The following is a 57,671-nucleotide window of genomic DNA, read 5'->3' as shown; positions in this document are numbered from 1 at the left end:
CAGCGCAGGTCCTGGAGGAAACTCAGGCCCAGGGAACGACTGGCCCGGCGCACGGTGAACGGCACTGAAAGCACGCCGCTGCGCACGATCTCGGTGAAGTACGCGGCGGCATAGACCCCGAGCACAATGCAGCCGACGCTGAAGGCACTGATGTTCAAGCCGACAATACTTTTCAGCGAGTTGAACAACACAAACTGGATCAGCAACGGCACGCTGCGAAACACGTCCAGCACCCACGCCAGCGGCAGGCTGGCGCGTGGCAACAGCGCCCGCAGCAAGCCGAACAGCAACCCGGCGACGGAGCCGAGGATGATCGACCAGAACGTGAGTTTCAGAGTGACCCAGGCACCATCCAGCAAGAACAACAGGTCATTCCAGGAAAAACTGGTGGTCAACATGCTCACCTCCTCAGTAGCGGAACAGTCGCCAGGCCATCAGCCGGGCGACGGCGACGATCGCCTTGGCAATCAGGTAATACAGCACCGCGGCGATGGCGAAATATTCGAAGGTGCGGAACGTCTTGACGTTGTAATCCTGGGTCACGCCGGTGAGGTCATTGTTCAGCCCGACGATCACCCCCAGCGATGTCATCAACACCGCCCAGACCATTTGGTTAGTCAACGGGTAGAACACGATGCGCAGCAGCTGCGGGACGATGATCATCCGGTAAGCCTGGAAGGCACTCATGCCCAGCGAACGCGCGGCGCGCACCTGCGTGCCGGGCACCGCCTTGAGGCCACCGCGAAAGTTTTCCGCCAGGTAACCGGCGTTGTTGAAGGTGATCCCGGCCAGCAGCGCGAACCATGAGCTGACATGCAAACCCAGTGAGCCGAGGCCGAAGTAGAGGACATAGATCTGGAACAGCGACGGCGTGTTGCGGGCGATCGACACCCAGCCGTTGCCGATGCCGCGCAACAACGGCTGTTTGGCTTCGCGCATCACCGTCAGGGCCAGGGCGATCAGCACGCCGAAAATCATCGACAGCGCGGCGGTCTCGAAGGTGACCCAGGCGCCGGCCAGCATGTCCGGCAGGGCGCGCAGGGTCGCGCGCCATTGGAAGGTGTAATCAAACATGCGCGTGGCTCTCCAGTGAGACGGCCGATTGCAGCCAGGCCGGCAAACGACCGCTGGCCGTGGCGCTGCAGGCGGCGTCGACACATTCGGCGAGGTTGGCAAAGTGCACCTTGCGGCCCACCAGGCCGGGTGCGTAATGGGCGTATTTGCCCGAGTTGGTCATCAAGGTTTTGGCGGCCAACGGGATCACCGGCTCGCCGAGCATGCACCAGCAGGTATCGGTGACCAGGGTTGCGCCGAAGGTTTCGATCACCGCGATATGTCCCGCCTCGCGGGCCTGCTCCAGCACCGCACGACCGCAGGTGATGGCGAGCACCACCTCGGGGTGTTTGTGCCGACCCAGACACAGCCGCGCCAGATGTGCGAATTCGCTGAGAGAGAAGTGCGGATTGCCCAGCGAGACCACATCCACCCGGCTGTCGCGGGCACTGTTGAGCTCGTGCCAGCTGAGCAGCAAATCCTTCAGACGGATTTTTTCCACCGGCACGGGGACATTCGCTTCCAGCACCTGCGCCGGGTCGAGTGCTTCCGGGGTCACCCCGGCGATGTGGAACAGCGGCGCGGCGGAGGTAGTGGCGAAAGCGGCGCCGAAGGCTTTCAAATCGTCCAGGCTCGGCTTGCTCTGTTCCAGTCCCAGCACCAGCGGAATCCGGCTGCCGGCCAAGGCACCGATGTGGTAACCGAGCAGCGGGTAGAAGGCATCGTCCAACTCAGGCAAATCCGGCAATTCGATTTGCAGACTCGCTTTACGTTGCGCGTCCAGATGGCAGCCGATCAGCGGCGCGCGGCCGGTCAGGGCGATGCAGATATCCAGGTAATCCGGGTATTTCAGGGTGCGTGCGCCGAGCACGCTATTGGCATACACCACGGCGTTGGATTCGGCCCAGACGATTTGCTCGCCGGCCTTCGGCGCGCTGTCGAGCAGGTAGGGCGCGCAGGTAAAACTCAGCTGCGCGCCCATCGCCATGTACGCATCGCCCAAGGCGCTGGCCGGTACGCCGAGCTCCGGATCAATGCCCAACTCGCGCCAACGGCGCTGGTCGACGGAAATCGAATTGAGGGTGGTCGGCACCCGCACTTTGGCTCCCCACTGCACCAGTTGTTCGGCAAAGCGCAGGCTCGCAGGTCCGGTATAAATGCAGCCGTCGATGTGCGCCTGGGTGACGTCTACCAGACTGCGCGCACCTTGCAGTTCAGCCATGCGCAAGACGATCTGCATCGCCACTTGCGCGGCTTTGCCATGCTCGCCGTCGAGTAGAGCCTGATCGTGTTCGGTGAGTTCGATGGCGGTGGTTTTTTCTACTGTCTGCAACGGACTGTCGAGTGCCTGCCAGGCATCGCCCGGCCGGTGTTCGAACAAGGTCACCGTTGACGCTTCGACCCGAGCAAAGGCCTTGCCGCGCAAGGTGGCGAAGGCCTCCCGGCCGATGCACAGCACCGGCAGGGAACGCTCGAAAATGGTCTGTGCCACAAGCACGCCCAGGGTCAGGATCTCATCGGGTTCGGCCAGCACCAGTGCGGCCGGCGCATGGCCGTTGCTGATCAGTTCCATCAGCACACTGCTGCCGGTGCACGAACCGCGACCACTGGGAATCGCCAGCACCCGGCCGGCCAGATGTTCGCCGCTGAGTGGGTGGTGACGGTCGATGATCTCTCCACTAAATGGATCGACCCCGCCCCAGAAACTCAGCCCGACATCGGCAAACAGCAGGGCGCCTTGTGCGGCGCCGGCGACCAGGCTGCGACCGGTCAGTGAGGTTGGCCTAGGCATGCCGGACACCTCAGTAATAGACCTTGGGCACGGTCAGGTCGGTGGGTGAAATCTCGGTGCCGACCCATTTGGTGAACAACTCGTTGTAGCGGCCGCTGCGCACCTGCTGATTGACGAACAGGTTGAGGTAGTTGAGCAGGCCATACTCGTTACGCTTGGCGCCCAGGGACACGTAGTCGATGGTGTACGGCGCGTTACCGGCAATTTTCAGGTTCTTGTATTTGCCCGACTTGATGGTGGCGGCGGCCACGGTGTTGGTGACCACGGTGGCGTCGATGTGGCCCTGGGCGACCGCCAGCAGCGTGTCGTTCTGCGACTGATAGGCGCGGAAGGTGCCAGTGCCCCAGTTCTTCACGTCTTTTTCCAGGGCGATGGCTTCATAGGTGCCGCTGGTGTTGCCCAGGGCTTTGCCTTTGATATCGGCGAAGCTGTTGATGCCGGTGTTGTCGCGGGTCAGCACCACCATCTGGAAGGCGAAGTACGGCACGGTGAGGCCGACGGTCTTGGCCCGCTCAAGGGTGTCGGAGGTGGAGGCAACGATCACGTCGGCGCGCCCGGAGACCAGTGCCGGAATTCGATCGGGGAAGGGCGTTTCAACCACTTCGGCGTCGACCCCGAGGATTTTCGCCAGGTCGCGGCAGTAGTCCACATCGAAACCGGCCGGGTTGTTGCCTTCATCGCGAAAACCCATTGGCGGGAAGTCCAGGGTCACGGCACACCGCAGCTTGCCCGAACCAATAATGTCGTCGAGCTTGTCGGCCTGGGCGGTGGCGATAAAGGAAGTACTGAGAACAGCGCTGAGGGCTACGGCAAATGCGGGGTTTTTCATAGAGGCCTCGTTGTCGGAAAGTGCTGTTGGATATCGTATTGGGGATTTCGTATACGATATGTGATTAGCAATGAGCGTGCCTGTTTCCGAACTGAGGCGAGAATTATTCGCCAAGCCTTGAGCTAAAGGTCTTACAAGATTGTGGGAACAGGGCTTAGGAGAAGAACGCCTCGGCGGGCTGTATCAGGCGGTGTTACAGAAGGGAGCAGTGGAAACGCCGGGCGCCCCTTAAAGGAACACTCGCCCGGCTTCAGCGACGGCTTTCGCGATACTGACTTGGCGCCAGACTGGTCAAGGCGCGGAACTGCCGGCTGAACGCGCTGTGGTCTGTGTAACCGCAGCGCAGGGCGATCTCGGTGATGGGCAGGTCGGTGTGCAACAAAAGCCGGGAGCCTTCTTCCAGGCGCGCCTTGTGAATCATCTGCCGTGGGGTGAGCTGGAACACTCGTTTGCAGTGGCGCTCCAGTTGCGCCACGGAAAACCCGGCGATCGCGGTCAGTTCGGCGAGGCTGATCGGACGGGCGAAATGGCTGCGGATATGCGCGTCCACCGCTGCGAGTTTCTGGAAGGCCGGATGGCTGGACTGTGGCGCTTGCAGGTCGCGAGAGATGCCGGCCAGGCCGACGATCTGACCTTGCAGGTCACGCAGCGCGAGTTTGTGGGTCAGGCACCAGACCGGCTGGTTGCCGTAATACAGGTGCAGTTCGAGTTGGTCGGCCAGTTCTCGGCCAGTGGACAGCACCCGCCGGTCCTGTTCGGTGTACAGCGGACCGAAGCGCTCGGGAAAGACCATGTCGGCGGTGCGCCCGAGCAGCTCGTCACTGTGTTTGAAGCCACAGCGCCGGGCCAGGGTCTGGTTGACGAAGGCGTAGCGGGCCTCGCTGTCCTTGATGAAAAACACCACGTCCGACAGGGTATCGAGCAGCGCCGCGATCGGCTGCAGACTGCTCAGCAGGGTGGGCAGGTCGCAGGGTTTGAAGGTAGTGAGCGAGGCATACATGGCGCAGGGCGTCTGAAGGCAATGCCCCGGATCATAAAGACTCGGCGACGGAGCCGAAAGCCCCGGGCCGGCATTCAGGCCGGTGGGGTGTCGTCCAGGCACAGCAAGGTCTCGATCCGCGCCGGACTGAACGGTGGCCGTGGCGCCGAAGGTTGCCAGCCGAACAGGTGCTGCAACGCGCCGCCACACACCCGGCCCTGGCAAGCGCCCATGCCGCAGCGACTGGCCAGTTTGGCCTCGCGCCAGTCAGTGTGCCCGGCGAGCGCTGCGTAAGGCACGTCTTCGCAGCGGCACACCAAGGTGTCGGGTTGTGCCAGCGACTTGAGTTGCGGGTCGAGGGTGAATGCTTTGTTGAGGGCGTTGGCGAAACCCTGCCAACGTGTACGACGCGGCCACAATGCTCGGGCCGAATCAAGGTCGCCGACGGCGGCGTGGCCAGCGATGGCGCCTTCGACCAATGCCAGTTCACTGCCACCGAAACCGGTGCATTCACCCGCCGCATAGTGATCGGCGCGGCGAGTGGTCTGCCAGGCATCGACGGCAATCTCCAGACCTTCAAGTTCGCAGCCAAGGGCCTGGCCGAGTTGGGTATTGGGTATCAGGCCGAAGCCACAGGCCAGGCGATCACATTCCAGTTCGACGATTTTTCCTTGCTGTTGCAGACGCACAGCTTCCAGCCGCTCATTGCCCAGGGCGGCCAGTACATGGGTCCCGGGACGGTAATGGCGGTCGAACAACGTGACCGATTGCATCAGCTTGTTGGGCCAGCGTGGCAACTGCGCGGCGAAACCGGCGACGGCGGCCGCGCTGGCCTGCTCGGCGATGCGCAATATCCGGGCGCCGTTGTGTTTTGCGGTGGCGGCGCTGGCCAGCAATAACGGTCCGCTGCCGGAAATCACAATGCGTTCGTCCTGCACCGGCAGCCCGCCCTTGATCAATGCCTGGAGGCCTCCCGCACCCGTCACGCCGGGTAACGTCCAACCGGGGAAGGGCAGCAGTAACTCGCGGGCGCCAGTGCAGAGAATCAGTTTGTCGTAGCCGATCAGCCAGCCACGATCGGCGTCTTCGACCAGCAGTTGTTTCGGCCCGGCGCTGGCAATCACCCGCGTGCCGGAGTGGCGGTAGATGTTGCTGCACGCCTCGAGTTGCTCGCGCATCTGACGCGCTGTATTCGGCAGGTTGGCCTGAGGGCCATCACGCCAGATTTGCCCGCCCGGCAGCGGGTTGTCATCGAGCAGGACGATGCGCGCACCGCTTGGCGCTGCGGCGAGCGCAGCGGCCATGCCGGCGGGACCGGCACCGATGATCAGCAGGTCGGCGTATTCGTTCATGCTTGAGTCTCCACGTGCATGCCGTCACGGCACAGGGTCTGGCAGGCCAGGCGCCGCCGACCGTCGATGGTCACCCGGCATTCCTGGCAAATGCCCATGCCGCACAGCGGTGCGCGGCGTTGGCCACTGACCGAGGTGCGCGCGCAGCCGTCGCCGCTCAGGGCCAGTGCAGCAGCGACGCTGGTGCCTTCGGCGACCCGCAGGGTACGTCCGTCGAGCATCAATTCAGGCATAAACGGGCTCTCCGAGAAAACGTTGCGGCAGATACGGTTGCGCGGCCAGCGGCGGCGTTTCGTCGAACAGCTGCGCGACCAATAGGTCAGCGGTGCCGGGGGCGGTCGTCACGCCGAGGCCTTCGTGACCGACCGCCAGCCATAAGCCTTTGCGTTGCGGGTGCTGACCCACCAGCGGCAAGCCGTCGGGGCTGGCAGCGCGAAAACCGGTCCAGGCGCGGATACCGTTGAGCTGAGCCAGACCCGGCATGTAATCGGTGGCACGCCGGAGCATTTTCGCCAGCATCCAGCCCTCGACTTGCGGGTCGGTGGTGCCGAATTGGCGTGAGGCGCCGATGAACAGTTGTCCGGTCGGCCGGGGTTGAATGTTGCAAGCCGTCGAAGGGCCGCTGGCGTTGTGGGCACTGGTGACGTAACCAAGTTCCACCAGGGTGTGAGTGACCTTGCCGGGGTAGCGGTCGGTGATCAGCAAGTGGCCTTTCTTCGGCTCGATCGGCAACTCCGGGCACAGCGCGTTGGCCTGGACGCCGTTGGCCAGAATCACCGCTTCGGCGCTTAGCCAGTGACCGTCGTCGAGCCGCACACGGTTGCCATCGACTTCGCTGACCCGCGCCCGACGTTGGCTGATGTTCGGTGTGTCGAGCATCCAATTGGCGGTTGCCGGCGCATACAGAATGCCGTCGCCATTGATCAGCAGTCCGCCTTCCAGACCCTCGCGCAGTTCCGGTTCGCGCTGGTACAAGGCACTGCTGGAGATCAATTCGCAGGCCACGCCTTGGGCCTGCAAATTCAGGTATTTACTGTGGGCAACGGCCATTTCTTCGGCATTGGCCGCCAGCCAGAGGGTGCCATTGCACCGGTAGGCGCAGCCGTCGGGCAGGGCCGGCGCCAGTTCGCGCCAGCGCTGCAGGGAATATTGACTGAGGGCCAGTTCGGCCGGGTTGTCGTCCAGGACCAGCAAGTGGCCCATGCCCGCCGCCGTAGCGCCGGGCAGGCCGGCGTCCAGTACCAGCACGCGCAAGCCGCGTCCCGCCAGCGCCTGGGCACACGCGGCGCCGATGATGCCGGCGCCGATCACGATCACATCGGCCACCCGGCCCTCGTTCACGGAAGAATGCCCCAGGCGAACGGGTCGTCCTGTTCGATGATCAGGCTGGCTTCGGCGCTGATAAAGGCGCGGCCGCGAATGGTCGGCACAATGCGTTCGCCCTGAAGTTCGTAGGAACCCTCGAATTCGCTGCCGATGACACTGGCCTGACGCCAGATCTGTCCCGGCTGCAATTTGTCGTCGGCCGCCAGGCACGCCAGTTTGGCGCTGGTGCCGGTGCCACACGGAGAGCGGTCGTAGGCCTTGCCGGGGCAGAGGACGAAGTTGCGGCTGTCGGCCTGTTCGTCATCGGCGAACAGCTCGACATGGTCGATCAAGCCGCCGTCTTCGCCGCGAATACCCTGAGTTTCCAGTGCTTGCTGCACGGCGAAGGTGTAGGCGGTCAGCGCATCGAGGTTATCGCCGGCAATACGCAGACCGTGCTCGGCGATCAAGAAGAACCAGTTGCCACCCCAGGCAACATCGCCGGTCACTTGACCGATCCCCGGCACCTGCAACGATAGCGCTTTGCGGTAACGGTAGGCCGGCACGTTGCGCACGCTGACCGAATGGTCTTCATGCAGCGTCGCTTGCACCGTGCCCACCGGGGTTTCGATGCTGTGCATCCCGGGGCCGATCTTGCCCAGATGCGCCAGCGAGGCCACCAGGCCGATGGTGCCGTGGCCGCACATGCCGAGGTAACCGCTGTTGTTGAAGAAAATCACGCCGGCACAGGCGCTCGGGTCCACCGGCTCACAGAGCAGGGCGCCGACCAGCACATCGCTGCCTCGGGGTTCCAGCACGCAAGCGGCGCGCCATTGATCATGCTGTTCGGCCAGCCGCTGTCGACGCTCGGCCATGCTGCCGTTGCCCAGGTCAGGAAAGCCGGCGGTTACCAGGCGGGTCGGTTCGCCGCCGGTGTGGGAGTCGATCACGGTGATGCGTTTCATGGGATGGCCACGTCCGTTCAGATGAGTGAACGAAAGAGTGGCCTGTGGGAGGGTTTGCCGGCTTGATGGTTTTATCCAGTGCCGATGACGAAATCGGCACAGTGCGGCGAGCGGTCAGTGGTGGTGAGGCAGGTGCTCGAACAGGGTCTTGCAGACGCCGGCAATGTGCTCGTCGAGCAACTTCACCGCCAGGTCCACATCACCGGCGCGGCAAGCCGCAAGGATTTCCCGGTGTTCGTGATCGGCGCGTTCCTTGCCGGCCGACAGGCTCATCTGCATGCGCAGGTAGCGCTCCAGCTTGTCGTTGACCGAGCGGATCAGGCCGACCAGAAACGGTCGTTGCGCCGGCTCGTAAAGGCAAGCGTGCAGTTCCCAGTTGAGCTCGGCCCAGCGGCCCACATCATCTTCGCCGATGAACTCCTGGCAGATGCGTTCGGCACGGGCGAAGGTTTCTTCGGTCATGTTCGGAATGGCCAAGCGCAGCACCTTGTCTTCGAGCAGCATGCGCACTTCGAACATTTGCGCCAGTTCTGCATCGGAAACCCGGGTGACCATCGCCCCGCGATTGCGCTGGAACATCACCAGGCCTTCGGCCTCCAGGCGCTTGAGGGCTTCGCGCACCGGAATCTTGCTGACGTTGAACTGACGGGCGATGTCGTCCTGGCGAATCGGCTCGTCCTCGGCGAAATGCCCGGCGACGATGGCGTCACGCAGATGACGGGTGATGATTTCCGACGTCGAAGGCGAATTGCCAAGGTCGGGAGCGTTGAGTTTGGTCAGGGCCACGGTCGTGATCGTCAGGATTGAATTGCAGATAGGGTATACGAATTTGAACTGGCTGGTCTTCGGCGATGGCCAGAACCTCCAGCCACCGTCTACCCGCCATCAACGTTCGGGAAGGTTCCAGCTCTCGCGAAAGTGCTCGTATTCCGTTTCGGGCATTTGAACCAGCAGAGGGGACTGGCGAGGCTCCAGCCAATTGAACAATCGAGAAATATCCGCTGGATCCATGGCGGTGCAACCCAGCGTCGGCGAGGTGGGGCCGCGCCAGATGTGGAAGAAAATGCACGAGCCCGAGGTGGGGGACGCTGGCGTATTGTGCTCGATGAAAATGCCTTTTCGATAGGTGTCGTCATCGCGACGCATCTGTTCGGAGCTGTCCCAGTCTTTCGAAACAGCCGCTCCGTCGACCAGCTCGTTATAGCGCGTGGAGTGGCTGTCATCCACGCATTCGATGGTCGGGGTGAGTGCCAGGTAAGGCAGTCTGGTGTCGGCCGTGCTGTCGTAGCCAAACGCGGTTCCCAGTTTGAACACCCCGGCAGGTGCTTTGCCGTCACCTTCACGTTTGACCGGACCTTCGCGTTGCTCAACGCTGCTCAGGCCCTTGCCCCACGCCAGCCCGCTCTTGCCGACCACCACCGGAAACGCCCCTTCGTATTTTCGAAAGCCGTTGCCTTGTCGCTCATAGCGCTGGGCAGTGCCCTGAATGTCAGTCCAGTTTTTTGTGGTGACCACAATCAGCTGATTGGCGGTGTCGAGAACATCGCGCGCAGCCAGCGGCGTAATGGGGAAGTCCATGACGTTCTTCGGAGAACCGTCCCCGCTGTAGGTGAAGTGCCACCATTCCTTGGAATATCCGATAAATCCTTCTTTCTCCATGGCCCTGCTGAGCTTCTGGCGATTGTCCCTGGCGGCAGCGCTGATCGTCGGGTTGTCGGTATGTGCGCGCTCATCGAAGCAATCGAACCCCGTGCCCATGTCGAGCGCGCCGTCGCGCCAACGCTGGCCATAAGGGGCGGTGCAATCGACTTGTCCGGCTGAAGGGGTCCAGGTATCGGCGGGCAGGGCATCCGGGCCGGTCAGTGTCAGGTCCACGGTTGAGCCTTTGGAGTGGTTCGACACCCGGGCCACGTAGCCCAGGCGCCAGAAATCCTGCTTGTCCACGCGCGGATAGAACTCGGCCTTGCGCGGGTCACCCGGCTCCGACGCAAAGCGCCCCATATCGGCAACGGCACGGCTCGGTCGATAACAGTCAAACACCTTCAAACCGTAGCCCTGCGCCCGCAATGCCGTTTGTACCCGAGCAAGGGCCTTGGCGGCGTCCAGCGATAACAGACACTGTGGCGCGGCGTAACCGTCGAGTGGGTGCCCGGTGAAGTTGTGAGCGCTGGCATAGCGAATGTCTTGCTCGATGCCCGGCTCAATCGTGCGCAGATACACCATGTTCTCGGGGCGTGTCTCTGCACCGGCGATGCCGGGCACGACAATGCTCAGGCACAGGATCCATCGCTGCCAGGTCCGCGCGAGCCTGTTTGGCTGATCCATTGCGCAACGAGGGTGGTTTGATCTGCCCGTCAGGGTTTTGGACGATCGAATGTCCAAGGCTCGCCTCTCATATGATTTTTTACGCTTTCTTTACGGTGGTCATTTTCGTCCCACACGATACTGGCCGCGTTTTTTAACGTCTTCGTTACGTATAGCACTTCACCTCTTGGCTAAGCGAGGTGTCAACCAAGGTCATCAATAACCGTTTGAATCAATGCCTCTTTACGGCCGCCTGTCTCAAACGGCCTCGGGGAGCCGTCTCGCTCAAGGATGGTATGCACTTTCTCCCCCTTCATTCAGAGAGTCTACCGTGAGCGAAACAACGTCTGTTGCACATGAAAATTCTCAAGCCAAAACCTCAGGTGCAGGCTTGCTCGTCGCCGCTGTCGGGGTGGTTTACGGGGACATTGGCACCAGCCCCCTCTACACGTTGAAAGAAGTATTTTCCGGTCACTACGGCGTTCAGGTAAATCACGACGGCGTGCTAGGCATTCTGTCGTTGATTTTCTGGTCGCTGATCTGGGTGGTCTCGATCAAATACGTGCTGTTCATCCTTCGCGCCAACAACCAGGGCGAAGGCGGGATTATGGCGTTGACGGCTTTAGCCCGCCGCGCGGCAACACCTTATCCGCACTTGAGCAAGGTACTGGTTCTGCTGGGCCTGTTCGGTGCGGCGCTTTTTTACGGGGACAGCATGATCACCCCGGCTATTTCAGTGCTCTCTGCGGTTGAAGGACTTCAGCTGGCGTTTGACGGAATAGAACACTGGGTTGTGCCCTTGTCAGTGATCGTGCTGGTGGCGCTGTTCTTGATCCAGAAACACGGCACGGCTCGCATCGGGATCCTGTTCGGCCCAGTGATGGTGCTGTGGTTTGTAGTGTTAGGTGCGCTGGGGATCCATGGCATTTTGCAGCGCCCGGAAGTCTTGCAAGCGCTCAACCCATACTGGGGCGCTCATTTTTTCATCGCGCATCCGGGGATCGGCGTGGCCATCCTGGGTGCCGTCGTGTTGTCATTGACCGGTGCTGAAGCGCTGTATGCGGACATGGGGCACTTTGGTCGCAAACCGATTTCTCGTGCCTGGTTCATTCTCGTGTTGCCCGGTTTGGTGCTCAACTACTTTGGCCAAGGCGCCTTGATCCTGGGAAACCCGGAGGCTGTGCGCAATCCGTTTTATTTGCTGGCGCCCGAGTGGGCACTGTTGCCGATGGTCGCGCTCTCCACACTGGCTACCATCATCGCGTCTCAAGCCGTGATTTCCGGTGCTTTCTCCCTGACTCGCCAGGCCATCCAGCTGGGTTACGTCCCTCGCATGTTTATCCAGCACACCTCCAGCCAGGAGCAAGGGCAGATCTACATCGGCACGGTTAACTGGGCGTTGATGGTCGGTGTCGTGTTGTTGGTGATTGGTTTCGAGTCGTCCAGTGCTTTGGCCGCAGCGTATGGTGTCGCTGTGACGGGGACCATGCTGATCACAACCCTCTTGTCTTCGGCTGTCGTGCTGCTCTTGTGGAAAACCCCGCGCTGGTTGGCCATCCCGATGCTGCTCGGATTTTTGCTGGTAGACGGTCTGTATTTCGCCGCCAACGCGCCGAAGATTTTTCAGGGCGGTGCGTTCCCGGTGATTGCCGGCATCGGCCTGTTCATTTTGATGACGACCTGGAAGCGGGGCAGGAAAATTGTGGTTGAGCGGCTGGATGAAACCGCGCTGCCTCTGCCGCTCTTCATCAGCAGCATCCGTACGCAGCCTCCTCATCGCGTACAAGGCACGGCGGTGTTTCTGACGGCCCGGGCCGATGCCGTTCCTCATGCGCTGCTGCACAACCTGTTGCATAACCAGGTTTTGCATGAGCAAGTCGTGTTGCTCACGGTAGTGTCTGAAGACAGCCCTCGCGTCAGTGCTGACAGAAGGTTTGAGGTCGAAGCCTATGGTGAAGGCTTCTTCCGGGTCAGTCTGCACTTCGGGTTTATCGAGGAGCCGGATGTTCCCCTGGCCTTGAGTCTCTGTCACTTGGCCGATCTGGATTTCAGTCCGATGCGCACGACCTATTTCCTCAGCCGAGAAACGGTCATTGCGACCAAGCGCATGGGTATGGCTCGTTGGCGAGAGAGCCTGTTTGCCTTTTTACTCAAGAACGCCAACAGCAATCTGAAGTACTTCAAATTGCCGCTTAACAGGGTGATAGAGCTGGGCACACAGGTCGAGATGTAGCGATAAACGAGGCTGTTGGCTCCAGCATCTGGACGGCGACCCGCGCTGTTGAATAGATCAGCTGTCAGGGGAAATGATCGAGTCCGGGCCAGGCTCAGCAGCCAGTTTCAACCGGTCAGCTTTACTAATGTATTTAGACTTACTGGCCGGTGCCAATTTGGCACTGGCCTTTTTTGCGTGAGCCTTTAACAACTGCTGTATTTTTTTACGACGGTTCATGTTTTCTGCTCGGTTTGTAAACTCTTCAATGATGGCAGAGGTTGGTGCACGAAGCCTAGGGCGTGAGACAGGGCTTCACTGCGTCTTCCATGACTAAGATGACATCGGCCCAGCGAATATCCGCTGGACCGATGGGGTTACGTGCGTTCGAGCTTGTGTCTCTCAGGCAAACGCCGCCTCGACAAATGCCTCCAGCGCTTTTTCTTCCAGGATCTCGATGGAGAAGTGCCCGAAACGCTTGGGCAACCAGATGATGCGGGCTCCGGACGGGGATAGCAGGTTCTCGCGGGCCAACGGCGCGCCGTTTTCATCTTCTGGCTGAACATCGGCGACCATCAATTCGTCATAGGCCTTCTCGATGTCCGGTGTCGAGTAGCAATGGCGATAAATCATCCCCTCGCCCGAGGCGTCCAACAGTTCCTTCAGGTTCCCCGCCAACGGCTGAACCAACATGAAACGCTCTTGGCCGATCAGCGCAATCGCGTAGCGCACATGCAGACCACCTCGCTCCCAGACGAGCGTTTTGGAGATTCTGGCTTTCAGTATCTGTGCGTAGTAAGCACAGGCTTCCTCGAGATTCTTGACCAATATATCGACGTGACTGAACTTCAATTCCATTGCATGCCTCCTGCCGGCCCTGCGCCCTGTTGATCCATGGGTACTGATCCTGGGATTGCCCAATCACAGACCGAGGTCAGCATGCCATTAACGCCCTCCCTTGCGTTGCAATGATCCTTTAAAAAATCGCAGTCTGGCGAGAGCAAGCGCCCTCGCCACAGAGTCAACGTCACGCGTAACTAGCAATCAGTTTCCAGCCTGTCTATTCAACGCCGCTTCCGCCGCCGCGATTTCAGCCTGACGCTTGACGATCATGTCGCCTATCGGCGGCCCCTGGAAGCGTCGCGTTTCAAACCCGAACCAGACAATCGCCGTCAGCACCAGAAAACCGAGGGTGATGTACAGCGCCCAATCGTTTGGTGGCTGGATGCCGATGACGAAAATAACCACCATCGAGAGGATCGAGAGGAGGGCGAACACTGTGTACCAGAAGCGTCCCATGTTCCACGGCCCCATGGTCGGCCACTTCGAAGTCCCATAGGTAAACAGGCCCAGCACGATGGGAATGATGAAGGAGAAGAACAGGAAGATCACTGTGCAGGACACCACGATGGTGTAGACCGGCGTTTCACCGATGGATATCACTGACGATCCCCAGACAAACAACACCGCAAGCGTGGCACCGGTCCAGATTGCTGCCACCGGGCTGCGAAGGGTCGGCGAGACCGAGGACAGCGCTTTGGAGAAGGGCAGGCCACCGTCCCGGGAGAACGCGAAGATCATGCGCGAGACCGAGGTCACGGTCGCCAACCCGCAAAGGAATTGCGAGATGAAAATCGCCACGTACAGCGCCACTTTCACCGTCGGATTGACCTGGGTATCCATGGCCCAGAAGAACACGCTCCAGCCTTGCTTCGCCGCCTCGTCCATGCTCGGCAGCATCAGCACGAACGAACTGAGCATGACCCAGCCGAACAGCAACGACCAGACCACCGACATGACCATTCCGCGAGGCACCGACATGGCCGCATTCCGGGTCTCTTCCGAGGTGTGCGCGGAGGCGTCATAACCGGTGATGGTGTAGATCGGCAGCAACAGGCCGAGCATGAAAATCCAGCCGTTCGATACCTGTGGCCAAACGTTGCCGCCAGCCTCGCCGGAATAGTTGCTGAAGGTCCATAACCGGGCGAACTCATAGCTGGGCGCCGAGATCAGGCAGACGATGGTCAGCGCGAGCGCTGTGGCGAAAATCAGATAGCCCGAGAAATCGGTGAGCTTCGCCGTCAGGCCGATACCCAGGTGATTACACAAGGCCTGGATGCCGGTCAGGATCGCCAGGAAAATCACCCGGGTCGTGGTGGTGTCTTCCATTCCCAGGGCGGGTCCGAAGGCACCGAAAAAGAAGTAATAGGTGCCGACGTTGATTGCACCGAGCACGGTAATCAACCCGAGTAAGTTGAACCAGGCGGTCAGCCAGCCGGTGAAGCGGTTACCAAGAATCGAACCCCAGTGATAGAGGCCGCCAGCGGTGGGGTAGGCCGAGGAAATCTGCGCCATGGCCATGGCGAAAAATCCGGAGATCAGGCAACCGATCGGCCAACCGATGCCGATTGACGCACCGCCTGCACCTGAGGTCCCCTGAGCGAGTGAGTTGATACCACCCGAGAGGATGCAGATGATCGAAAAGGAAATGGCAAAGTTGGAGAAAACGCCCATGCGTCGCGAGAGCTCCTGGGCATAACCCATGCTGTGCAGCAGCTTGACGTCATCGTCTTGCGGCGCGCTCGTGCCAGGCTGGCTTGTTGGCTTCATGTTGTGTGCCCCTTCAGGTTTTGATACGCATCCACCCGGGTTTTTCGGTGCCGGATGGGCTGGCCTTCAACCCCTTGTCGTACTGCTCCTTTTTCTAACGGATAAACCCCGTCCATGCTGCGCGTTCGCACCTTGGCCATGGACAAGCAATGCTCCTACAGACGGCCGTGGTACGCCGCGTCGAAAATCTCTGCCGCGCCATTTCGGGTCAAGGGTAGCGGGTTGCCGCCAGCGCAGGGGTCAACAATCGCCATGTCCGCGATCAGGTCGGCCTGCCGGTCATCCACTCCCAGCTCAATCAGCGTATGGGGCACGCCGATGTCCTTGCGCAACTTGAGGACGAAGGCCAGAAAACTGTCGAAGCCGGGCGAGGGCAGACGCAAATAAGCCGCCAGGCGGGTGATGCGTTCCTCGATGGCCGGGCGATTGAATTTCAGGACATAAGGCATGAAGGTGGCGTTGGTCATGCCGTGATGGGTGTCGTACAGGGCGCCCACCGGATGTGAGAGGGCGTGCATCCCGCCCAGGCCTTTCTGGAAAGCGGTAGCACCCATCGCAGCAGCTGCGAGCATTTCCGCTCGCGCCTCCAGGTCCGAGGGTGTGTGTACGGCTCGCACCAAGGCGTTGGCGACCAGGCGCATGCCTTCAACCGCAATCCCTTCGGCCATGGGATGGAAGCCGGGGGCGCAGTACGATTCCAGGCAATGCGCAAACGCATCCATGCCGGTGCCCGCGGTGACCTTGGCCGGCATACCGACGGTCAGGGCCGGGTCGCTGATGACCACGCGCGGCATCATCTTCGGGTGGAAGATGATGCGTTTGGTGTGCGTACGCTCATCGATGATCACCGCCGCACGGCCCACCTCGGAGCCAGTGCCCGCTGTGGTCGGCACCGCAATGATCGGGGCGATGCTGCCTTCGTCGGCGCGGGTCCAGTAATCGCCAATGTCTTCGAAATCCCACACCGGTCGGGTCTGGCCGCTCATGAAGGCGATAAGTTTGCCCATGTCCAGGCCACTGCCGCCGCCGAAGGCGACCACGCCATCGTGTTTGCCGGCGCGCCAGGCGTCGAGGCCGCCCGCCAGGTTGGCTTCGACCGGATTGGGTTTAAGGTCGCAAAACAGCGCCACGCCAAGGCCGGCGGCACGCAAGGCGTCCACTGCCGAGAGGGTGATCGGGGCACGCGCCAGGCCACTGTCGGTGACCAGCAACGGTCGCTGGATCCCTTGGCTGCGGCAGATCTCGGCAAGTTCGGCGATGCGGCCGACACCGAAGCGGATGCTTGTGGGGTAATTCCAGTTCGCGGTCAGGCTCATGGCTTAGATCTCATGGCGCAAATGGAAGGATTTCGCGCGGGTCAGATGTTCATAACCCAAGCGCGACAGCGTGACGCCGCGCCCGCTGTTCTTCACTCCGGTCCAGGCCAGGGCCGGGTCCAGGTAATCGCAGCGGTTCATGAACACGGTGCCGGTGTCGATCTCGTTGCCCAGGCGTTCGGCGGCGTCAAGGTCTTGCGTCCAGATGGAAGCACTGAGCCCGAATTCACTGTCGTTCATCAAGGCAATGGCTTCATCGTCGCTGGCCACCGGCATAATGCCGACCACGGGACCAAAGCTTTCTTCGCGCATCACCGACATTTGATGGGTGACGTCGACTAATACTTGCGGCGCGAGGTAGGCGCTGCCCGGTGCGTCGGCGGGAAAGGTCTTTGTGTCGATCAGGGCCGTTGCACCTTTAGACAGCGCATCGGCGATCTGCCCGCGGACGAAATCAGCCGCGCCCGGATTGACCAGCGGGCCTAGGGTGGTGGCTTCGTCCAGGGGGTTGCCCAGCACGTATTGGCGAGTCAGCGCGACGAAGCGTTCGACAAACAGCGGGTATATTTTTTCATCGACATAGATGCGTTCAACTGCGCAACAGCTTTGCCCGGAATTGAAGTAGCTGCCGTCCACCAGGTTTTCCACCGCATGTTCGAGGTTGGCGTCTGCGCGGACGTAGGCCGGGTCTTTGCCACCGAGTTCCAGGCCCACGCCGAGGAAACCCCCTACGGCAGCATGTTCCATGGATTTACCGCCCTCGACCGAACCGGTGAAGTTCACTTGCTGCACGCGTCCAGAGGCAATGATCGCTCCGGTATAGAGATGACTCAGCAGCAGGTTCTGGAACAACCCTTCGGGCAGATGGGCGCGGCGAAAGGCCTCGGCGAACCGTTCACCCACCAGCAGCGTTTGCGACGCGTGTTTGAGGATCACGCTGTTGCCGGCCATCAGCGCCGGGATAATCGTATTCACTGCCGTCAGATAGGGGTAATTCCAGGGGGCGACGACCAACACCGTACCCAACGGTTCGCGTTTGATATGGCGTCGAAAACCGTTAATAGGCGTGGGTTCAATCGCCGCCAGGGCTTCAGGCGCGATGGCGATCATATGCCGGGCACGCTCTTCGAAACCGCGCAGTTCGCCAGCACCAAAGCGCACCGGGCGGCCCATCTGCCAGGCCAGTTCCGGCACGATGTCAGCCTTCATGGCCAACATCGCGTCCACCGCGGCGTTGCAGAAGGCGGCGCGTTCGCTCAGTGGCCGGCGTTTCCATTGCGCCTGGGCAGCTTCGGCCGCCGCCAGCGCCTGGTCGATTTGCGCCGCATCGGCGCAGCGGCGTTCGGCATAGACCCGGCCATCGACCGGTGAGATGAGTTGAATGGTTGAAGTCATGATGGTGGTCTCAATAGCGCTCAAACCCGCGCTGCAGTTCCCAGTCGGTGATCCGCCGGTCGTACTCTTTCTGCTCCCATTCGGCGGTGTGCACGTAGTGGTCGATCACTTCATCGCCGAACGCTTCGCGCAACATGGTCGAGCCCTGAAGTGCGGCGCAGGCTTCGCGCAGGGTCTTCGATACCTCGGGCAAGTGTTCGTCGACGTAGGCATCGCCCTCGAAGGGCGGCGCGAGGCTGAGCTTCTCGTCGATACCGGCCAGTCCCGCAGCGATCAACGCGGCGAAGGCCAGATAAGGGTTGAGATCGGCACCGCCAATGCGACATTCGATGCGGATGGATTTGCTGCCTTCTGCGCACAAACGGAAACCTGCGGTGCGATTGTCCCGACTCCACACCGCCCGGGTCGGGGCAAAGGTGCCGGCCTGAAAGCGCTTGTATGAATTGATGTAGGGCGCGAGAAAACAGGTGATGTCGTTGGCGTACTTGAGCTGCCCGGCCACCCAGGAGCGCATCAGTTTCGACATGCCGAACTCCGCCTTGGCGTCGAAGAACAGCGGCTTTTTACCGTTCTTGTCCCACAGCGAATTGTGGATGTGGCTGCTGGAACCGGCAGCGTCATAGCGCCACTTGGCCATGAACGTGATCGCCTTGCCCTGCAATTGCGCGATCTCTTTGCAGGCGTGCTTGATGATGACGTGGTGGTCGGCCATGGTCAGCGCATCGGCGTAACGGATGTTGATCTCTTCCTGGCCCGGCCCCCATTCACCCTTGGAGTTTTCCACGGGAATGCCGCTGGCCTGCAGATGTTTGCGAATCGCCCGCAGCACTGGCTCTTCGCGGGTGGTCTGCAGGATGTTGTAGTCCTCGATGTAATGACCGGCGGTTTTCGGCTTGTGGTAATTGCGCTCGTGGATCGCCTCGTAGCTCTCGTCGAACAGATAGAACTCCAGCTCCGAGGCGAACATGCCGGTGTAACCGCGCTCGCGCAGTCGCTCAACCTGCTTTTTCAGAATCGCCCGCGGGCTGTGCGGCAGGTCGCGCCGATGGTGATGATCGAGCACATCGCAGAGCACCAGCGCCGTGCACTCGAGCCAGGGCACCCGCCGCAACGTGGCCATGTCAGGTTTGAGCACAAAGTCGCCATAGCCTTTGCTCCAGCTGGCCGCGGCGTAACCCGGCACCGGCTCCATGTCGATGTCGTCGGCCAGCAGGTAATTGCAGCAATGGGTTTCTTCATGGCCGCTGTCGATGAAAAACTCGACCTGGAATCGTTTGCCGACCAGCCGGCCTTGCATGTCGACCATGCAGACCAGAACGGTATCGATCTCGCCGGACGCGGCGGCACGCTTGAGTTGATCAAAACTGAGGAGGGGCTCGGTCATCACGTAGTCCTGCGTGAATGGTTTGGACCTGTCTGAAATAGCTGTTGCAGACGCTCTCCAGAACCAACCAAAACCTGCAGACGCGAGCATCGTGTGCAATAAGCTGCTGTAAGCGTAGCCTACTGTTGCAGTGTGCAAGTTTCGCCAATCGCAACCTGATGACTCGGACGCAGAAATGCGAATTGATCGCCCTCCAACGCGAGGAAACAAACATGACAAAGAAGAAAGCGCACAACACCTACCAACGTCTCGAACAGCAATACCCGGATTACCTGGCCGCCGTGGAGGCCTTGGGTACGGCGGTGCGTCATACCGGCCCCCTGGAAGAGATCGTTGTCCAGCTGATCCAGCTCGGTGCCGCGGCGGCCATCCGCTCTGAGGGCGCAGTGCACAGTCATACCCGACGGGCACTGGAGGCGGGCGCCACGCCAGAGCAGATCCGTCACACGCTGATCGCCCTGACCAGCACGATCGGTTTTCCTACCGTCGTTGCGGCCATCAGTTGGGCGGACGATGTGATTGAGACGTGATGATCCTGCTCGACTGTTTGGTGCACCGCCAACTCTATTTGGCAACAGACGAGCAACCTCACTATCAAGCCAGGTACCGCCGAAACCACCCCAGCGTCCGGTCCCAGGCCAGCTTGGCTGCGGCCTCATCGTATCGAGGCGTGGAGTCATTATGAAAACCGTGGTTGGCGCCGGGGTAGATGTACGCTTCATAGGTCTTGCCCGCGGCTTTCAGTGCCTTTTCATAGGCGGGCCAGCCTTCGTTGATGCGTGTATCCAGTTCACCGTAGTGCAGCATCACTGGCGCCTTGATTCGGGCGACATCCTTGGCTTCTGGCTGGCGACCATAAAAGGACACGGCAGCCCCCAGTTCCGGATAAGCCACGGCCGCGGCATTGGCGACACCACCGCCGTAGCAGAACCCGGTGATACCGACTTTTCCGCTGCTCGCGTCATGCTTGATCAACCACTCGATGGCGGCGAAAAAGTCGTTCATGAGCTTTTCCGGGTCGACGGTCGCCTGCAACTCCCGGCCTTTGTCATCGTTGCCGGGATAGCCGCCCACCGAGGTCAGGCCATCCGGGGCGAGGGCGATGAAGCCTGCCTTGGCCACACGCCGCGCGACGTCTTCGATATACGGGTTGAGCCCGCGATTTTCATGCACGACCACCACCGCTGGCACCTTGCCGGTGGCTTTCGCCGGGCGCACCAGATAGCCACGGACCTGGCCGTTGCCCTTGGGGGATGGATAGGTGATGTACTCGGCAACGATGTCCGGGTCGGTAAATTCAACCTGCTCGGCGAGCGCATAATTCGGGCTCAGGGCGGCGAGCAGCGCGCTGGCGGTCAAGCTACCCAAGGTGAACAATGCCGCCCGATCCAGAAACTCACGCCGGTTGATCTTGCCGTGGGCGTAGTAGTCGTACAGTTCGAGCAGTTCCGGAGCAAAGTCTTTGGCAGTGAGACGGGCCATCTGTGCGCTTCCTCTTGGGCGGGTCGATTGCTCTGTCGGTTGGACAGCGTGGGCGATATCTATCGAGCGTAGCTGCTCATAAACAAAAGAGGCCTCGAAGACTGGGTGAAAACGCGGAGTGGTGACTTAAGCAAACGCCCGAGATTGTTTGGGGCGCCCACTTTTGGGTGAGGACGCGGCTGCCTGGAAATTACTGCTATCGATCGCTGCAGCTCACCTACTGCCAAGCTCTAATCGCTAGGAGGGTAGTTAAGTTTTCACACAATCTGTGGTTGTCTATTTTTTTGAAATATTTGTTTTTACTAATTATGTAGCTCTAAGTAAGTTTTCATAGGTTGCTGTTTTTTAGAAGTCAGCAGGGCAATCTGTGGCTTTAAAAGCGGAGGGTCAGGTTTTTAGCTCTATTTGAATATGTGTAGAATTATTTCAAAGATACAATATGAAACAAATAGTCGGTTGAATCGCAATGTAACGAAATTATAGAAGTGTTCCTGTTTTCCAACGAGAAAAGTTGATTCTTCTTACGTCGCGGGTAATTGTCTGAGGTCAAAACATGGAGTTCGACGTCATTGTTGTAGGTGCAGGAGCAGTTGGTGGGTCAATCGCATATGAGTTGTCCACGCGTGGTTTAAATGTCTGCCGAGTTGGTGAGACTGATCGTACAAATGCAGCGTCAAGGGCTGCCGGCGCGATGAATGGATGTTTCGGGGAGGTAACAAGCGGCCTACTGGCAAGTGATTTTGGTCGATTGAAACTAGACATGGACCGACAAGCTCAACACCTGTGGTCAAGTTGGGCGGAGCGCTTGGCAATTTCTTCAGGTGATTCCAGTTCGCTGTTTACCGCGATTGGGACCCATGTGCTGCTCAACACCGCCGGCATGGATGAGGTGGATAGCGTTAACTACGACACCATCGAGAGAACCCTTCGTGAGTATGGTGAGCCGTTCGAAATTGTTGATCCACGCAAAATTGAGTGGCTGAAACCTAACCATCTGGTTCGCCCTTTGCGTGGGCTGTACATACCAAACGAGCACTCCGTGAATTCTCATCTTTTGCTGGAGAAGCTGGATGCTGCATTTACCTCCGAGGGCGGCGCTCTGAAAAATGAGAACGCCCTGCGTGTGTTGGCTGAGGGTGGGGGAGTCACCGGCATTGAGTTATGCAATGGAGAGACTCTATGGGCTAAAAAGGTTGTGATTGCAGCAGGCGTTCAATCTTTAGACCTGCTTAGTGATTTCGACGAACTCGTAAAGAAAATTCCACCGTTGTTCAGTGGATATGGCGTTTCAATTCTCGTGAAAATGCCAGAAGGGATTGAGTTGCCGAGTTCTGTCATACGGACTCCAAATCGTGCTTTTGCGTGCGGCTTGCACTGTGTCCCTCGTGGGGACGGCGTCCTGTATCTGGGAGCCACTAATATAATTTCCGAGCAGCCTAAACAGCAGGCTCTCATATCGGATGTTCAGTTTTTGCTTGACTGTGCTGTTGATCAGTTAAACTTGGACCTTCACGGAGCTGAAATCATTTCCATACAAGTTGGCAACAGACCAATACCGGCAGACGGTTTTCCATTGATTGGCGAGTGCGGTATCGAAGGTCTTTGGCTCGCAACAGGCACCTATCGAGACGGCCTGCACCAATCACCATTGTTGGCGCGGTATATAGCTAATTGCTTGACCGATATAGAGACTCCCGATCTAGATCTGAGCCCTTTCAAACCTGTACGTGCTCCGCTATCTGGCTTTGCCCGCGAGAATACGGTCAGGGAAACGGTACAGCAGATGTTTGCCACAGGATATGAGTATCGTTGGGATATAAAACCTTACTGGTTTCCTTTGCTGGATGAAGGTCTGTCGCGCAATTATGAACAACTTATAAATGACTTGCATCCGTCGTTTACGCCTCCTCCGGAATTGGTCGCATTCTCCTATCTGTATAAGTCAATTTTGAAAAGACTTTCGCAGTATTACAAGGAGTGGTCATGAGTCTTACGGATCGTGAGTATCTTGCTATTAGTCAAGCGCGGGCCATGTTGCAAGCGTCTGGTGTTTGGGACTTGGAAGCTGATTTGAGTTGTCTAATAGATCGCTATATCCAACGGTTGGATAAAAGCCGTGCGCTCGATGAATTTATGTTAGCGGTTAAAGAGCGCTGTAACCGAATTCCTCTCGGGCATATTGTTGGCATGGTGGAGTTTGACGAAATGCCGCTGGTGGTCGGTAGCGGCGTGTTTATCCCCCGTCCTCACAGCCAAATCATTCACAAGTGGCTGGAGACCAGTGCTGCGCTGCGACCGGGAGCAAGTGTTCTCGATTTGTGTGCCGGAAGCGGCGCGATTGGCTTGGCGATCGCACGGCGCAGACCGGATCTGAAAGTGACATGTGTGGAGTTTGATGAGATAGCGATGCAGTACCTCAAACGCAACATTGATCGACTGGCCTGCAAGGGGGGGCAGGTCAATCACTTGCAGGCTGACATTCGCGACAAACAGGCATTTACGCGATTCACAGACCAGGTCGGTTTGATTGTCGCTAATCCTCCGTACGTCCCACAGTCCCAAGAGTTGTTGCCTGAGTGGAGCGATCACCATCCACGGGAATCGGTCTATTCCGGGGTCGATGGGCTTGAACTGATACGGCAAATCATCTCGCTCGCGAACCAGTTACTTAGTCGTGAAGGTTGGCTAGTCATTGAACATGGCGAGGATCAGGCCAGAGCTGTGCGTGAACTGTTCAAACAGAGTCAGCTGACAAATACGCAAACTGTAATCGATAAGGAAGCGTCTGACGCCTCAGGCAGCTCAGTAATGACCATCGGATGCAAATCATATTGATTTTCAGAAAGGAGCTTTAGCTATGGATGTGCAAACCAAACAAGACTGGATGAGCATTCGTCGCGGCAACACCACCGGTGCACTGGCGAAGGCTTACGAGGAAGGGCTTACAGGTTTTACCGTTGCGAGTCGTGTGGGTAAGCACATTACCTTGCAGGACGGAGGTACATTCACAGAGTTTGTTTCCTGTTCGTACTTGGGCTTGGAAACCCACTCTGCATTGATCGAAGCCGCACACCAGGCTATGGAAACTTCCGGACTGCACCTGTCGTCTTCTCGAAGCGCAATGCGCCCAAGTTACCTGCCTCAACTGGAAGAGTTGCTTGCTCAGATTTACAGAGGTTGCGGCGTTGCGGTGTTTACTTCTACCAGCAGTGTCCATTTAGGTGTTTTACCGTTGCTGGGGAGTGGTTCGTTGAGTGGGTATCCGGTCAAAAAACGAATCCACTGGCTGATGGACAAAACCGCCCATGCTTCAATGCAGGTACTTAGGGGGGTTTTGGAGCAGTTCGGACCTGTTTCTAGAGTTGAGTCCACCAGCCAAGAATCAATGACTACAGCGCTGAAAGTTTGCACCGACAAAGGTGAAACTCCTGTGCTCTTGATCGATGGAATCGGTTCGATGAGTGGTCTTGTACCCATCGCCGAGCTATCTCGGCAGCTAGAATCGGCACGGGGATACCTATACGTAGACGATGCTCATGGTATTTCGATCGTCGGACGTCATGGTGCGGGATATGCCTTTTCAGCGGTGGATCACTCATTACCTGCAAATATTATTCTGGCAGGGTCTCTCTCCAAGGCATTTGGTGGCGCGGGTGGTTTTGTCGTAGTTTCAGATCCACGGGATGTTGAAGTTATCCGAACCCTGGCCAATCCGCTGATATTTGGTCATTCCATTATGGTGCCTATGTTGGCGGCAAACGTAGCCGCGGTGAAAATCCATCTCAGTGAAGAGATCGATATGCTGCAACGGCGACTTTGGGAAAATGTCGCCCTTTTAGATTCCCTCACCGACAACCAGTTGCTCAATGCAGGTATTCAGTCACCTGTCAGAGGAGCCTTCTTTGACACAGAGGAAGCCGGCTTGCAGGCCGCGAGAACCCTGCGTGACCAAGGCATGCTGCTCTTTCCGGTGTTTTACCCAATCATTGCCAAAGGCAAAGCGATGCTGCGTTTTGCAATTTCAGCAGACCACAGTTGCAAAGACATTAAGTTATTGGGGACTGCTCTAGGGGTGATGACGAGCAGGGGATTATGGACGCCGGCTATCAATGAGCGGGATCACGCCTGACTGGCGACTCTCTTCCAGAAATTGGCTAACGGAGATGCAAAAGATGAAACAACAGGGACAGTTGTCACAGACAGGCACGTCTAACATTTTGCAGCCGCAGCGGGAGCGGCTTGATTCGATAAATTTGCAAGTCGTCGACCTGCTTTCTGAGCGAATGAAAGTGTGCATGGACATTGCCGAACTCAAAGCCGTCCATGGCATTGCGATGATGCAACCCGGACGAATTTCCTACGTGCTCGATATGATCAAGACTAGATCGGAAGCGGTAGGATTGAGGCCGGAATACACCGAGTCGATATTCAAACTGATTATAGAAGAGACGTGTATTCAGGAAGACGTCCTGATCAATCAGTGTTTGGCCATGGGGCGACCCTCATGAAAATATTACTGATTGATAACTTTGATTCCTTCACCCAGAACATCGCTCAGTATTTGTATGAGGTGACAGGTATTTGCGCGGATGTAGTCAAAAATACCCTTCCGTACAACGAATTGGGTATCGAAAATTATGACGCTGTAGTGCTGTCGCCCGGTCCAGGGCACCCTGGGCAGGAGGGAGATTTCGGTGTGTGCGGTGACGTCATCCTCCGTTCTCCTGTCCCGTTGCTTGGTATTTGTCTAGGGCATCAAGGCATCGCTCAATTTCTTGGGGGGACGGTGGGATATGCTCCCAACCCTGTGCATGGCTACCGCAGTCGGATTACTCATTCAGGCAAAGGGCTCTTTCGAGATCTGCCAGAACAGTTCGATGTGGTCAGATACCATTCGTTGATGTGTACAAGCCTACCAGCAGAGCTCCAATGTACGGCCTGGACGTCTGAAGGTGTGGTCATGGCAATCGAACACATCACCAGACCGGTTTGGGGTGTCCAGTTCCATCCCGAATCCATCGATTCAGAATATGGCCATGCGTTATTGAGCAACTTCATACGCATGGCGCTGGAACACAACGTCAGTGTCAGAGCTCACTTAGAGTCCGACACGGAATGTACGTCGTCAAAAGATGCATATGTCGCAGTAGGGGGGATGCTGAATATGCAGCTTAACTACCGCGAATTTTCCGAATGCACCGGTCCACTAACAGTATTTTCAACGCTCTATGCAGATGATCGCTTTGCTTTTTGGCTAGACAGCGAGAAGTCAGAAAGACCTAATGCCCGCTACTCGATCATAGGTAGTGGGGTGGCGCAAGGAGCGATAAGGCTTGAGTACGATGTCAACGATGAGTGCCTGAAACTTGAGGGCCCCAAGGGCAAAAAAAGCATCAAAGGAGACTTTTTTACACTGATTGCACAAATCTTCGAAGCTGTGCAGGTGGCAACCCCTCAGTACTTGCCGTTTGTTTTCAAGGGCGGTTTTGTTGGCTACCTCGGTTACGAATTGAAAGCACTGGCGGGTGGACGCAAAATTTACCGTTCGATTTATCCGGATGCTTCATTCATGTTTGCGCCGCATTTCTTTGTCTTTGATCATCATGAAGACAAGGCCTATGAATGCCTGATGACTGCGACAGGCGATGCTTTGGAATGGCCATCCTTACCTGATTTTCTCCATCGTAATGATGAGCCAGTTGGTCATTGCAGTTCGTTTATTCCAGGTGCCGTAGATCAGCTGAAGCTCTCGCTTGAGGACGGGCCAGATGAGTACATCAGTAAGATCAATCAATCTCTTAAGTACATCACCGATGGGGAGTCTTACGAGATCTGCCTGACCAATAGGGCAAAAGTGGCTTACAGCGGTGCGCCTTTGAGTGCTTATTGGCGAATGCGTCAGGCTAGCCCCGTACCCTACGGTGCCTACCTCTCGTTTGCAGGATTTTCTGTATTGAGCGCTTCGCCCGAAACCTTTCTCAGAATCGATGACAGCGGATTGATCGAGTCCAGACCAATAAAGGGAACCAGGCCGCGTAGTAATCAAATTGCAGAGGACCAAGTACTGCGGGATGAGCTACGTAGCTCGGCCAAGGACAGGGCCGAGAACCTAATGATTGTAGATTTGGTGCGCCATGATTTGAATCAAGTGTGCCGTCCAGGGAGCGTTCATGTTCCTGAGATTTTCTCAGTGGAAAGCTTTTCCTCGGTCCACCAGCTTGTCTCAACAGTTCGTGGGCACCTTCGCTCGGATATTTCAACGATCGAAGCTATTCGAGCCTGCTTCCCAGGTGGCTCAATGACGGGAGCTCCGAAGAAACGCACGATGGAAATTATTGACGTATTGGAGTCCTCTGCCCGTGGTGTCTATTCAGGCGCATTAGGATGGTTATCTTTCAGTGGTGGAGCGGAGCTGAGTATTGTCATCCGAACAGCAGTGCTCCAGGGTAACGAGGCGAAATTTGGAATTGGTGGCGCGATTGTTGCGCACTCCGATCCACAGCAAGAGCTTGAAGAAACGTTGGTCAAGGCTAGCGTGCCTTTTTACAGTTTTGTCGCAGGGAGCGAATCATGATGAGCGACACGGTTGTCGTGTTGGGGGGAGCGGGTTTGGTTGGCTCATTGATCAGCCGCATTCTTATGCAATATGGATACGATGTCCGGGTGGTGGATCGCAGGCCTTCCGAACAGGAAAGTGGCTTCTATGAAGTTGATGTCACAAGTCCGTTCAGCAATACCGGGCACATCTTCCAAGGGGCCGTGGCAGTGGTCTTTGCGTTGCCCGAAAACGTGGCTATCCGGGCAATACCCTGGGTTGTTGGCTCCGTTTCGAATGATGTTGTATTCATACCGACTTGTTCTGTTCAGGAGCCTTTTTACAGAGCATTGAAGAATGCTTCGTCGAAGCAGCCTTTCGTCGGCGTCAATCCGATGTTTTCACCCAAGCTCTCCGTTCAGGGACGCACCGTCGCAATTTGTCTGGAAGATGGCGACTCGCCTTCGACTTTCATCGAACAGCACTTGATGGGCGCAGGGATGAAGATAAAGCGAATGACGCCGGTGGCCCATGATGAGCTCATGGCGCTATGTCAGGCGCTGCCTCATGCCGCAATTCTGGGGTTCGGTTTGGCGTTGGCAAGGTCTTCACTTGATCTGGAGAGCGCTCTTGAAGTGATGCCACCACCGATGCGGACAATGATGGCGTTGCTGTCCCGGGTTCTGGTCAATCCACCTGAAGTCTATTGGGACATACAACTAGAAAATGACCAGGCCAACCGCCAGCGCGCCGCGCTGGCGGAAGGGATGGAACGCTTGATGAGTAATGTCTCTAATCAGAATTTTGACGAGTTCAGACGTGACTTACAGGGCGTTTCAGATGCTTTGGGTAGTCGTTTGAACCCGGGGGCCGTTGATTGTCAGCACGTTTTTTCATTACTGAACTGACCGAGTCCTCGCCATGGAAGCGCACTGGGTTCGTTTCACGGGTGCATTGCGAAATCTCCCGTGAGTACTTGAGGAGATAAGGAGTTTGGCTGATGTCGTTAATAAGTGAGACCGCGCAATACAGAGCAAAAACAAAACAATGGTCAGCCCTAAGCGTGCTGATGCTGCCAGTACTACTGGTAACCGTAGACAATACGGTGCTTGGATTCGCTTTACCAAAGATTGCCGAGGCCCTGAGTCCGACCGCCAGTCAACAGCTATGGATGATCGATGCCTATTCGCTGGTATTGGCGGGTTTGCTGGTGTCGATGGGTAGTCTGGGCGATCGGATCGGTCATCGAAAGTTGTTATTGGTCGGGTCTTTGGGTTTTGTCATTGTTTCGGTGCTGACGGCCTATTCCCATACGGCCATGCAACTGATTGCCGGACGAGCGTGCATGGGGATTTTCGGGGCGATGTTGATGCCTTCTACTTTGGCATTGATACGTTCGGTGTTTCTGGATCGAGAGGAGCGCAGGGTGGCTGTCGCGATCTGGGCAACAACGCTGACGGTAGGTTCAGCGCTCGGTCCTTTGGTCGGTGGGGTTTTGCTGGAGTTTTTCAGCTGGGAGGCGATTTTCCTGTTGGCGATACCCGTATTGGTGCCGTTGTTGGTATTGGGACCGGTGTTGTTGCCCGAATCCGATAAAGACAGTTCAGGGCCACTGGATCCGCTAAGTATCCTGCAATCGATGGTTGCCCTCAGTGCCATCGTTTACGGCATCAAGCACAGCGCCAGTAATGGGCTCGACTGGATGGCGCTGACAGCATTGGTATTAGGCTTGGTTGCTGGATGGTTGTTTGTACATCGGCAGTTACGTCTGCCTGTGCCGCTGATGGACCTGAGTCTGTTTCGAAGTGGCACCTTTAGCGGCTCCGTACTGATCAATCTGATGAGCCTCGCGTTCCTCGTCGGCTTTGTGTTCTTCACCACTCAGTTCTTACAGATCGTTCTTCAGATGTCACCGTTGAATGCCAGCTTTGCGTTAGTGCCTGGTCAGATCATGGCGATCGTCGTGGGAATGGCCGTCGTGCCTGTTGCGCGGCGAGTACCGGTGCATGTGCTGGTGCCGATCCTGATGGCGTTTGCCGGGGCGGCGTTTTTGTTGGTCGCCAGCATTGGCAGCAGCCTGACCGTTCTGGTGGTGGCTTTTGCCTTGCTGAACATTGGCGTGGGCGCGATCGCGACAGTATCCAACGATGTGATTTTGTCGGCTGCACCGCCGGAAAAGGCGGGTGCGGCGTCGGCCATTAGTGAAACAGCCTATGAGGTGGGTGTGGTTTTGGGGACGACGGTGCTCGGTGGTCTCGTCACGGCCTACTATCGCGGTGCATTGCAGCTGCCGGGCTTTTTGAGCGAGGTACAGACGATGCTGGCGAGTGAGACGCTATCGGGCGCTCACCATGTAGCGGTGCAGTTGTCGCAAGATCAAGCTCAAGCGCTGATGACGCAGGCGGGAAGTGCCTTCGAGGGTGGAATTAATCTGGTGTCGTGGGTGACGTCCGGCTTGGCACTCATGGCGATTTTAATTGCCTGGCGCGCTTTGCGGATACCAGGGACGAAGCTTGCTGAAGGGCAGTAATCGACACCCGCGCCATGCGCTGCAAAATTCCGACGGCCCTGTTCCTGGGTGATCACCCCCGTGTCGCAGCCAGCCATGCGCTGGCTGGAAATGTGTAAGGTCGCGTTCAGTTCATTTCAAGCATTGCGCACCGGCCTTGGCCACTTGCGCATCCTGCTCGGCTTTGACCCCGGACACGCCAACCGCACCGATCACCTGACCGTCGACAATGATCGGCACCCCGCCCTCAAGGGACGTCAGCAATGGAGCGGACAAAAAGGCGTAGCGCCCGCCATTGACCATCTCTTCATAACCTTTGGATTCGCGCCGGCCGAGGGCCGAAGTGCGGGCCTTTTCGGTGGCGATGTAGGCGCCAATCGGAGCGCAGCCGTCGAGGCGTTCGAGGGCCAGGGGATGGCCGCCGTCATCGACAATCACGATGGTCACGGCCCATTGGTTTTTCTGTGCTTCGGTGCGTGCAGCCGCGAGGATTTGGCTGACTTCGGTCTGGCTCAGTACGGCTTTGCTTTTCATGGGGACTCTCCAGTACTCGGTTAGGGCAAGGCGGCTTCGACCAGTTCGATCCAGTGCCTGACAGGGGTTCGGCCCGCACCGTCGAGGTGGGACTGACAGCCGATATTGGCGGTGACAATGACTTCGGGATGCCCGCTTTCCAGCGCATTGAGCTTGTTGTCGCGCAGTTGCCGGGACAGTTCGGGTTGGGTCAGCGAATAGGTGCCCGCCGAGCCGCAGCACAGGTGACTGTCGGCAACCGGCGTGAGGTTGAACCCAAGACTGGTCAGAATCGCTTCCACCGCACCGCCCAGTTTCTGCGCGTGCTGCAAGGTGCAGGGGCAATGGAAGGCCAGGCGTTGGGCGCTGTGGATGCCGAGTTTTTCCAGCGGTTCGTCGCGCAGCACTTCGACCAGATCCTTGGCCAGCGCACTGACCTTTTTCGCCTTCTCGGCATAGGCCGGGTCGGTGCGGAGCAAGTGACCGTAATCTTTGATGAAGGCGCCGCAACCGCTGGCGGTTTGCACGATGGCTTCGGCACCGCTTTCAATGCTCGGCCACCACGCGTCAATGTTGCGCCGGGCGCGATCCAGGCCGGCCGCCTGAGCATCGAGGTGATAATCCACCGCGCCGCAGCATCCGGCCTCGCGGGTTGCAATGACGCTGATCCCCAGTCGATCCAGTACCCGCGCGGCAGCCGCGTTGGTATTGGGTGACAGACTCGGTTGCACGCAGCCTTCGAGCATCAGCACTTGCCGGGCATGGCGAGTGACCGGGCGTGGCTTGGCCGGATAGATGCGGCGTGGCAACTTTATCTGCAAGGTGTTGGGCAACAACGCCCGGAACACCTGGCCGCTGCTGACCAGAGTTTTGAACAGCGCCGGATTGGGGACGACGCTGCGCAGTCCTTCACGCAACAAGCGCTGACCGAGTGGGCGCGGCACCGCCGCATCGACCACCGCCCGGCCGATGTCCAGCAAGTTGTGGTAATCGACACCGGAAGGGCAGGTGGTTTCGCAGTTACGGCACGACAGGCAGCGATCCAGGTGCTGTTGGGTCTTCTGCGTGACTTCGTTGCCCTCCAGAACCTGTTTGATCAGGTAGATGCGCCCCCGCGGTCCGTCCAGTTCATCGCCGAGCAATTGATAGGTCGGGCAGGTGGCATTACAGAAACCGCAGTGCACGCAGGTGCGCAAGATGCTTTCGGCTTCTTCGGCGCGGGGCAGGTGGCGGGCTTGTTCGCTCAAGGTGGTCTGCATGGGTCAAAGCTCCGCGTACAGGCGCCCGGGGTTGAAGATGCCCCGGGGATCGAGTTGTTGCTTCAGGCTCTGGTGGTAGCGCATCAGTGCGCCAGGCAAGGGTTGAAACGGACTGTCGATCAGGCCGTGGGTGTAGCAGGTCACATGCCCGCCGACTTCTTCGACGATCGAGCGGATGAACGCTGCCTCCGCGTCAGATTTGAGCCAGCGCTGCGCACCGCCCCAATCGAGCAATTGGCGGCCGGGCAGGGAAAGTCGAGGTGTGTTGTGAGGGACGGACAGGCGCCAAAGTGTCTGGTCCTCATCGAAGAAGCTCAATCGATGTTCGTTGAGATCATCCCAGTACGAGGCGTCGAGCAACTCGCCGCCCAGTCGGTCATGTGCCGCAGCCACCGAGCCTTCGCCACCCTCAAGTCGCAGGTGCAGGCGCTGCCCATCGTGGCACGCAGCACTGATCGGCAACGGCTGCTGGCCCCATTCGGCGAGGCGCAGCAAGGCGCGGTCACTGTCCATTTCCAGGCTGATGCTTAACGCTTGACGCGGCTTGGGCAGGACTTTGAGCGAGACTTCGGTGACCACGCCGAGCGAGCCGTAGCTGCCGGCCATCAAGCGCGACAGGTCGTAGCCGGCGACGTTTTTCATGACTTCGCCACCAAAGCGCAAATGCTTGCCGTGGCCTGTAATGACGCGGGTCCCGAGGACAAAGTCCCTGACGGAGCCCGACCAGGGACGCCGTGGACCCGACAGCCCACTGGCGATCATGCCGCCGACCGTGGCGCCGTCGCCGAAGGAGGGCGGTTCGCAGGGCAGCATCTGCTGCGCCGCGTCCAGCACTTCGGCCAGTTCTGTCAAAGGAGTGCCGCAGCGGGCGGTGATCACCAATTCGGTCGGGTCGTAGCTGACGATGCCTCGGTGGCTGCGCGTGTCGAGCACTTCGCCCGCCACAATGCGCCCAAGAAACGCCTTGCTGTTGGAGCCTTGAATGCGCAACGGCGTGGCGTTTTGCAACGCCTGGTTGACTTGCTCCAGCAGCGAGGCGCTGTCGTCGTTATCGTGTTCGCTACGCATCAGAAACGCTCCAGTTCAGGGAAGGGCAACTGACCCATGTGAACGTGCATGGCGCCAAACTCGGCGCAGCGGTGCAGCGTCGGGATGTTCTTGCCGGGGTTGAGCAAACCACTCGGATCGAAGGCCGCTTTGACGGCATGGAACACGGTCAACTCATCGCTATTGAACTGCGCGCACATCTGATTGATTTTCTCCCGGCCCACGCCGTGTTCACCGGTGATGCTGCCACCAACCTTCACGCACAATTCGAGGATCTTGCCGCCCAGGGTTTCAGCGCGGTCGAGCTCGCCCGGTTGATTGGCATCGAACAGAATCAGCGGGTGCATGTTGCCGTCACCGGCGTGAAAAACGTTGGCCACCCGCAGGCCGTACTCGGCTGATAACGCGGCGATCGCCTGCAGCACGCCGGGCAACTCGCGGCGCGGGATCGTCCCGTCCATGCAGTAATAATCCGGCGAGAGGCGACCCACTGCCGGGAAGGCATTCTTGCGCCCGGCCCAGAAGCGCACGCGTTCGGCTTCATCGCGGGCCTGGCGCACTTCGGTGGCGCCGGCCTGTTCCAGCACTTGGCGCACGCGGTCGCAGTCATCATGAACGTCGGCTTCAACGCCATCGAGCTCGCACAGCAAAATGGCTTCGGCGTCGACCGGATAGCCAGCGTGGATAAAGTCTTCGGCGGCGCGAATGGCCAGGTTGTCCATCATTTCCAGGCCGCCGGGGATGATGCCGGCGGCAATAATGTCACCCACCGCGCGGCCCGCCTTCTCGACGGAATCGAACGCCGCCAGCAACACTTTGGCGGTCTGGGGTTTGGGCAGCAGTTTGACCGTGACCTCGGTGATGACACCGAGCATGCCTTCGGAGCCGGTGAACAACGCCAGCAGATCGAAGCCCGGAGAATCGAGCGCCTGGGAACCCAGGGTCAGGTGTTCGCCGTCGACGGTGAGGATGTCGACCTTAAGCAGGTTGTGCACGGTCAGCCCATATTTCAGGCAATGCACGCCACCGGCGTTTTCCGCCACATTGCCGCCGATTGAACACGCGATCTGCGAAGAAGGGTCCGGCGCGTAATACAAGCCAAACGGCGCTGCAGCCTGGGAAATCGCCAGATTGCGCACCCCCGGCTGTACCCGAGCCGTACGGGCGGCGGGGTCGATGTGCAGAATAGAGTTGAAGCGAGCCATTACCAGCAGCACGCCTTTTTCCAGCGGCAAGGCCCCGCCGGACAAACCGGTGCCGGCACCGCGGGCGACCACCGCGACTTGCTGCTCATGGCAGAGTCGAAGCACGCCTTGCACCTCGTCAACGTTGCGTGGCAGCACCACCAGCATGGGCGTGGTTCGGTAAGCAGAAAGCCCGTCGCATTCGTACGGTTTGAGTTCTTCCTGTTGATGCAGGACTTCCAGATCCGGCCACTGTGTTTGCAGGGCTTGCAGCAAGGCAGTTTTGTCGACATCGGGCAGGACGCCATCGACGCGTTCATCGTAAAGAATGTTCATAGGCGGTTGACGACCCTCAGTTGTTTTTATAGGAGGTCTGTGTCCGTTTACCACTGACTTGCATCATTGGCCTGAGGCGCTCTACTGTCTATGTGTTGTTTGGCTGGTCGAACCAGTTTTTTATTCGATGGTTCTTTATTGATTTAAAAAAGATGTTCTAAAACATAAATATAGCTTGGTGTTTGAACATCTGTTGTTTTGGTAGTGAGGCTGGTCATACCAGTTGGAGAGTCGATGGAAAGGGCAGAAACGAGCCGTAATCCACAAGTCGCAGACGTGGTCTGTGAGCGTATTGAGCGTCTGATCGTCGACGGGGTACTCAAGACCGGGCAATTGTTGCCGTCGGAACGTCGTCTGACCGAAAAACTCGGCGTTTCCCGCACGGCACTTCGCGAGGGCCTGAAGTTGTTGCGCGCTCGCGGGATTATCAAGACAGAGCAGGGCAAAGGCTCTTTTGTGGCCGATCTTTCGGGACACGGTGCCGCGTCGCCGTTGATGCACTTGTTCAGCTCACAACCGCGCACACTCTACGATTTGTTCGAGGTCCGCAGCCTGCTCGAAGGCGAGTCCGCACGCCTGGCGGCGTTGCGCGGAACCGATGCCGATTTCGTCCTCATCACCCGCAGCTATGAGGCGTTGTGCAACGCCCATAGCCGTTCGCTGGAGGCGAGCGAACACGCCCGGCTCGATCACGCGTTCCACCTGGCGATTTGCGAGGCTTCGCACAACCCGGTGCTGGTGCAGACCTTGCGCTCGCTGACGGACTTGCTGCTGAGCACGGTGTTTGCCTCGGTCAATAACCTTTACCACCGCGAACCGCAAAAGCGTCAGATCGACCGTCAACATGCGCGACTCTACAACGCCGTCACCGGCCGTATGCCCGAACAGGCGCGCAAGGCGGCCATCGCGCATATCCAGAGCATTTGCGAGAACCTCAAGGAAATCGAAAGCGAGGAACAACGTCTGGTCAGGGCCACGCTGCGACTTGAAGGTTGGGCGTAAGGCCCGGTCCGCCTTCGCGAGCAGGCTCGCTCCCACATTTGATCTGCGTTGACTTCAAACCATCAGTTCAGAGGCGTGATTCTGTCGAGCATCACTGGCAATCAGCTGCCCGATCTGTACAAACAACTCATCACTCTCTGCTTGCGTGCAATCCTCGCCATAACGCTTGCGCAACCCGTAATGGCTAAGAATCAGATGCACATCCGCGTGCAGGCCATGCTGCTTCAGGCAATTTTCAACACATTGCAACGGGCAACCATCCAACGCAAAAATCCGCCGCCCCGAACGTGCCTTGTTGACCAGCGCCGCCACGTGCCCGCCGACCCCGACGATGCAGGACATTTCCGCCACGCCGCTGCGATCCAGCCGCACGGCCAGGGTGTTGGCCAGTTGGGCGACGTTGGAGCAGCCTGAGCAGGAGTAAATCAAGGGCAAGGTTGAACGGGGCATGAGCGCTCTCCATGGATGGACTTCTTCAGTGTGCAAGGCCGGTGGCGTTGCGCATTGACTGCGATCAATTCCGTCTATTGGAAGGCCGCGAGATCCTCTTCGGCGAGGATGCTGATATTGCGCCGTTCCATGGCAATCAGGCCGCTGTCCACCAGACGGTGCAGGATTCGCGAAAAGGTTTCCGGCTGAATACCCAGCTTCGAGGCGACCAGACGTTTGGACACCTGCAAGACAATCAAGCCGCTGACCGGGTTGCGTTCCTGGAACAGAAAATTGATCACCCGCCGGCTCGCACTGGCCATGGTCAAGGTGTCGATGTCGCGCAGACGCAGGTGCAAGTGCACGCTCATGCTCGCGAGGATCGCCAGGCAAACTTTTGGCTGGTCTTCCAGGGCGTTGCGGTAATGGCTGCCCTCGATACTCACCAGCACGCTGTCCTTCAGCGCAGTGGCGCTCACCGGGTAGAGACGGGCCTGGCTGAACAGCAAGGCTTCGGCAAAGGTCTGGCCGGGGTGAATGATCTCCACCAGGTTCTCCTGGCCTTCACCGGTCAGCCGGTACAACTTGATCTGGCCGCTGACCAGCAGAAAAAAACGCTTGGCCGGGTCGCCCTGGTGCATGAGCGTGCTGTGACAGGCCAGGCGCTTGAGCATGGCCAGGCCGCAGACTTCCTCGAAGATTTTCTCCGGCAACTGGCTGAACAGATGATGACGGCGCAACGTTAAAACGATGGAAGGGTGGGTCAGCATGGCGTACCTCCGCTGACGCTCATAGTAGAGAGCGCCGGCCGGATGACCTATGCCTCTGCCGGCCTACCTCCAAAGAGGCATGCCTGTCAGCCGGCATTGCGCAGATGCTCCATGGCCCACACCGCCGCCTCGACCCGCGAGCGCAAACCGAGTTTGTGCAGCAGGTTTTTCACGTGAACCTTGACCGTTCCTTCGGTGATGCCCAGCTTGTGCCCAATGACCTTGTTGCTGAAACCGCTGGCGATGGTTTTCAGCACCTGACGCTCACGCTCGGTCAGTTCCACCACAGTTTGACGCTGCGGTGAGCGCAGGGCCTGGGCCATGACCTGGGTCAGCCCCGGGCTGATCACCAATTCGCCGTTCAAGGCATTGCGGATGTACTGAATCAACAGTTCGGGCTCCATGTCCTTGAGCAGGTAGCCGTCGGCATCCAGACGCAGTGCGTCGCGAATATCGTCTTCGGCATCCGAGACCGTAAACAGCAACACCTTGCCGGTGTAGTGCATCGACCGTAATTGGCGCAGGGTTTCAATGCCATTCATCAGCGGCATGTTGTTATCGAGCAGCACCAGATCCGGTTGCAGCGGTTCGATCATGCTGAGGGCTTCTTCACCGTTATTGGCTTCGCCGACGATCAGGAAATCATCTTCAAGTTCGAGCATCTGGCGGATGCCGTGACGCATCATCGGGTGGTCGTCGACCAGCAGGATGGTGTGTTGCAGGGACGGGTTCATGTGACGCTACCTTCTGTTTGCTGCCCGAGAAACTCCGGTTGGAATTCCAGTTGGACGCGGGTGCCTTGCGGCTCCCTGGACACTATTTCGAGTTGGCCGCGCAAGCTGCGGGCGCGCTCATCCATGATTTTCAGACCGTGGTGTTCGCGTTGGTCGACGTTACCGCTGAAGCCACGTCCGTCGTCTTCGACGATGAGCCTGACGGTTTCACCGTCCTGACGCAGTTGCAGCCAGGCGTTTTGCGCATGGGCGTGGCGCAGGCAATTGGAGAGCGCCTCGCGGGTGATCTGCAAAATGTGGATCTGCTCGCTGGCCGATAACTGAAAGGCCAGTGCGTCGACGTGCAGGTGCACCTGGAATTCCCCTCGTCGGGAAAACTCCTCGGCGGTGTCCTTGAGTTCCTGTACCAGCCCCGCATCGTGAATCTGCAAGCGAAAGGTGGTCAGCAATTCGCGTAACTGGCGATAGGCATTGTTCAGCCCTTCGCGCAGTTCGGCGGTGACGTTTTCCAGGGTCTCGACCGGTTCGCCACGGCGCATCAGGGTCTGCAGGCGGCTGACTTGCAGCTTCATGTAGGACAAGGCCTGGGCCAGTGAGTCGTGCAGCTCGCGGGCGATGATCGTGCGTTCTTCGAGTAGCAGCAGGCGGTGATCCTGTTCCCGCTGGCGTTTGAGCGACAGCGAGGTGCCAATCAGGTTGGCCAGGGCCTGGATCAGTTGGGTTTCCCAGGCTTGCGTCGGGTGCCCGTCGACAAAGTGCGCCTTGAGTTCACCCAGTTCACTGCCCTGATTGCTGATGCTGAAGGTTTGCGGGCTGGCTTTATGGTGCTTCTGGCACGTGGCGCAATCGCTGCTGGCGCAGACTTCCCGGATGTTCGCGCCATGCAGAGCGAGCAACTGCTGGGCCGGTGCCTGCATTTGCCCTTGCAGGCACAGCGACAGGCGCAAGCCGGGCAAGCGTTGCTGGAAGCGCCGGATCAACTCATCCAGGCCTTCGGCATTGGCCAGGCGCGTGGCCAGGCTGCGACTGCTTTGGTACAGCAACTCAAGAGCGGCATTGGCTTGTTGCAGGTTCAGGGTTTTTTGCTGGACCTGACTCTCAAGGGTGCGATGGGAGTCTTCGATTGTCTCGGCCATGGCGTTGAAACTCATGGCCAACTGGCCCAGTTCATCCTGGGACTGATGGTTGACCCGCACCTTGAAATCGCCGCGACGAAAACGCTGGGTCGCGTCCACCAACTCTTTCAAGGGCATGACGACCCCGTACTGCAATTCGTAGAGCCCAATCAGCAGGACGAACAGGGTGGTGAACAAGGCCAGACCCTGGATCACCTGTTGCCAGCCTTGCTTCTGTTCGCTTTGGCGCTGCAACAGGTTGACGAACTGGTTCAGTCGTTCAATGAAGGGCAGGGCCTGGACCTGGAAATAGGCGGCATCGCCACGCTCCAGTGCCGGGCGCAAATCCTCGTTCCATTGTTGCTGGATTTGCTCGTAGCTGAGTTGCAGCGCGGTGGTCGGACCATCTTCCAGTACCGCCTTGAGTGACTGGCTGTTGAGGCGGGTTTGCAGGCTGTCGCTGACGGCGATGATTTCTTCGCCGGTTACCCCCGCGGCCAGTTTCCAGCTCAGGTGGTAGGTCTCCATGCGCACCGAGCCGGCGGTGTTGATGGCGGCCGCATCGCCTTGGCTGAACCAGGCGATCAGTCCGGCGCTCAACGAACTGGCGAGGGCGAGGACGGCGATCAGGATCACCGCCAGCCCGGCGCGAGCGGGCAGGGAGCTGCGCAACCAGCGGATCATCAGCGCAGGTCCCGGAAGAAATCAGCAAAACAGCACACGTGGAGCTCCAGGAAGGGGTTTTGCCGCCGATCCCGGGCGCGCTACCTCTAAAGAGTTGTCGACTGATCCTTGTCAGCAAAAACCTTTGAAGAAAACCTCAAGACACTGATAAATCAATGGTTTCAGGGTTTTCCTGTACTACCTCCTTAGAGGTAGACCGCGCAAGCATAGGCCTATGCCCCCCGGGGCTTCGTTGATATGGATCAAGTTTTTGCGGGGTTGGCCTCTCTAGTCTGCCGCCATGGCTAACTGACTGGAGAGCATTTGTGACCCAACCTCGTGTACGACAAGGCTTGGTGCTGGGCATGAGCACGCTGGCCTTCACTGTGTGTTTCATGGTCTGGATGATGTTTGCCGTGCTCGGTGTACCGATCAAGGACCTGCTCCAGCTCAACGAAACCCAATTCGGTCTGCTGGCTGCGACCCCGGTGCTGACCGGCTCACTGGTGCGTTTGCCACTGGGTCTGCTGACCGACCGCTTTGGCGGGCGCAGCGTGTTCTTCCTGTTGATGCTCGCCTGTGTGGCGCCGCTGTACCTGATCAGTCACGCCACCGCCTACTGGCAGTTCCTGGTGCTGGGCTTGTTCGTCGGCCTGGCCGGCGGCTCGTTCTCGGTCGGGATTGCCTACGTCGCCAAATGGTTCGACAAGGAGAATCAGGGCTTCGCCATGGGCATCTTCGGTGCCGGTAACGCCGGGGCCGCGGTGACCAAGTTTCTTGCCCCGGCGCTGATCGCTGCCGGCAGCTGGCAGCTGGTGCCAAAAGTCTTCAGCGCGATCCTCTTTATTACCGCGCTGCTGTTCTGGTTTCTCAGTGCCGAAAACAAGGACCACCGCAGTGCCTCCGGCGCTACCTTGCGTGAGCAATTGAGCTCGCTGAAGGACCCGGCGGTGTGGCGCTACTGCCAGTACTACTCGATCGTCTTCGGTGGCTACGTCGCCCTGGCCCTGTGGATGACCAAGTACTACGTGCAGGAATACGGCTTCAGCCTGCAAAGCGCGGCGCTGCTGGCGGCCTGTTTCTCCCTGCCCGGTGGCGTGCTGCGTGCAGTCGGCGGCTGGATGTCGGATCGCTGGGGTGCGCAAAGCGTGACCTGGTGGGTGTTGTGGGTCAGCTGGATCTGCCTGTTCCTGCTCTCGTATCCCCAGACCCAACTGCAAGTGCAGACCATCAACGGCCCGATAGATTTCCACATCGGCCTGAACCCGGCGCTGTTCACCGTGCTGCTGTTCGTCATGGGCATCGCCTTCGCGTTTGGCAAGGCCTCGGTCTTCAAATACATCGCCAACGACTACCCGAAAAACATGGGCGCGGTGTCCGGCATCGTCGGCCTCGCCGGTGGCCTGGGCGGTTTCGTGCTGCCGATCCTGTTCGGCGCCCTGGTGGACCTCACCGGCGTGCGCTCTTCCTGCTTCATGTTGATGTACGGCGTGGTCTGGGTCTCCCTCACCTGGATGTACTTCAGCGAAATACGCAAAAGCGCGGTGCTGGGTAAAACGCCGCTGCTGACCCCGTCCCCGATTTCCAGCATTGCCCTAGGAGAAGAACATGTCCGTTCTGCAAAAGCCTGACAAAGGCCCGGTCATTCATGACTGGCGCCCCGAGGACCCAGCATTCTGGGGAAGTAGCGGCAAACAGACCGCCACGCGCAACTTGTGGATTTCCATTCCTGCGCTGCTGTTGGCCTTCGCGGTGTGGATGGTCTGGAGCACGGTAATCGTGCGTTTGAACGCCATCGGCTTCACCTTCAGCACCGACCAGTTGTTCTGGCTGGCGGCGTTGCCGGGCCTGTCCGGGGCGACCTTACGCGTCTTCTACTCCTTTATGGTGCCGATCTTCGGTGGCCGTCGCTGGACCGCCCTGAGCACCGCGTCGCTGTTGTTGCCCTCGATCTGGATGGGCTTCGCGGTGCAGGACCCGAGCACCTCCTACAGCGTGTTCGTGTTGATTGCCTTGCTCTGCGGTTTCGGTGGCGGCAACTTCGCCTCGAGCATGTCCAACATCAGTTTCTTCTATCCCAAGTCGCAGCAGGGCACGGCCCTTGGCCTCAACGCCGGGCTGGGTAACCTGGGCGTTTCGGTGATGCAGTTCTGTGTACCGCTGGTGATTACCTTCGGTGTGTTCGGTTTTATGGGCGGTTCGCCGCAAGCATTGCCGGATGGCGGCCAGTTGTGGCTGCAGAACGCAGGCTTCATTTGGGTACCGTTCATTGTCCTGGTGACGGTGCTGGCCTGGTTCGGCATGAATGACCTGTCCAGTGCCCGCGCTTCGTTCAGCGAGCAGGCCGTCATCTTCAAACGCAAACACAACTGGCTGATGTGTTGGTTGTACCTGGCGACTTTCGGTTCGTTCATCGGCTTCTCCGCCGCGTTTCCGCTGCTGATCAAAACCTCGTTCCCTGATGTTATCGCCTTGAAATTCGCCTTCCTCGGCCCATTGGTCGGTGCGCTGGTACGCCCATTGGGCGGCTGGCTGGCGGACAAGCTCGGTGGCGCGAAAGTGACCTTGTGGAACTTCGTGGCGATGATCGCGATGGTCTTCGCCGTGATGCACTTCCTGCCGCAAAACGGTCAGGGCGGCAACTTCTACGGCTTCCTCGGCATGTTCATGCTGCTGTTCATCACCACTGGCATCGGCAACGGCTCCACCTTTCGGATGATCCCGGTGATCTTCCGCACCCAGCATGAAAAAGCCTCGGTCGGAAAACCACCGGCCGTGCGCGAACAAGCGCTGAAGAATGCCGGCAAAGAGTCAGCCGCCGTCCTGGGCTTCAGTTCGGCCATGGGCGCCTTCGGTGCGTTCTTCATACCCAAATCCTTCGGCTCTTCGATGGCCCTGACCGGCGGCCCGGAGATGGCCTTCTACATGTTCGTCGGCTTTTACCTGAGCTGCATCGTGGTGACCTGGTGGTGGTACGCGCGCAAAGGCGCCGCGACACCCTGCTGAGAAGGCCCGAATTCAATCATTGCGTGGGCGGGGCACAGACTCCGCGACAAAGCCTGAGAGGACTACACCGTGAGTCATTTACTGGATCAATTGCGGTTTTTCAATCGCAAGCAAAACGAGTTTTCCGACGGTCATGGCGAGACCCGCAAAGAGTCCCGCGACTGGGAGAACGTTTACCGTTCGCGCTGGCAGTACGACAAGATCGTGCGTTCCACCCATGGGGTGAACTGCACCGGGTCGTGCTCGTGGAAAATCTACGTCAAGAACGGCCTGATCACCTGGGAAACCCAGCAGACCGACTACCCGCGTACCCGCAACGACCTGCCGAACCATGAGCCCCGTGGCTGCCCGCGTGGTGCCAGTTACAGCTGGTACATCTACAGCGCCAACCGGCTCAAGTACCCGAAAATCCGCAAGCCGTTGCTCAAGCTCTGGCGCGATGCGCGGCAAACCATGGCGCCGGTCGAAGCCTGGGCCAGCATCGTCGAGGACAAGGCCAAGGCCGACTCCTATAAAAGCAAGCGCGGCATGGGTGGCTTCATTCGTTCCAACTGGGAAGAAGTCAACGAGATCATTGCCGCGGCCAACGTCTACACCATCAAGCAATACGGCCCGGACCGGATCGTCGGCTTCTCGCCGATTCCGGCCATGTCGATGGTCAGCTACGCCGCAGGCTCGCGTTACCTGTCGTTGATCGGCGGCGCCTGCCTGAGTTTCTACGACTGGTACTGCGACTTGCCACCGGCCTCGCCGATGGTCTGGGGCGAGCAGACCGACGTGCCGGAATCGGCCGACTGGTACAACTCCAACTACATCATTGCCTGGGGCTCCAACGTCCCGCAAACCCGTACCCCGGATGCGCACTTCTTTACCGAAGTCCGCTACAAGGGCACCAAGACTGTGGCGATTACCCCGGATTACTCGGAAGTCGCCAAGCTCACCGACCTGTGGTTGAACCCTAAACAAGGCACCGATGCGGCGCTGGCCCAGGCGTTCAACCATGTGATCTTCAAAGAGTTCCACCTGGACAAACCAAGCGCCTATTTCACCGACTACGCCAAGCGCTTCACTGATTTGCCAGTGTTGGTGCTGCTCAAACAAATGGTCGACAAGGCCCCAGGCGCCGGTTATCAGCCGGACCGCTTCCTGCGCGCCAGCGACCTGACCGACAACCTCGGCCAGGAAAACAACCCGGAATGGAAAACCATCGCCCTCGATGTCAGCGGTGAACTGGTGTCCCCTCAGGGTTCCATCGGTTATCGCTGGGGCGAGAAGGGCAAGTGGAACATCCTGCCCCGTGAAGGCGGCGAAGGCCGTGAGATCGATCTGAAGCTGAGCCTGATCGGTGACGACGTGGCCGAAGTGGCATTCCCGTATTTTGCCGGCGAATCCCACGAGCACTTCCAGCACGTGGCCGGCGATGCCGTGCAATACCGTCGCGTGCCGGTGCACAACGTGGTGCTGGCGGACGGCAGTGTGGCCAAAGTCGCCACCGTGTTCGACCTGTCGGCCGCCAACCTGGCGATCGATCGCGGCCTCGGCGGCGAAAACGTGGCCAAGGATTACAACGACGCCTCGGTACCCGGCACCCCGGCGTGGCAAGAGCAGATCACCGGCGTCAGCCGTGAGAAAGCCATCCAGATTGCCCGTGAATTCGCCGACAACGCCGACAAGACCAAGGGTCGCTCGATGATCATCGTCGGCGCGGCGATGAACCACTGGTACCACATGGACATGAACTACCGCGGGCTGATCAACATGCTCATGCTCTGCGGGTGTGTCGGTCAGACCGGTGGCGGTTGGGCGCATTATGTCGGTCAGGAAAAACTCCGTCCGCAATGCGGCTGGCTGCCCCTGGCATTCGGCCTGGACTGGAACCGTCCGCCTCGCCAAATGAACGGCACCAGCTTCTTCTACGCCCACAGTTCGCAGTGGCGCCACGAGAAGATGAGCATGCACGACGTGCTCTCGCCGCTGGCCGATAAATCGCAATTCCCCGAGCATGCCCTGGACTACAACATCCGCGCCGAACGCGCCGGCTGGTTGCCCAGCGCACCGCAACTCAACACCAACCCTTTGCACATTTGCCGCGACGCCGCTGCCGCCGGCATGGACCCGAAAGACTACGTGGTCAAGTCGCTGCAGGACGGTTCGCTGCGTTTCTCCTGCGAACAGCCGGACAGCCCGGTCAACTTCCCGCGCAACATGTTCATCTGGCGTTCTAACCTGCTGGGCTCCTCGGGCAAGGGCCACGAGTACATGCTCAAGTACCTGCTCGGCACCAAGAACGGGGTAATGAACGAAGACATCGGCCAGGTCGGCGACTGCAAACCCGAAGAAGCCGAATGGGTGGACGAGGGCGCCATCGGCAAGCTCGATCTGGTCACCACCCTGGACTTCCGCATGTCTTCGACCTGCGTCTATTCCGACATCGTCTTGCCGACCGCGACCTGGTACGAAAAAGACGACATGAACACCTCGGACATGCACCCGTTCATTCACCCGTTGTCGGCCGCCATCGACCCGGCGTGGGAATCGCGTTCCGACTGGGAAATCTACAAAGGCATCGCCAAGGCGTTTTCCAGCATGGCCGAAGGGCATCTGGGCGTTGAAAAGGACCTGGTGACCATCCCGCTGATGCACGACAGCGTCGGCGAACTGGCCCAACCGTTTGGCGGCACAGACTGGAAAAGCGACGGCGTGGCGCCAGTACCAGGCAAGAACGCACCGAACCTGCATGTGGTAGAGCGTGACTACCCGAACATCTACAAGCAGTTCTCGTCCCTCGGGCCATTGCTGGAGAAAAACGGCAACGGTGGCAAAGGCATCAACTGGAATACCGAAGACGAAGTGAAATTCCTCGGTGAACTCAATCACAAAGAAGGCGACGCCGGCATCAGCCAGGGTCGGCCGAAAATCGACACGGCCATTGACGCCGCTGAAGTGATTCTGTCGCTGGCACCGGAAACCAACGGCCAGGTCGCCGTCAAGGCCTGGGCCGCACTGTCGGAATTCACCGGCATCGACCACAGCCACCTGGCGCTGTCCAAGGCCCACGAGGCGATTCGTTTCCGCGACATTCAGGCACAGCCGCGCAAGATCATTTCCAGCCCGACCTGGTCGGGGCTCGAAGACGATCACGTCAGCTACAACGCCGGCTACACCAACGTTCACGAAGGGATCCCATGGCGCACCATCACCGGTCGCCAGCAGTTCTACCAGGATCACCCGTGGATGCAGGCGTTCGGCGAGCAACTGATGAGTTATCGCCCGCCCGTCAACACCCGCACCATCGAAGGGGTGAAAGGCAAGCGCAGTAACGGCCACAAGGAAATCGTTCTGAACTGGATTACCCCGCACCAGAAGTGGGGCATCCACAGCACCTACAGCGACAACCTGCTGATGCTCACCCTCAGCCGTGGCGGGCCGATTGTCTGGCTCTCGGAGAACGACGCGAAAAGCGCCGACATCGAGGACAACGACTGGATCGAGTGCTTCAACGTCAACGGTGCACTGACCGCCCGTGCGGTGGTCAGCCAACGGGTCAAGGACGGCATGGTGATGATGTATCACGCACAGGAACGGATCGTGAACGTGCCCGGTTCGGAAACCACCAAGACCCGTGGCGGCCATCACAACTCGGTCACCCGCGTCGTGCTCAAGCCGACCCACATGATCGGCGGCTATGCCCAGCAAGCCTACGGTTTCAACTATTACGGCACCGTCGGTTGCAACCGCGATGAATTCGTCGTGGTGCGCAAAATGTCCAAAGTCGACTGGCTCGATGGTTCAAGTGGCGATGACCTGCCACGTCCGCTGCCGACCGATATCGAGGAAAACTGAGATGAAGATTCGCTCACAAATCGGCATGGTTCTGAACCTGGACAAATGCATCGGTTGCCACACCTGCTCGATCACCTGCAAAAACGTCTGGACCAGCCGTGAAGGCATGGAATACGCCTGGTTCAACAACGTCGAATCGAAACCCGGGATCGGCTACCCGAAAGAATGGGAAAACCAGGACAAGTGGAAGGGCGGCTGGATCCGCAACGCCAACGGCACGATCAACCCACGCATCGGCGGTAAATTCCGCGTGTTGGCGAACATCTTCGCCAACCCGGACCTGCCGAGCCTCGACGACTACTACGAACCGTTCGACTTCGATTACCAGCACCTGCACACCGCGCCGCTGGGCGAGCATCAACCCACCGCGCGTCCGCGTTCGCTGATCTCCGGCAAGCGCATGGAAAAAATCGAGTGGGGCCCGAACTGGGAAGAGATCCTCGGCACCGAATTCGCCAAGCGTCGCAAGGACAAGAACTTCGACAAGATCCAGGCGGACATTTACGGCGAGTACGAAAACACCTTCATGATGTATTTGCCGCGCCTGTGCGAGCACTGCCTCAACCCGACGTGCGCAGCGGCGTGCCCGAGCGGGGCGATCTACAAGCGTGAAGAAGACGGCATCGTCCTGATCGACCAGGAGAAATGCCGGGGCTGGCGGATGTGCATCAGCGGCTGCCCGTACAAGAAGATCTATTTCAACTGGAAGAGTGGCAAGTCCGAGAAGTGCATCTTCTGCTACCCGCGTATCGAAGCCGGGATGCCGACCGTTTGCGCGGAAACCTGCGTCGGGCGCATCCGCTACCTCGGTGTGCTGTTGTATGACGCCGACCGCATCAGCGAAGTGGCGAGCACCGCCAATGAGCAGGACCTGTACGAGAAACAACTGGAGATCTTCCTCGATCCGAACGACCCGGCAGTGATTCGTCAGGCCCTGGCCGATGGCGTACCGCAGTCGGTGATTGATTCAGCCCAGCGTTCGCCGGTCTACAAAATGGCCGTGGACTGGAAACTCGCACTGCCGCTGCACCCGGAATACCGCACCTTGCCGATGGTTTGGTACGTACCGCCGCTGTCGCCGATCCAGAACGCTGCCACTGCCGGCACCGTCGGCATGAACGGAGTGATCCCGGACGTCGACAGCCTGCGTATTCCACTGAAGTACCTGGCCAACCTGCTGACGGCGGGCGATGAAAAACCGGTCAAGCGTGCGCTTAAGCGCTTGCTGGCGATGCGCGCCTACAAACGCTCCGAGCAAGTCGACGGCGTTCAGGACCTGCAAGTACTCAAGGATGTTGGCTTGAGCGTGGCCCAGGTCGAGGAGATGTATCGCTACCTGGCGATCGCCAACTATGAAGACCGCTTTGTGGTGCCGAGCGCGCACCGTGAAGACGCCATGAGTGACGCCTTTGCCGAGCGCTCCGGTTGCGGCTTCAGTTTCGGCAGCGGCTGTAGCGGCAGTTCCGACACCAACATGTTTGGTGCCAAGAAAGCCAACCGCCGCGACATCCTGAAAACCGTGCAGTTGTGGGAGGAATGAGCATGCAAATTCTCAAAGTGATTTCGCTGCTGCTCGATTACCCGACCGAGACGCTGATTGGCGGTCGCGACGAACTGGAGCAAGCGATTATCCAGTCCCGGGAAATCAGCCCGACACAGCGCGGTGCGTTGTTCGAATTGCTCGAGCTGATCTGCGCCAATGACCTGATGGATGGGCAGGAGCACTACGGTGCGCTGTTCGGCCGGGGTCGTTCGCTGTCGTTGCTGTTGTTTGAACATGTGCACGGCGAGTCCCGCGACCGTGGTCAGGCGATGGTCGACATGATGGCGCAATACGAAGAAGCCGGTTTTGCCATCGGCGTCAAAGAGCTGCCGGACTATATCCCGCTGTACCTGGAGTTCTTGTCCACCCGCGAAGACATCGAGGCCCGCGAGGGCCTGGCGGATGTTTCGCACTTGCTGGCCTTGCTCGCCGCACGTCTGGAAGAGCGTGAAAGCGCCTATGCCAGCTGCTTCCGGGCATTGCTGCAAATTGCCGGGGCCGAGCCGCATCAGGCGGTCGCCGACCTGCGGGCGCAGGTGGCGGCGGAACCGCGTGACGACTCCCTCGAAGCCCTCGACAAGATCTGGGAAGAGGAAGCCGTGGACTTTCTCCAGGCCGAACAGCAAGACCGTTGCAGTTCGCTGCCAAGCGCACCGGGCAAGGCCCGCGAGGAAAGCGCAGTGCCGTTGCACTGGGTGGATTTTCAGCATGAAGGGCTGGCCGCCGCGCCAGCCAAGGAGGTAGGCAATGTCTAAATGGAACCTGTTGTTGTTCGGGGTCTATCCCTACGTCGCTTTGGCCATTTGCCTGATCGGCAGTTGGGCGCGCTTCGACCTGTCGCAATACAGCTGGAAAGCAGGTTCGAGCCAGATGCTCAATCAGCGCGGGATGCGCGTGGCGAGCAACCTCTTTCACGTCGGCGTGTTGTTCGTGCTGGCCGGACACTTCGTCGGCCTGTTGACCCCGGCGTCGATTTATCACCACGTGATCAGCACTGAGAACAAGCAGTTGCTGGCAATGGTCTCGGGCGGGTTCTTCGGCCTGCTGTGCCTGATCGGCCTGCTGATGCTGGTTAACCGGCGGCTCAACGACCCTCGGGTCCGCGCTACTTCCAGCCCTTCGGACATCCTGATTCTGCTGGTGCTGCTGGCGCAATTGCTGCTCGGTCTGCTGACCATCGTCGCGTCCACCGGCCACATGGACGGCTCGGTGATGGTGATGCTCGCCGATTGGGCGCAGAACACCGTGCTGTTGCGGCCGGTGGAAGCAGCGGCGGCCATCGCGCCGGTCGGGTTGATCTACAAATTGCATGTGTTTCTCGGCTTGACCCTGTTTGTGCTGTTCCCCTTCACCCGTCTCGTACACATGATCAGCGCACCGATCTGGTACCTGGGGCGTCGTTATCAAATCGTTCGTCAGAAGTACTGAGGAGACAATCATGTCAGGTGGATGTGGATGTGGTGGCGGTAATGGGGGCAGCGGTGGCTGCGGTTCTTCAAAAAAGGCCGAGGCTGTTCTCGACATTGCGCCGGTCGTAGCGGCGCAGTTCGAAGCCCTGCCGGTTGAACCCGCAGGGGCCGATGACGCCCCGGCGCAGTTGATCGCCAGCAGTGAGCAGGAATGGCCGATCATCAGCGTCAACGAGGTGTCGATCACCCCGGAAGCGATGGCCCAGGAGCTGCAATATCACCCGGCCGAAAGCCGCGAGGAGGCAGTCTATCTGGCCGCCCGGGCGCTGGTGATCCGCGAATTGTTGCAGCAGCGCATCACCGAACTCGGTGTGTCGCTGGAGATCAGCGCCGGTGAGAACGAAGAAGAAGCGGCCACGCGCTTGTTGCTCGAACGTGAGGTGAAAGTGCCGCAGTGCGACGAGGAGTCGAGTCTGCGTTACTACGAAAACAATCGCGGACGCTTCCACAGCGCGCCGTTGTTGGCGGTGCGGCACATCCTGCTCGAGTGCGCGCCGGACGATGTCGAAGCTAGGGAACTTGCGCAGGGTCAGGCTGAAGTCCTGTTGCAGCAACTGGATGAATTCCCCGGCAGTTTCGCCGAGCTGGCGATGAAATATTCGGCCTGCCCGTCGAAGGCTCAGGGCGGTTCTCTGGGGCAGATCAGCAAGGGCCAGACGGTGCCTGAACTGGAGCGTCAGTTGTTCACCCTGGCACCGGGCCTGGCCAGCAAACCGCTGGAAAGTCGCTACGGCTGGCATGTGATCAGCGTCGATCAGCGAATCGAAGGCATGCCGTTGCCCTATGAAGTGGTGTCGACGGCGATTCGCACGCAGTTGCAGCAAGGCGTCTGGCAAAAAGCGCTGGTGCAGTACCTGCAAACCCTGATCGGTGCGGCGGATATTCGCGGTATCCACTTGCAGGGCGCCGACTCACCGCTGGTGCAGTGAGCCTCGAGGCAAACCGGGAGATGTGATGAACGCTGTAATGCAGGATGGCTTTGGGCGGCAGATCGATTATCTGCGGATGTCGGTGACGGACCGCTGTGATTTTCGCTGTGTGTATTGCATGGCGAAAAACATGACGTTCCTGCCGCGTCAGCAGGTGCTCACCCTGGAAGAGTTGCAGCGTTTGGCGACGCTGTTCGTCGGGTTGGGCGTACGCAAAATCCGTCTGACCGGTGGTGAGCCGCTGATTCGTCCGGGCATTGTCGAACTGTGTCGCAACATCGCCGCGCTGCCCGGTTTGCGCGAACTGGTGATGACCAGCAACGGCTCGCAACTGAGCCGCCTGGCCCGGCCGTTGGTCGACGCCGGGGTCAAGCGGATGAACATCAGCCTCGATAGCCTGGACGGACAGAAATTTCGCGCGATCACCCGCATCGGCGATCTCGACCAGGTGCTCAACGGCATCGAAGCGGCTCGGGACGCGGGGTTTGAGCGGATCAAACTCAACTGCGTGGTGATGAAGGGGCGTAACCTCGATGAGGTCCCGGCGTTGGTGCAGTACGCCATCGACCAGCGCATCGACATCAGTTTCATCGAAGAAATGCCCTTGGGCGACGTCGGTCGTTCCCGGGGCGAGTCGTTTTGTTCCAGCGACGAAGTGCGCACGCTGATCGCCAGCCAGCATCGCTTGCTCGACAGCACCGAAAACAGCGGCGGACCGGCGCGCTACGTGCGCCTGGAACGCCATCCCGATACCCGGATCGGGTTCATTTCGCCCAACAGCCACAACTTTTGTGGCAGCTGTAATCGGGTGCGGATGACCGTTGAAGGGAAGCTGTTGCTGTGTCTGGGGCAGGACGATGCGCTGGACTTGCGTGGATTGCTGAGGCGATATCCGTTGGATGACCAGCCGGTGATCAACGCGGTGCAGAAGGCCTTGCGCGGCAAGCCATTGCGCCACGATTTCAGCCCCGAAGGGGAGGTGCAGATTGTGCGGTTCATGAACATGAGTGGGGGTTGAGCTGTCTTGCACGATTCAAAAAATACAACCAATCCATGTGGGAGCGGGCTTGCCCGCGAAGAGGCCATTACATCCAACATCAATGTTGACAGATAGACCGCCATCGCGGGCAAGCCCGCTCCCACATGGGACCCGCGCTTGTCACAGATTCACCGCCAAATCTTGATATCGATCAATTGCAGATCAGCACTTTGTCCGTAGCCTTCACTGCATGTTGTGGTTTTAAGTTTATTTAAGTCTATATGTAGTGTCTGGAGGCCAAATGCAGAGCACGCTGATCGCAGTAGGATGTAACCGCTTGCACAAGCGCGATGGCAGTCAGGTCGCCTTCGATGCCGACAAGATCCGTCAGGCATTGATCGCCGCCGGCAAGGCGACAGGGGAGTACGGCGAGGTTGAGGTTGAAGGCTTGCTAGACGCGGTATTGGCCAGGCTCGAAGGGTTGCCGAGGCTGCATGTCGAGCAAATCCAGGATCGTGTTGAACGGGTGTTGATGGACGCCGGTTTTTTCCTCGCGATGCGCGCCTACATCGTCTACCGCGAACAGCACGGGCGCTTGCGGCGTGACCGCCGGACCATGGTCGAAGTCGCGACCTCGATGAACGAATACCTCGACCGCGAAGACTGGCGGGTCCAGGCCAACGCCAATCAAGGCTACTCACTGGGCGGGCTGGTGTTGAACGTATCAGGCAAAGTCACCGCCAACTACTGGCTGGACGAGGTGTACAGCGAGGCTATTGGCCAGGCTCACCGTGAGGCGGATTTGCATGTGCACGACCTCGACATGCTCGCCGGTTACTGCGCCGGCTGGTCGCTGCGCACCCTGCTGCACGAAGGGCTCAACGGTGTGCCGGGGCGTGTCGAAGCCGGTCCGCCTAAGCACTTGAGCAGTGCCCTGGGGCAGATGGTGAATTTCCTCGGCACGTTGCAAAACGAATGGGCCGGGGCCCAGGCGTTCAGCTCGTTCGACACCTACCTGGCGCCCTATGTGCGCAAGGATCAACTGAGTTATCAGGAGGTGCGCCAGGCGATCCAGGAGTTCATCTACAACCTTAATGTTCCCTCGCGCTGGGGCACCCAGACGCCGTTCACCAACCTGACTTTCGACTGGGTGTGCCCGCAGGATTTGCGTGAGCAGATACCCGTCATCGGCGGTGAGGAAATGCCGTTCGCCTATGGCGACCTGCAAGTCGAAATGGAGCTGCTCAACCGCGCCTACATCGAGGTGATGCAGGCCGGCGATGCGAAAGGGCGGGTGTTCACCTTTCCGATCCCGACCTACAACATCACCCACGACTTTCCGTGGGACAGTGAAAACGCCGATCGCCTGTTCGAGATGACTGCGCGTTACGGCCTGCCGTATTTCCAGAACTTCCTCAATTCGGACCTGCAACCCAATCAGGTGCGCTCGATGTGCTGCCGTTTGCAGCTGGATGTCCGCGAGTTGCTCAAGCGTGGCGGCGGCTTGTTCGGTTCAGCGGAGCAAACCGGATCGCTCGGCGTCGTCACCATCAACTGCGCGCGGTTGGGCTATGTGTTCAAGGGTGATACCAGCGGATTGCTGCAGCGCCTGGACACGCTGATGGAACTGGCGATGGAAAGCCTGGAGGTCAAGCGCAAGGTGATTCAGCACCACATGGATGCCGGTTTGTACCCGTACACCAAGCGCTACCTCGGAACCCTGCGCAACCATTTCTCCACCATCGGCCTCAATGGCATGCATGAAATGCTGCGCAATTTCACCGGTGACGAGGAGGGCATGCACACCGAGAAGGGCCGGCAGTTTGCCCTGAAGATGCTCGATCACGTGCGCGCCACGTTGCTGCGATTCCAGGAAGAAACCGGCCACATGTACAACCTGGAAGCGACGCCGGCCGAGGGCACGACCTACCGCTTCGCCAAGGAAGATCTCAAGCGCTACCCCGACATTCTCCAGGCGGGCAGCGTGCAAGCGCCGTATTACACCAACTCCTCGCAACTGCCCGTGGACTACACCGAAGACCCTTTCGAGGCCCTGGAACTTCAAGACGAACTGCAATGCAAATACACCGGCGGCACGGTCTTGCACCTGTACATGGCCGAGCGGATTTCCTCGACCCAGGCCTGCAAGCAACTGGTGCGCAAAGCCCTTGGCCGCTTCCGCCTGCCGTACCTGACCGTGACCCCGACGTTCTCCATCTGCCCGGTGCACGGCTACCTCGATGGCGAGCATGAGTTCTGCCCCAAGTGCGACGAGGCACTGCTGCTGAAAGAGCAAAAGCTCGGCAGCGTTCATTGATTTCGATCCACTCAACCGCAAGGAGCTTCACCATGACTGCATCGCAAACACTGCCCCAGGCTCAACGTCAACGCTGCGAAGTCTGGACCCGGGTAATGGGTTATCACCGCCCTGTGTCGGCGTTCAATCCGGGTAAACAATCGGAACACCGCGAGCGGGTGCACTTCACTGAAAGCGCGGCACTGGCCGGGCGCCAATGAGTCGAACGCTTCGGGTCGGGGGCATGGTGCCCCTGACCACTATCGACTATCCGGGACAGCTCGCCTGCGTGCTGTTTTGCCAGGGTTGCGCCTGGCGTTGTCGTTACTGCCATAACCCGCAGTTGATCCCGCCTCGTGGCACAGACGAAGTGGATTGGCGGCGGGTGTTGGCGTTTCTGCAACGGCGTCAGGACCTGCTCGATGCGGTGGTGTTCAGCGGCGGTGAGCCGACCTTGCAGGACGGTTTGCTCGGCGCCATGGATGAAGTGCGGGCGATGGGATTTCGCATCGGTTTGCACAGCGCCGGGATCAAGCCTGCTGCATTTGCCAAGGCGCTGACCGGGGCCGATTGGGTCGGTTTCGATGTCAAGGCGTTGCCCGAGGATTGCCAGGCGATCACCCGGGTCGAAGGCAGCGGAACGGCCAACTGGCACAGCCTTGAGCATCTGCTGGCCAGCGGCGTCGACTACGAATGTCGCACCACCGTGCATTGGCATCTGTTCGAACCGGAGCGTCTGCTGATCCTCGCCAGGCGCTTGAGCGAACTCGGCGTCAAACGCTTCGCCGTGCAACTGGTTCGCACCGAGCGGATGTTCGATCCGTTGCTGCCAAGTGTTTCGGCACAAGCCTTGCTTCCTGAGTTATGGGATGCCATGCGCGAGTTGTTTCCAGCCTTTGTATTACGGGGGTAACCGAGGCTGAGGTTTAACGTTTGACAGGGATATCCAACATTAGGTTTTCAAATGCGCTGCCAATCGGCAGGTATCAAACGGGGAGCATTTGATATGGCCAAATTAACCACGGCACAACGTATCGTCATCGGCTTTGCAATCGCGCCGCTGGCCTTGATGGGTATGGCGTTTTACGCGTTGCACGACCTGGCGACGCTCAAGGAACAGGCGGTCGTCATCGTCAAGCAGGACTGGCCGAAGATCGACCCGATCATGGTCATCGCCACCGGTGTGCGCGATAACGCCCGGAACACCCGGGATTTGCTGATCGATAAAGACAATCAGCAAGTGCAGCAGTCAATCGACGCCACCAAGAAACGCATCACCCAGGCACTCGAAACGCTTGAACCTTTGTTCTATTTGCCGGAGGGCAAAAGCGCTTATGCCGCGCTGAAGAAGAATCGCGAAGCCTACGTGGCGGCGTTCACTCAAGTGCAGGTGCTGATCCGGCAAGGTGCTTTCGATGACGCCATGGCACAGCTGAAGCAAAAGGTCGTGCCGGCCGAGCGCGAGGTTTATGCCAGCCTGGACCAGTTGATGGTACTGCAAGGCAAAATATTCGCCGACCGGGAACAGTCGGCTCAGGAGCTGTACAGCGATGCCCGGCGCAATATGCTCGGGTTGTTTTTGTTCTGTGTGGCGCTGGTCATCGCCGCCGCGGTAATCGTCACACGCAGTGTGACCCGGCCATTGGGCGGCGAGCCGGATGATGCCGCACGGTTTTTGAGTCAGATCGCTCAGGGCGACCTGACGATTCAGGTGCCCGTGAACTCAAGTGTCGGCGGCAGCGTGATGATGAACATGCACCAGATGCAGCAAAGTCTGAATGCCATGGTCAAGCACATCGCGACGTCGGTGGACCAGGTGGCCAGTTCCTCCGAAGAGCTGAGTGCGGTCAGCAGCCAGACCAGCAGCAACCTGCAATTGCAGGGGCTGGAGATCGAACAGGCAGCCACCGCGGTGAACCAGATGACCGCGGCGGTCGACGAAGTGGCGCGCAATGCGGTCAGCACTTCCGAGGCCTCGCGGCAGTCCGAGCAAACCGCACAGCGCGGGCGTGAACAGGTTCAGGAAACCGTGGTTTCAATCGGCGCATTGGCCGATGGCGTCACCGACACCTCACAGCGCATCGAGCAACTGGCGGGCCGGGTGCAGGACATCAGCAAGGTGCTGGACGTGATTCGCAGCATCGCCGAGCAGACCAATTTGCTGGCCCTCAACGCGGCCATTGAAGCGGCCCGTGCCGGGGATGCCGGACGCGGTTTTGCCGTGGTCGCCGATGAAGTGCGCGCCCTGGCCCATCGCACGCAAGAGTCCACCCAGGAAATCGAGCAGATGATTGGCAACATTCGTCTCGATACCGGCCATGCCGTGACGGCCATGCAAAGCAGCAGCAACCTGGTTCGGGCCACCCTTGAAGTGGCGCAGCGCTCGGGGGATGCATTGGACGAAATCACTCGGTCGATCTCACAGATCAACGAGCGCAACATGATGATTGCCAGTGCCACGGAAGAGCAGGCGTTGGTGGCGCGGGAGGTGGATCGTAATCTGATGGGCATCCGCAACTTGTCCGAGCAGGTCTTGCTGGGTGCCCAACATACTCACACGGCGGGTCACGATTTGGCGCAGATGGCCGGGGCGCTGCACCAGACGGTGGCGCGGTTCAAGGTCTAGTTGATCCGCTGGTGGTTGCGGCGGGGGCTCAGTTCCAGCCCCAGAACTGCAACCACCAGCCGAAGCCTACCAAGCCGATGGCGAGTAACAGGCAAGTGCTGCCCAACCCGCGCCGCGCCAGGGAAAGGCTTTCGCGGTCCAGCCGTTTCCATCCCAGCAACAGGCTCCAGCCAATCGCGGCCACTAACAGACAGGCCCTGGCGGGTTGTACCCATTCCAGCAACAGCCCTTCATAGCGCAGCAATTTCACCGTTGTGGCCGACAGCCCGAGAAACAACCCTGCACCACCCAAGGGCGTGAGTGTCATTGCCAGGGGCCAATACAGGGCAGGATCTTGCGCCAGTCGCGCGGTCAGGCGCAGAAGGATCATCAGCGCCGTGCCCAACACCATCGAACTCAAACCCAGATAAACGACGATGCTGAAACCGTCTAGCCAACTGAAACTGTCGTTGAACTGTGGGTAATGGGTGAGCAGCCACCAGGGCGCGTTGTCCTGCAGGGCCCAGAGTTGGTCGTGCTCGACCAGCCATTGGGCGAGTGTTTGTTTGAGGGCGACGAACCATGGGCTGACCGTCCATTGAAACGCGCCCATGGCCAGGCCGATCACGCCGAACAGCAATAAGCGCGCGTCCCACGGTGAAAGTGCCTGCGCCGTCGCGTGAAGAATTTCCTGATTGCTGGAGCGAGCGATCAGCTGAACAGCGCCGCGTTGTCCGCTGCAGCGTCCGCAGGCATGACAATCACTAGCACCTTGCATGCGACGGATATCGAGCAAAGGCGCGCAGTTGGGCGGCGGCAGGCGCGGTGCGGAGTTTTCCATCCAGCGTTGTTCGTCGACCTGAAAATGTACGGGAGCCAGGCGAGCGAGCAGGGCGAAGACGCCGCTGACCGGGCACAGGTAACGGCACCAGATCCGCTTGCCCCGGGCGAACAGCAACCCGACAACGACCGCGGCGACGGTCGAGCCGCCCAGAATCAACAGCGCCGCCTGGGCGTAGTCATAGACGCTGATCAACTGGCCGTAGAGGGTCGTCAGGCAGAACGCGAGGGTTGGCCAGCCGCCCCAGCGCAACCAGCGCGGCACACCCAAACCTTTGCCGTAATGGCTGGCCCATTCGCTGAGTGAACCTTCCGGACAGAGAACCCCACACCAGAGGCGGCCGAACAGCACGATCGTCAGCAGCACGAACGGCCACCAGATCCCCCAAAACAAAAACTGCGCGAACAGAGTCAGGTTATCGAGCATCCGTGCCTGGCTGCCCGGCAGCGGCAACACCGCCGGTACCACCAACAACAACGCATAGAACAGTACAACGGCCCACTGCACAGCGCGAATGACGGGAGCATGACGACGCATGCCGTCGCCCAGGCGCTGCAGCCATCGATTGTGGCGACTCAGTTCAGGCATGGGACTTTTTCCGCAGCACGTTGACGCAGCCATCCGCCGACGGTCAGCCAGTAACCTGCCAGCACCAGTAATGTCATGCCGCTGGGCGTCGCGCGATAACCGGCAAAACCGGCAAGGAAACCACCCAAGCCATGGCTGTCGCTGAGCACGGCACTACTGTCCCAAAGCGCATCACCAACGAGGCTGTACATTGCCTCCGGCAAATCCATGGCGAGTAATTGACCGCCGATTCTCTCGGTGCCACTGACCAGCATTGCCGCGCCGAGCAACAGCAAAACGGCTTCGCTGATGGCGAAGAATCGTTGCCACGAAATGAACTGTCGACTGCTGTGCAGCAGGGCAATGGTCAGGGCCGATAGCGCCAGCCCCATTGCACCGCCAATGGCGAACAAGCCGAGTTGCGGACCTCGTAACTGAGCGCCGGCGCCATAGAGAAACACCACCGTTTCACTGCCTTCGCGGCTGACGGCAAGCATGGCCAGCAATAACAGGCCTGCG

The 57,671-nt window shown here is 59.1% G+C and carries 50 protein-coding genes and 1 pseudogene (2 of these 51 running past the window's edge); 23 read left to right on the top strand and 28 right to left on the bottom strand.

All coding sequences use genetic code 11. The annotated features are described in order from the left end of the window. The 11 genes from BLW70_RS20955 to BLW70_RS20905 all read right to left on the bottom strand — a co-directional run. Positions 1 to 398, bottom strand: partial view of an amino acid ABC transporter permease gene (locus BLW70_RS20955; protein WP_074877199.1) — the 5' portion only. It extends 253 nt beyond the left edge of the window; only the first 398 of its 651 coding nucleotides appear in the window; its start codon is at positions 396 to 398; its stop codon lies off the left edge, out of view. A gap of 10 nt (positions 399 to 408) precedes the next feature. Then, entirely contained in the window at positions 409 to 1,074 is a 666-nt protein-coding gene (locus BLW70_RS20950; RefSeq protein WP_074877198.1) for an amino acid ABC transporter permease, read from the bottom strand. After that, a complete protein-coding gene (gene lhpI, locus BLW70_RS20945) occupies positions 1,067 to 2,845 on the bottom strand; it encodes a cis-3-hydroxy-L-proline dehydratase (protein ID WP_074877196.1) in 1,779 nt (592 codons plus the stop codon). Before lhpI ends, BLW70_RS20950 begins: the two co-directional genes overlap by 8 nt. Positions 2,846 to 2,855: 10 nt before the next feature. After that, complete coding sequence (locus BLW70_RS20940; RefSeq protein WP_008157204.1) at positions 2,856 to 3,674, bottom strand: ABC transporter substrate-binding protein; 819 nt, start codon at positions 3,672 to 3,674, stop codon at positions 2,856 to 2,858. A gap of 250 nt (positions 3,675 to 3,924) precedes the next feature. Next, positions 3,925 to 4,674: an AraC family transcriptional regulator gene (locus tag BLW70_RS20935; protein WP_074877194.1), complete on the bottom strand. Its 750-nt coding sequence runs from the start codon at positions 4,672 to 4,674 to the stop codon at positions 3,925 to 3,927. A gap of 74 nt (positions 4,675 to 4,748) precedes the next feature. Further along, complete coding sequence (locus BLW70_RS20930; protein WP_074877193.1) at positions 4,749 to 6,005, bottom strand: NAD(P)/FAD-dependent oxidoreductase; 1,257 nt, start codon at positions 6,003 to 6,005, stop codon at positions 4,749 to 4,751. After that, the gene (locus BLW70_RS20925; protein WP_074877191.1) at positions 6,002 to 6,238 is read right to left on the bottom strand and encodes a (2Fe-2S)-binding protein; all 237 of its coding nucleotides are present in this window, start codon (positions 6,236 to 6,238) and stop codon (positions 6,002 to 6,004) included. The genes BLW70_RS20930 and BLW70_RS20925 overlap by 4 nt, the downstream gene beginning before the upstream one ends. Further along, positions 6,231 to 7,346 carry an NAD(P)/FAD-dependent oxidoreductase gene (locus BLW70_RS20920; RefSeq protein WP_074877189.1) on the bottom strand — a complete coding sequence of 372 codons (1,116 nt, stop codon included), beginning with the start codon at positions 7,344 to 7,346 and terminating at the stop codon, positions 6,231 to 6,233. The genes BLW70_RS20925 and BLW70_RS20920 overlap by 8 nt, the downstream gene beginning before the upstream one ends. Further along, complete coding sequence (locus BLW70_RS20915; RefSeq protein WP_074877187.1) at positions 7,343 to 8,275, bottom strand: 4-hydroxyproline epimerase; 933 nt, start codon at positions 8,273 to 8,275, stop codon at positions 7,343 to 7,345. Before BLW70_RS20915 ends, BLW70_RS20920 begins: the two co-directional genes overlap by 4 nt. 114 nt (positions 8,276 to 8,389) lie before the next feature. Continuing rightward, positions 8,390 to 9,061 carry a GntR family transcriptional regulator gene (locus tag BLW70_RS20910; protein ID WP_174553771.1) on the bottom strand — a complete coding sequence of 224 codons (672 nt, stop codon included), beginning with the start codon at positions 9,059 to 9,061 and terminating at the stop codon, positions 8,390 to 8,392. Positions 9,062 to 9,160: 99 nt separating this feature from the next. Then, the gene (locus BLW70_RS20905; RefSeq protein WP_074877185.1) at positions 9,161 to 10,600 is read right to left on the bottom strand and encodes a M15 family metallopeptidase; all 1,440 of its coding nucleotides are present in this window, start codon (positions 10,598 to 10,600) and stop codon (positions 9,161 to 9,163) included. Between the two features lie 310 nt (positions 10,601 to 10,910). Here BLW70_RS20905 and BLW70_RS20900 point away from each other — a divergent pair, with 310 nt between their 5' ends. Continuing rightward, positions 10,911 to 12,812: a potassium transporter Kup gene (locus BLW70_RS20900; RefSeq protein ID WP_074877183.1), complete on the top strand. Its 1,902-nt coding sequence runs from the start codon at positions 10,911 to 10,913 to the stop codon at positions 12,810 to 12,812. A gap of 57 nt (positions 12,813 to 12,869) precedes the next feature. Here BLW70_RS20900 and BLW70_RS20895 read toward each other — a convergent pair whose 3' ends face one another. From BLW70_RS20895 to BLW70_RS20870, 6 genes are all read right to left on the bottom strand, one after another. Then, positions 12,870 to 13,031, bottom strand: coding sequence for a DUF2986 domain-containing protein (locus BLW70_RS20895; RefSeq protein ID WP_074877181.1), 162 nt, complete (start codon positions 13,029 to 13,031; stop codon positions 12,870 to 12,872). A gap of 162 nt (positions 13,032 to 13,193) precedes the next feature. Next, positions 13,194 to 13,649 (bottom strand): VOC family protein, encoded by a 456-nt coding sequence (locus BLW70_RS20890; RefSeq protein ID WP_074877179.1) that lies wholly within the window; start codon positions 13,647 to 13,649, stop codon positions 13,194 to 13,196. Between the two features lie 186 nt (positions 13,650 to 13,835). Further along, the gene (locus BLW70_RS20885; RefSeq protein WP_074877177.1) at positions 13,836 to 15,401 is read right to left on the bottom strand and encodes an amino acid permease; all 1,566 of its coding nucleotides are present in this window, start codon (positions 15,399 to 15,401) and stop codon (positions 13,836 to 13,838) included. Positions 15,402 to 15,556: 155 nt separating this feature from the next. Next, positions 15,557 to 16,717 (bottom strand): iron-containing alcohol dehydrogenase, encoded by a 1,161-nt coding sequence (locus tag BLW70_RS20880; RefSeq protein WP_074877174.1) that lies wholly within the window; start codon positions 16,715 to 16,717, stop codon positions 15,557 to 15,559. A 3-nt stretch (positions 16,718 to 16,720) separates the two neighbouring features. Then, positions 16,721 to 18,112, bottom strand: a complete 1,392-nt coding sequence (locus BLW70_RS20875; RefSeq protein ID WP_074877172.1) for an aldehyde dehydrogenase family protein — start codon at positions 18,110 to 18,112, stop codon at positions 16,721 to 16,723. 10 nt (positions 18,113 to 18,122) lie between these two features. Further along, positions 18,123 to 19,496 carry a glutamine synthetase family protein gene (locus tag BLW70_RS20870; protein WP_008157169.1) on the bottom strand — a complete coding sequence of 458 codons (1,374 nt, stop codon included), beginning with the start codon at positions 19,494 to 19,496 and terminating at the stop codon, positions 18,123 to 18,125. 212 nt (positions 19,497 to 19,708) lie between these two features. Between BLW70_RS20870 and BLW70_RS20865 the strand changes: the two genes are divergently transcribed. Then, complete coding sequence (locus BLW70_RS20865; RefSeq protein ID WP_074877170.1) at positions 19,709 to 20,026, top strand: carboxymuconolactone decarboxylase family protein; 318 nt, start codon at positions 19,709 to 19,711, stop codon at positions 20,024 to 20,026. A gap of 64 nt (positions 20,027 to 20,090) precedes the next feature. Here BLW70_RS20865 and yghX read toward each other — a convergent pair whose 3' ends face one another. After that, positions 20,091 to 20,978, bottom strand: coding sequence for a YghX family hydrolase (yghX, locus tag BLW70_RS20860; RefSeq protein WP_074877168.1), 888 nt, complete (start codon positions 20,976 to 20,978; stop codon positions 20,091 to 20,093). A 553-nt stretch (positions 20,979 to 21,531) separates the two neighbouring features. Here yghX and BLW70_RS20855 point away from each other — a divergent pair. From BLW70_RS20855 to BLW70_RS20825, 7 genes are all read left to right on the top strand, one after another. After that, the gene (locus BLW70_RS20855) at positions 21,532 to 22,965 is read left to right on the top strand and encodes an NAD(P)/FAD-dependent oxidoreductase (protein ID WP_074877166.1); all 1,434 of its coding nucleotides are present in this window, start codon (positions 21,532 to 21,534) and stop codon (positions 22,963 to 22,965) included. After that, entirely contained in the window at positions 22,962 to 23,813 is an 852-nt protein-coding gene (locus BLW70_RS20850; protein ID WP_074877164.1) for a HemK/PrmC family methyltransferase, read from the top strand. Before BLW70_RS20855 ends, BLW70_RS20850 begins: the two co-directional genes overlap by 4 nt. A gap of 22 nt (positions 23,814 to 23,835) precedes the next feature. Continuing rightward, the gene (locus tag BLW70_RS20845) at positions 23,836 to 25,107 is read left to right on the top strand and encodes an aminotransferase class I/II-fold pyridoxal phosphate-dependent enzyme (RefSeq protein WP_074877162.1); all 1,272 of its coding nucleotides are present in this window, start codon (positions 23,836 to 23,838) and stop codon (positions 25,105 to 25,107) included. 43 nt (positions 25,108 to 25,150) lie between these two features. Continuing rightward, positions 25,151 to 25,486: a chorismate mutase gene (locus BLW70_RS20840; protein ID WP_139273406.1), complete on the top strand. Its 336-nt coding sequence runs from the start codon at positions 25,151 to 25,153 to the stop codon at positions 25,484 to 25,486. Next, positions 25,483 to 27,552 (top strand): aminodeoxychorismate synthase component I, encoded by a 2,070-nt coding sequence (gene pabB, locus BLW70_RS20835; RefSeq protein WP_074877158.1) that lies wholly within the window; start codon positions 25,483 to 25,485, stop codon positions 27,550 to 27,552. The genes BLW70_RS20840 and pabB overlap by 4 nt, the downstream gene beginning before the upstream one ends. Then, positions 27,549 to 28,421, top strand: coding sequence for a prephenate dehydrogenase dimerization domain-containing protein (locus BLW70_RS20830; protein WP_074877156.1), 873 nt, complete (start codon positions 27,549 to 27,551; stop codon positions 28,419 to 28,421). The genes pabB and BLW70_RS20830 overlap by 4 nt, the downstream gene beginning before the upstream one ends. 92 nt (positions 28,422 to 28,513) lie before the next feature. Continuing rightward, positions 28,514 to 30,043: an MFS transporter gene (locus BLW70_RS20825; protein ID WP_074877154.1), complete on the top strand. Its 1,530-nt coding sequence runs from the start codon at positions 28,514 to 28,516 to the stop codon at positions 30,041 to 30,043. A gap of 111 nt (positions 30,044 to 30,154) precedes the next feature. Here the strand turns inward: BLW70_RS20825 and BLW70_RS20820 are convergent, their stop codons facing one another. The 4 genes from BLW70_RS20820 to glcD are packed head-to-tail and all read right to left on the bottom strand — an operon-like array spanning position 30,155 to position 34,361. Then, complete coding sequence (locus BLW70_RS20820) at positions 30,155 to 30,556, bottom strand: heme-binding protein (protein ID WP_074877152.1); 402 nt, start codon at positions 30,554 to 30,556, stop codon at positions 30,155 to 30,157. A 20-nt stretch (positions 30,557 to 30,576) separates the two neighbouring features. Further along, the gene (glcF, locus tag BLW70_RS20815; protein WP_074877150.1) at positions 30,577 to 31,794 is read right to left on the bottom strand and encodes a glycolate oxidase subunit GlcF; all 1,218 of its coding nucleotides are present in this window, start codon (positions 31,792 to 31,794) and stop codon (positions 30,577 to 30,579) included. A gap of 3 nt (positions 31,795 to 31,797) precedes the next feature. Continuing rightward, positions 31,798 to 32,862, bottom strand: a complete 1,065-nt coding sequence (glcE, locus tag BLW70_RS20810) for a glycolate oxidase subunit GlcE (RefSeq protein WP_074877148.1) — start codon at positions 32,860 to 32,862, stop codon at positions 31,798 to 31,800. Beyond that, positions 32,862 to 34,361, bottom strand: a complete 1,500-nt coding sequence (gene glcD / locus BLW70_RS20805; protein WP_074877147.1) for a glycolate oxidase subunit GlcD — start codon at positions 34,359 to 34,361, stop codon at positions 32,862 to 32,864. Before glcD ends, glcE begins: the two co-directional genes overlap by 1 nt. A 234-nt stretch (positions 34,362 to 34,595) precedes the next feature. On the opposite strand from glcD, the gene glcC reads away from it, so the two are divergent. Continuing rightward, positions 34,596 to 35,363, top strand: a complete 768-nt coding sequence (glcC, locus tag BLW70_RS20800) for a transcriptional regulator GlcC (RefSeq protein WP_074877145.1) — start codon at positions 34,596 to 34,598, stop codon at positions 35,361 to 35,363. A 54-nt stretch (positions 35,364 to 35,417) separates the two neighbouring features. Here the strand turns inward: glcC and BLW70_RS20795 are convergent, their stop codons facing one another. The 4 genes from BLW70_RS20795 to BLW70_RS20780 form a co-directional block, all read right to left on the bottom strand. Then, entirely contained in the window at positions 35,418 to 35,813 is a 396-nt protein-coding gene (locus tag BLW70_RS20795; RefSeq protein WP_074877143.1) for a putative zinc-binding protein, read from the bottom strand. Positions 35,814 to 35,887: 74 nt separating this feature from the next. After that, entirely contained in the window at positions 35,888 to 36,562 is a 675-nt protein-coding gene (locus BLW70_RS20790) for a Crp/Fnr family transcriptional regulator (RefSeq protein ID WP_074877141.1), read from the bottom strand. Positions 36,563 to 36,648: 86 nt separating this feature from the next. Then, entirely contained in the window at positions 36,649 to 37,296 is a 648-nt protein-coding gene (gene narL / locus BLW70_RS20785) for a two-component system response regulator NarL (protein ID WP_074877139.1), read from the bottom strand. After that, positions 37,293 to 39,095, bottom strand: a complete 1,803-nt coding sequence (locus tag BLW70_RS20780; protein ID WP_074877137.1) for a HAMP domain-containing protein — start codon at positions 39,093 to 39,095, stop codon at positions 37,293 to 37,295. Before BLW70_RS20780 ends, narL begins: the two co-directional genes overlap by 4 nt. Positions 39,096 to 39,400: 305 nt before the next feature. Between BLW70_RS20780 and BLW70_RS20775 the strand changes: the two genes are divergently transcribed. The 13 genes and pseudogenes from BLW70_RS20775 (at position 39,401) to BLW70_RS20720 (ending at position 55,765) form a co-directional block, all read left to right on the top strand. After that, the gene (locus tag BLW70_RS20775; RefSeq protein ID WP_074877135.1) at positions 39,401 to 40,705 is read left to right on the top strand and encodes an MFS transporter; all 1,305 of its coding nucleotides are present in this window, start codon (positions 39,401 to 39,403) and stop codon (positions 40,703 to 40,705) included. Further along, positions 40,683 to 42,080 (top strand): NarK family nitrate/nitrite MFS transporter, encoded by a 1,398-nt coding sequence (locus BLW70_RS20770; RefSeq protein ID WP_074877133.1) that lies wholly within the window; start codon positions 40,683 to 40,685, stop codon positions 42,078 to 42,080. The genes BLW70_RS20775 and BLW70_RS20770 overlap by 23 nt, the downstream gene beginning before the upstream one ends. A 69-nt stretch (positions 42,081 to 42,149) precedes the next feature. Continuing rightward, positions 42,150 to 45,923, top strand: a complete 3,774-nt coding sequence (locus BLW70_RS20765; protein ID WP_074877131.1) for a nitrate reductase subunit alpha — start codon at positions 42,150 to 42,152, stop codon at positions 45,921 to 45,923. Between the two features lies 1 nt (position 45,924). After that, complete coding sequence (gene narH / locus BLW70_RS20760) at positions 45,925 to 47,463, top strand: nitrate reductase subunit beta (protein ID WP_033059086.1); 1,539 nt, start codon at positions 45,925 to 45,927, stop codon at positions 47,461 to 47,463. Positions 47,464 to 47,465: 2 nt separating this feature from the next. Next, a complete protein-coding gene (narJ, locus tag BLW70_RS20755) occupies positions 47,466 to 48,221 on the top strand; it encodes a nitrate reductase molybdenum cofactor assembly chaperone (RefSeq protein WP_074877128.1) in 756 nt (251 codons plus the stop codon). Next, positions 48,214 to 48,894 carry a respiratory nitrate reductase subunit gamma gene (narI, locus tag BLW70_RS20750; RefSeq protein ID WP_074877127.1) on the top strand — a complete coding sequence of 227 codons (681 nt, stop codon included), beginning with the start codon at positions 48,214 to 48,216 and terminating at the stop codon, positions 48,892 to 48,894. The genes narJ and narI overlap by 8 nt, the downstream gene beginning before the upstream one ends. A gap of 10 nt (positions 48,895 to 48,904) precedes the next feature. Beyond that, positions 48,905 to 49,864, top strand: a complete 960-nt coding sequence (locus BLW70_RS20745) for a peptidylprolyl isomerase (protein WP_074877125.1) — start codon at positions 48,905 to 48,907, stop codon at positions 49,862 to 49,864. 25 nt (positions 49,865 to 49,889) lie between these two features. Next, positions 49,890 to 50,882, top strand: coding sequence for a GTP 3',8-cyclase MoaA (gene moaA, locus BLW70_RS20740; RefSeq protein ID WP_074877123.1), 993 nt, complete (start codon positions 49,890 to 49,892; stop codon positions 50,880 to 50,882). Positions 50,883 to 51,144: 262 nt separating this feature from the next. Further along, on the top strand, positions 51,145 to 53,160 hold the full coding sequence (locus BLW70_RS20735) for a ribonucleoside triphosphate reductase (RefSeq protein WP_074877121.1): 2,016 nt from the start codon (positions 51,145 to 51,147) through the stop codon (positions 53,158 to 53,160). Between the two features lie 32 nt (positions 53,161 to 53,192). Further along, a complete protein-coding gene (gene nrdD, locus BLW70_RS31325) occupies positions 53,193 to 53,360 on the top strand; it encodes an anaerobic ribonucleoside-triphosphate reductase (protein WP_017338867.1) in 168 nt (55 codons plus the stop codon). Further along, positions 53,357 to 54,052, top strand: a complete 696-nt coding sequence (locus BLW70_RS20725) for an anaerobic ribonucleoside-triphosphate reductase activating protein (protein WP_074877119.1) — start codon at positions 53,357 to 53,359, stop codon at positions 54,050 to 54,052. The genes nrdD and BLW70_RS20725 overlap by 4 nt, the downstream gene beginning before the upstream one ends. Before the next feature lie 51 nt (positions 54,053 to 54,103). Further along, positions 54,104 to 54,664 (top strand): annotated as a pseudogene (locus BLW70_RS31535) (MCP four helix bundle domain-containing protein); the annotation flags it as partial. Positions 54,665 to 54,703: 39 nt separating this feature from the next. Next, entirely contained in the window at positions 54,704 to 55,765 is a 1,062-nt protein-coding gene (locus BLW70_RS20720) for a methyl-accepting chemotaxis protein (protein WP_371917825.1), read from the top strand. A gap of 28 nt (positions 55,766 to 55,793) precedes the next feature. Here the strand turns inward: BLW70_RS20720 and BLW70_RS20715 are convergent, their stop codons facing one another. Next, positions 55,794 to 57,173 carry a 4Fe-4S binding protein gene (locus BLW70_RS20715; protein WP_074877115.1) on the bottom strand — a complete coding sequence of 460 codons (1,380 nt, stop codon included), beginning with the start codon at positions 57,171 to 57,173 and terminating at the stop codon, positions 55,794 to 55,796. Next, positions 57,161 to 57,671, bottom strand: partial view of an FTR1 family iron permease gene (locus BLW70_RS20710; protein WP_074877114.1) — the 3' portion only. It continues 344 nt past the right edge of the window; the window shows 511 of its 855 coding nt (coding positions 345-855); its start codon lies off the right edge, out of view; the stop codon is at positions 57,161 to 57,163. Before BLW70_RS20710 ends, BLW70_RS20715 begins: the two co-directional genes overlap by 13 nt.

It is taken from the genome of Pseudomonas frederiksbergensis, from assembly GCF_900105495.1.
In the GTDB taxonomy this organism is placed as follows: Bacteria; Pseudomonadota; Gammaproteobacteria; order Pseudomonadales; family Pseudomonadaceae; genus Aquipseudomonas; species Aquipseudomonas frederiksbergensis.
This window is presented reverse-complemented; position numbering and strand designations above follow the sequence as displayed.

What these genes read in the sequence shown, in the direction of transcription:
- BLW70_RS20950 (WP_074877198.1), bottom strand. Translation starts at nt 1,074, where the DNA reads ATGTTTGATTACACCTTCCAATGGCGCGCGACCCTGCGCGCCCTGCCG.
- lhpI (WP_074877196.1), bottom strand. Translation starts at nt 2,845, where the DNA reads ATGCCTAGGCCAACCTCACTGACCGGTCGCAGCCTGGTCGCCGGCGCC.
- BLW70_RS20940 (WP_008157204.1), bottom strand. Translation starts at nt 3,674, where the DNA reads ATGAAAAACCCCGCATTTGCCGTAGCCCTCAGCGCTGTTCTCAGTACT.
- BLW70_RS20935 (WP_074877194.1), bottom strand. Translation starts at nt 4,674, where the DNA reads ATGTATGCCTCGCTCACTACCTTCAAACCCTGCGACCTGCCCACCCTG.
- BLW70_RS20930 (WP_074877193.1), bottom strand. Translation starts at nt 6,005, where the DNA reads ATGAACGAATACGCCGACCTGCTGATCATCGGTGCCGGTCCCGCCGGC.
- BLW70_RS20925 (WP_074877191.1), bottom strand. Translation starts at nt 6,238, where the DNA reads ATGCCTGAATTGATGCTCGACGGACGTACCCTGCGGGTCGCCGAAGGC.
- BLW70_RS20915 (WP_074877187.1), bottom strand. Translation starts at nt 8,275, where the DNA reads ATGAAACGCATCACCGTGATCGACTCCCACACCGGCGGCGAACCGACC.
- BLW70_RS20905 (WP_074877185.1), bottom strand. Translation starts at nt 10,600, where the DNA reads ATGGATCAGCCAAACAGGCTCGCGCGGACCTGGCAGCGATGGATCCTG.
- BLW70_RS20895 (WP_074877181.1), bottom strand. Translation starts at nt 13,031, where the DNA reads ATGAACCGTCGTAAAAAAATACAGCAGTTGTTAAAGGCTCACGCAAAA.
- BLW70_RS20890 (WP_074877179.1), bottom strand. Translation starts at nt 13,649, where the DNA reads ATGGAATTGAAGTTCAGTCACGTCGATATATTGGTCAAGAATCTCGAG.
- BLW70_RS20885 (WP_074877177.1), bottom strand. Translation starts at nt 15,401, where the DNA reads ATGAAGCCAACAAGCCAGCCTGGCACGAGCGCGCCGCAAGACGATGAC.
- BLW70_RS20880 (WP_074877174.1), bottom strand. Translation starts at nt 16,717, where the DNA reads ATGAGCCTGACCGCGAACTGGAATTACCCCACAAGCATCCGCTTCGGT.
- BLW70_RS20875 (WP_074877172.1), bottom strand. Translation starts at nt 18,112, where the DNA reads ATGACTTCAACCATTCAACTCATCTCACCGGTCGATGGCCGGGTCTAT.
- BLW70_RS20870 (WP_008157169.1), bottom strand. Translation starts at nt 19,496, where the DNA reads ATGACCGAGCCCCTCCTCAGTTTTGATCAACTCAAGCGTGCCGCCGCG.
- BLW70_RS20865 (WP_074877170.1), top strand. Translation starts at nt 19,709, where the DNA reads ATGACAAAGAAGAAAGCGCACAACACCTACCAACGTCTCGAACAGCAA.
- yghX (WP_074877168.1), bottom strand. Translation starts at nt 20,978, where the DNA reads ATGGCCCGTCTCACTGCCAAAGACTTTGCTCCGGAACTGCTCGAACTG.
- BLW70_RS20855 (WP_074877166.1), top strand. Translation starts at nt 21,532, where the DNA reads ATGGAGTTCGACGTCATTGTTGTAGGTGCAGGAGCAGTTGGTGGGTCA.
- BLW70_RS20850 (WP_074877164.1), top strand. Translation starts at nt 22,962, where the DNA reads ATGAGTCTTACGGATCGTGAGTATCTTGCTATTAGTCAAGCGCGGGCC.
- BLW70_RS20845 (WP_074877162.1), top strand. Translation starts at nt 23,836, where the DNA reads ATGGATGTGCAAACCAAACAAGACTGGATGAGCATTCGTCGCGGCAAC.
- BLW70_RS20840 (WP_139273406.1), top strand. Translation starts at nt 25,151, where the DNA reads ATGAAACAACAGGGACAGTTGTCACAGACAGGCACGTCTAACATTTTG.
- pabB (WP_074877158.1), top strand. Translation starts at nt 25,483, where the DNA reads ATGAAAATATTACTGATTGATAACTTTGATTCCTTCACCCAGAACATC.
- BLW70_RS20830 (WP_074877156.1), top strand. Translation starts at nt 27,549, where the DNA reads ATGATGAGCGACACGGTTGTCGTGTTGGGGGGAGCGGGTTTGGTTGGC.
- BLW70_RS20825 (WP_074877154.1), top strand. Translation starts at nt 28,514, where the DNA reads ATGTCGTTAATAAGTGAGACCGCGCAATACAGAGCAAAAACAAAACAA.
- BLW70_RS20820 (WP_074877152.1), bottom strand. Translation starts at nt 30,556, where the DNA reads ATGAAAAGCAAAGCCGTACTGAGCCAGACCGAAGTCAGCCAAATCCTC.
- glcF (WP_074877150.1), bottom strand. Translation starts at nt 31,794, where the DNA reads ATGCAGACCACCTTGAGCGAACAAGCCCGCCACCTGCCCCGCGCCGAA.
- glcE (WP_074877148.1), bottom strand. Translation starts at nt 32,862, where the DNA reads ATGCGTAGCGAACACGATAACGACGACAGCGCCTCGCTGCTGGAGCAA.
- glcD (WP_074877147.1), bottom strand. Translation starts at nt 34,361, where the DNA reads ATGAACATTCTTTACGATGAACGCGTCGATGGCGTCCTGCCCGATGTC.
- glcC (WP_074877145.1), top strand. Translation starts at nt 34,596, where the DNA reads ATGGAAAGGGCAGAAACGAGCCGTAATCCACAAGTCGCAGACGTGGTC.
- BLW70_RS20795 (WP_074877143.1), bottom strand. Translation starts at nt 35,813, where the DNA reads ATGCCCCGTTCAACCTTGCCCTTGATTTACTCCTGCTCAGGCTGCTCC.
- BLW70_RS20790 (WP_074877141.1), bottom strand. Translation starts at nt 36,562, where the DNA reads ATGCTGACCCACCCTTCCATCGTTTTAACGTTGCGCCGTCATCATCTG.
- narL (WP_074877139.1), bottom strand. Translation starts at nt 37,296, where the DNA reads ATGAACCCGTCCCTGCAACACACCATCCTGCTGGTCGACGACCACCCG.
- BLW70_RS20780 (WP_074877137.1), bottom strand. Translation starts at nt 39,095, where the DNA reads ATGATCCGCTGGTTGCGCAGCTCCCTGCCCGCTCGCGCCGGGCTGGCG.
- BLW70_RS20770 (WP_074877133.1), top strand. Translation starts at nt 40,683, where the DNA reads ATGTCCGTTCTGCAAAAGCCTGACAAAGGCCCGGTCATTCATGACTGG.
- narH (WP_033059086.1), top strand. Translation starts at nt 45,925, where the DNA reads ATGAAGATTCGCTCACAAATCGGCATGGTTCTGAACCTGGACAAATGC.
- narJ (WP_074877128.1), top strand. Translation starts at nt 47,466, where the DNA reads ATGCAAATTCTCAAAGTGATTTCGCTGCTGCTCGATTACCCGACCGAG.
- narI (WP_074877127.1), top strand. Translation starts at nt 48,214, where the DNA reads ATGTCTAAATGGAACCTGTTGTTGTTCGGGGTCTATCCCTACGTCGCT.
- BLW70_RS20745 (WP_074877125.1), top strand. Translation starts at nt 48,905, where the DNA reads ATGTCAGGTGGATGTGGATGTGGTGGCGGTAATGGGGGCAGCGGTGGC.
- moaA (WP_074877123.1), top strand. Translation starts at nt 49,890, where the DNA reads ATGAACGCTGTAATGCAGGATGGCTTTGGGCGGCAGATCGATTATCTG.
- BLW70_RS20735 (WP_074877121.1), top strand. Translation starts at nt 51,145, where the DNA reads ATGCAGAGCACGCTGATCGCAGTAGGATGTAACCGCTTGCACAAGCGC.
- nrdD (WP_017338867.1), top strand. Translation starts at nt 53,193, where the DNA reads ATGACTGCATCGCAAACACTGCCCCAGGCTCAACGTCAACGCTGCGAA.
- BLW70_RS20725 (WP_074877119.1), top strand. Translation starts at nt 53,357, where the DNA reads ATGAGTCGAACGCTTCGGGTCGGGGGCATGGTGCCCCTGACCACTATC.
- BLW70_RS20720 (WP_371917825.1), top strand. Translation starts at nt 54,704, where the DNA reads ATGCTCGGGTTGTTTTTGTTCTGTGTGGCGCTGGTCATCGCCGCCGCG.
- BLW70_RS20715 (WP_074877115.1), bottom strand. Translation starts at nt 57,173, where the DNA reads ATGCCTGAACTGAGTCGCCACAATCGATGGCTGCAGCGCCTGGGCGAC.